55 protein-coding genes and 4 tRNA genes (2 of these 59 cut by a window edge) are annotated in these 55,039 nt (G+C 68.9%); 27 read left to right on the forward strand and 32 right to left on the reverse strand.

Features of this window, described 5'->3' with window-relative positions; translation table 11 throughout:
• From ACEN2M_RS01855 to ACEN2M_RS01870, 4 genes are all read left to right on the forward strand, one after another.
• Positions 1–887 carry the 3' portion of an ABC transporter permease gene (locus ACEN2M_RS01855; RefSeq protein WP_441646407.1) on the forward strand. Its footprint begins 103 nt before the window's first position, so the window shows 887 of its 990 coding nt (coding positions 104–990); the start codon falls outside the window, past its left edge; it ends in the stop codon at positions 885–887.
• A 5-nt stretch (positions 888–892) separates the two neighbouring features.
• Positions 893–1,768 (forward strand): ABC transporter permease, encoded by an 876-nt coding sequence (locus ACEN2M_RS01860; RefSeq protein WP_441646621.1) that lies wholly within the window; start codon positions 893–895, stop codon positions 1,766–1,768.
• Positions 1,765–3,522, forward strand: coding sequence for a dipeptide ABC transporter ATP-binding protein (locus ACEN2M_RS01865; RefSeq protein ID WP_441646408.1), 1,758 nt, complete (start codon positions 1,765–1,767; stop codon positions 3,520–3,522). The genes ACEN2M_RS01860 and ACEN2M_RS01865 overlap by 4 nt, the downstream gene beginning before the upstream one ends.
• 75 nt (positions 3,523–3,597) lie before the next feature.
• Positions 3,598–4,857 (forward strand): hypothetical protein, encoded by a 1,260-nt coding sequence (locus ACEN2M_RS01870; protein WP_441646409.1) that lies wholly within the window; start codon positions 3,598–3,600, stop codon positions 4,855–4,857.
• A gap of 15 nt (positions 4,858–4,872) precedes the next feature.
• On the opposite strand, the gene ACEN2M_RS01875 is transcribed toward ACEN2M_RS01870, so the two are convergent.
• Genes ACEN2M_RS01875 through ACEN2M_RS01885 form a run of 3 tightly spaced genes read right to left on the reverse strand, consistent with a single transcriptional unit; the run spans position 4,873 to position 6,727 of the window.
• Positions 4,873–5,484: a hypothetical protein gene (locus ACEN2M_RS01875; protein ID WP_441646410.1), complete on the reverse strand. Its 612-nt coding sequence runs from the start codon at positions 5,482–5,484 to the stop codon at positions 4,873–4,875.
• Positions 5,481–6,077, reverse strand: a complete 597-nt coding sequence (locus ACEN2M_RS01880) for a hypothetical protein (protein ID WP_441646411.1) — start codon at positions 6,075–6,077, stop codon at positions 5,481–5,483. Before ACEN2M_RS01880 ends, ACEN2M_RS01875 begins: the two co-directional genes overlap by 4 nt.
• Entirely contained in the window at positions 6,074–6,727 is a 654-nt protein-coding gene (locus tag ACEN2M_RS01885; protein ID WP_441646412.1) for a hypothetical protein, read from the reverse strand. The genes ACEN2M_RS01880 and ACEN2M_RS01885 overlap by 4 nt, the downstream gene beginning before the upstream one ends.
• 250 nt (positions 6,728–6,977) lie before the next feature.
• Here ACEN2M_RS01885 and valS point away from each other — a divergent pair, with 250 nt between their 5' ends.
• From valS to ACEN2M_RS01900, 3 genes are read left to right on the forward strand one after another with little or no spacing between them, the layout of a single operon-like run.
• Positions 6,978–9,560: a valine--tRNA ligase gene (valS, locus tag ACEN2M_RS01890; RefSeq protein WP_441646413.1), complete on the forward strand. Its 2,583-nt coding sequence runs from the start codon at positions 6,978–6,980 to the stop codon at positions 9,558–9,560.
• Between the two features lie 11 nt (positions 9,561–9,571).
• Positions 9,572–10,018: a GNAT family N-acetyltransferase gene (locus tag ACEN2M_RS01895; protein WP_441646414.1), complete on the forward strand. Its 447-nt coding sequence runs from the start codon at positions 9,572–9,574 to the stop codon at positions 10,016–10,018.
• 2 nt (positions 10,019–10,020) lie between these two features.
• On the forward strand, positions 10,021–10,287 hold the full coding sequence (locus ACEN2M_RS01900) for a hypothetical protein (protein ID WP_441646415.1): 267 nt from the start codon (positions 10,021–10,023) through the stop codon (positions 10,285–10,287).
• Positions 10,288–10,291: 4 nt separating this feature from the next.
• Here the strand turns inward: ACEN2M_RS01900 and ACEN2M_RS01905 are convergent, their stop codons facing one another.
• Positions 10,292–11,119: a methyltransferase domain-containing protein gene (locus tag ACEN2M_RS01905; protein WP_441646416.1), complete on the reverse strand. Its 828-nt coding sequence runs from the start codon at positions 11,117–11,119 to the stop codon at positions 10,292–10,294.
• A gap of 71 nt (positions 11,120–11,190) precedes the next feature.
• Here ACEN2M_RS01905 and ACEN2M_RS01910 point away from each other — a divergent pair, with 71 nt between their 5' ends.
• A complete protein-coding gene (locus ACEN2M_RS01910) occupies positions 11,191–13,236 on the forward strand; it encodes a M3 family metallopeptidase (protein WP_441646417.1) in 2,046 nt (681 codons plus the stop codon).
• Positions 13,237–13,371: 135 nt separating this feature from the next.
• Here ACEN2M_RS01910 and clpX read toward each other — a convergent pair whose 3' ends face one another.
• The 5 genes from clpX to ACEN2M_RS01935 all read right to left on the reverse strand — a co-directional run bounded on the left by clpX (position 13,372) and on the right by ACEN2M_RS01935 (position 17,787).
• Complete coding sequence (clpX, locus tag ACEN2M_RS01915) at positions 13,372–14,652, reverse strand: ATP-dependent Clp protease ATP-binding subunit ClpX (protein ID WP_441646418.1); 1,281 nt, start codon at positions 14,650–14,652, stop codon at positions 13,372–13,374.
• Between the two features lie 157 nt (positions 14,653–14,809).
• Positions 14,810–15,481, reverse strand: coding sequence for an ATP-dependent Clp protease proteolytic subunit (locus ACEN2M_RS01920; protein WP_441646419.1), 672 nt, complete (start codon positions 15,479–15,481; stop codon positions 14,810–14,812).
• Between the two features lie 12 nt (positions 15,482–15,493).
• On the reverse strand, positions 15,494–16,093 hold the full coding sequence (locus ACEN2M_RS01925) for an ATP-dependent Clp protease proteolytic subunit (protein WP_441646420.1): 600 nt from the start codon (positions 16,091–16,093) through the stop codon (positions 15,494–15,496).
• Positions 16,094–16,257: 164 nt separating this feature from the next.
• A complete protein-coding gene (gene tig / locus ACEN2M_RS01930; protein WP_441646421.1) occupies positions 16,258–17,670 on the reverse strand; it encodes a trigger factor in 1,413 nt (470 codons plus the stop codon).
• A gap of 40 nt (positions 17,671–17,710) precedes the next feature.
• Positions 17,711–17,787: transfer RNA gene (locus tag ACEN2M_RS01935), tRNA-Pro, on the reverse strand.
• Between the two features lie 228 nt (positions 17,788–18,015).
• Here ACEN2M_RS01935 and ACEN2M_RS01940 point away from each other — a divergent pair.
• Positions 18,016–18,089 (forward strand) — tRNA-Gly (locus tag ACEN2M_RS01940).
• 116 nt (positions 18,090–18,205) lie between these two features.
• Here ACEN2M_RS01940 and ACEN2M_RS01945 read toward each other — a convergent pair.
• Positions 18,206–19,159, reverse strand: a complete 954-nt coding sequence (locus ACEN2M_RS01945; protein ID WP_441646422.1) for an oxidoreductase — start codon at positions 19,157–19,159, stop codon at positions 18,206–18,208.
• 2 nt (positions 19,160–19,161) lie between these two features.
• Positions 19,162–20,148: an L-lactate dehydrogenase gene (locus ACEN2M_RS01950; RefSeq protein ID WP_441646423.1), complete on the reverse strand. Its 987-nt coding sequence runs from the start codon at positions 20,146–20,148 to the stop codon at positions 19,162–19,164.
• Between the two features lie 73 nt (positions 20,149–20,221).
• Between ACEN2M_RS01950 and ACEN2M_RS01955 the strand changes: the two genes are divergently transcribed.
• Positions 20,222–20,929: a hypothetical protein gene (locus ACEN2M_RS01955; protein WP_441646424.1), complete on the forward strand. Its 708-nt coding sequence runs from the start codon at positions 20,222–20,224 to the stop codon at positions 20,927–20,929.
• 4 nt (positions 20,930–20,933) lie between these two features.
• On the opposite strand, the gene ACEN2M_RS01960 is transcribed toward ACEN2M_RS01955, so the two are convergent.
• The 7 genes from ACEN2M_RS01960 to ACEN2M_RS01990 form a co-directional block, all read right to left on the reverse strand.
• Positions 20,934–21,623 carry a response regulator gene (locus ACEN2M_RS01960; protein WP_441646425.1) on the reverse strand — a complete coding sequence of 230 codons (690 nt, stop codon included), beginning with the start codon at positions 21,621–21,623 and terminating at the stop codon, positions 20,934–20,936.
• Positions 21,624–21,643: 20 nt separating this feature from the next.
• The gene (locus tag ACEN2M_RS01965; RefSeq protein ID WP_441646426.1) at positions 21,644–23,122 is read right to left on the reverse strand and encodes a sensor histidine kinase; all 1,479 of its coding nucleotides are present in this window, start codon (positions 23,120–23,122) and stop codon (positions 21,644–21,646) included.
• A 102-nt stretch (positions 23,123–23,224) separates the two neighbouring features.
• Entirely contained in the window at positions 23,225–24,718 is a 1,494-nt protein-coding gene (locus ACEN2M_RS01970) for an amidohydrolase (RefSeq protein ID WP_441646427.1), read from the reverse strand.
• On the reverse strand, positions 24,715–25,356 hold the full coding sequence (locus ACEN2M_RS01975) for an FMN-binding negative transcriptional regulator (RefSeq protein ID WP_441646428.1): 642 nt from the start codon (positions 25,354–25,356) through the stop codon (positions 24,715–24,717). Before ACEN2M_RS01975 ends, ACEN2M_RS01970 begins: the two co-directional genes overlap by 4 nt.
• 37 nt (positions 25,357–25,393) lie before the next feature.
• Positions 25,394–26,398, reverse strand: coding sequence for an Fpg/Nei family DNA glycosylase (locus ACEN2M_RS01980; protein WP_441646429.1), 1,005 nt, complete (start codon positions 26,396–26,398; stop codon positions 25,394–25,396).
• Between the two features lie 15 nt (positions 26,399–26,413).
• Positions 26,414–26,902, reverse strand: coding sequence for a ribose-5-phosphate isomerase (locus tag ACEN2M_RS01985; RefSeq protein WP_441646430.1), 489 nt, complete (start codon positions 26,900–26,902; stop codon positions 26,414–26,416).
• Positions 26,903–26,946: 44 nt separating this feature from the next.
• A complete protein-coding gene (locus ACEN2M_RS01990) occupies positions 26,947–27,573 on the reverse strand; it encodes a mycothiol-dependent nitroreductase Rv2466c family protein (protein WP_441646431.1) in 627 nt (208 codons plus the stop codon).
• A gap of 283 nt (positions 27,574–27,856) precedes the next feature.
• Between ACEN2M_RS01990 and ACEN2M_RS01995 the strand changes: the two genes are divergently transcribed.
• The 7 genes from ACEN2M_RS01995 (at position 27,857) to ACEN2M_RS02025 (ending at position 38,551) form a co-directional block, all read left to right on the forward strand.
• Positions 27,857–29,431, forward strand: coding sequence for an MFS transporter (locus ACEN2M_RS01995; protein ID WP_441646432.1), 1,575 nt, complete (start codon positions 27,857–27,859; stop codon positions 29,429–29,431).
• Between the two features lie 148 nt (positions 29,432–29,579).
• The gene (locus tag ACEN2M_RS02000) at positions 29,580–31,145 is read left to right on the forward strand and encodes an SDR family NAD(P)-dependent oxidoreductase (protein WP_441646433.1); all 1,566 of its coding nucleotides are present in this window, start codon (positions 29,580–29,582) and stop codon (positions 31,143–31,145) included.
• A 149-nt stretch (positions 31,146–31,294) separates the two neighbouring features.
• Positions 31,295–32,050 carry an exonuclease domain-containing protein gene (locus ACEN2M_RS02005; protein ID WP_441646434.1) on the forward strand — a complete coding sequence of 252 codons (756 nt, stop codon included), beginning with the start codon at positions 31,295–31,297 and terminating at the stop codon, positions 32,048–32,050.
• Positions 32,051–32,224: 174 nt separating this feature from the next.
• Complete coding sequence (gene pepN / locus ACEN2M_RS02010) at positions 32,225–34,768, forward strand: aminopeptidase N (RefSeq protein ID WP_441646435.1); 2,544 nt, start codon at positions 32,225–32,227, stop codon at positions 34,766–34,768.
• Between the two features lie 112 nt (positions 34,769–34,880).
• Positions 34,881–36,314 (forward strand): mechanosensitive ion channel family protein, encoded by a 1,434-nt coding sequence (locus ACEN2M_RS02015; protein ID WP_441646436.1) that lies wholly within the window; start codon positions 34,881–34,883, stop codon positions 36,312–36,314.
• A complete protein-coding gene (locus ACEN2M_RS02020; RefSeq protein ID WP_441646437.1) occupies positions 36,307–36,807 on the forward strand; it encodes a globin in 501 nt (166 codons plus the stop codon). The genes ACEN2M_RS02015 and ACEN2M_RS02020 overlap by 8 nt, the downstream gene beginning before the upstream one ends.
• Positions 36,808–36,868: 61 nt before the next feature.
• Positions 36,869–38,551: an FAD-binding dehydrogenase gene (locus tag ACEN2M_RS02025; protein ID WP_441646438.1), complete on the forward strand. Its 1,683-nt coding sequence runs from the start codon at positions 36,869–36,871 to the stop codon at positions 38,549–38,551.
• A gap of 32 nt (positions 38,552–38,583) precedes the next feature.
• On the opposite strand, the gene ACEN2M_RS02030 is transcribed toward ACEN2M_RS02025, so the two are convergent.
• The gene (locus ACEN2M_RS02030) at positions 38,584–39,261 is read right to left on the reverse strand and encodes a hypothetical protein (protein ID WP_441646439.1); all 678 of its coding nucleotides are present in this window, start codon (positions 39,259–39,261) and stop codon (positions 38,584–38,586) included.
• 63 nt (positions 39,262–39,324) lie between these two features.
• Here ACEN2M_RS02030 and ACEN2M_RS02035 point away from each other — a divergent pair, with 63 nt between their 5' ends.
• Both ACEN2M_RS02035 and ACEN2M_RS02040 read left to right on the forward strand, forming a co-directional pair.
• Entirely contained in the window at positions 39,325–40,200 is an 876-nt protein-coding gene (locus ACEN2M_RS02035; RefSeq protein WP_441646440.1) for an acyl-CoA thioesterase, read from the forward strand.
• Positions 40,201–40,232: 32 nt separating this feature from the next.
• Entirely contained in the window at positions 40,233–40,658 is a 426-nt protein-coding gene (locus ACEN2M_RS02040) for a ubiquinol-cytochrome c reductase iron-sulfur subunit (protein ID WP_441646441.1), read from the forward strand.
• Between the two features lie 27 nt (positions 40,659–40,685).
• Here the strand turns inward: ACEN2M_RS02040 and ACEN2M_RS02045 are convergent, their stop codons facing one another.
• From ACEN2M_RS02045 to ACEN2M_RS02060, 4 genes are read right to left on the reverse strand one after another with little or no spacing between them, the layout of a single operon-like run.
• Entirely contained in the window at positions 40,686–41,186 is a 501-nt protein-coding gene (locus tag ACEN2M_RS02045; protein ID WP_441646442.1) for an acyl-CoA thioesterase, read from the reverse strand.
• 8 nt (positions 41,187–41,194) lie between these two features.
• Positions 41,195–42,877 (reverse strand): energy-dependent translational throttle protein EttA, encoded by a 1,683-nt coding sequence (gene ettA / locus ACEN2M_RS02050; RefSeq protein WP_110127515.1) that lies wholly within the window; start codon positions 42,875–42,877, stop codon positions 41,195–41,197.
• 5 nt (positions 42,878–42,882) lie between these two features.
• The gene (locus tag ACEN2M_RS02055) at positions 42,883–43,395 is read right to left on the reverse strand and encodes a DUF6993 domain-containing protein (protein WP_441646443.1); all 513 of its coding nucleotides are present in this window, start codon (positions 43,393–43,395) and stop codon (positions 42,883–42,885) included.
• Between the two features lie 46 nt (positions 43,396–43,441).
• A complete protein-coding gene (locus tag ACEN2M_RS02060; protein WP_441646444.1) occupies positions 43,442–43,924 on the reverse strand; it encodes a single-stranded DNA-binding protein in 483 nt (160 codons plus the stop codon).
• A gap of 197 nt (positions 43,925–44,121) precedes the next feature.
• Between ACEN2M_RS02060 and ACEN2M_RS02065 the strand changes: the two genes are divergently transcribed.
• The 4 genes from ACEN2M_RS02065 (at position 44,122) to ACEN2M_RS02080 (ending at position 47,210) form a co-directional block, all read left to right on the forward strand.
• The gene (locus ACEN2M_RS02065) at positions 44,122–45,129 is read left to right on the forward strand and encodes an aldo/keto reductase (protein WP_441646445.1); all 1,008 of its coding nucleotides are present in this window, start codon (positions 44,122–44,124) and stop codon (positions 45,127–45,129) included.
• 98 nt (positions 45,130–45,227) lie between these two features.
• The gene (locus tag ACEN2M_RS02070; protein WP_441646446.1) at positions 45,228–45,533 is read left to right on the forward strand and encodes a hypothetical protein; all 306 of its coding nucleotides are present in this window, start codon (positions 45,228–45,230) and stop codon (positions 45,531–45,533) included.
• A 56-nt stretch (positions 45,534–45,589) separates the two neighbouring features.
• Positions 45,590–46,417 carry an EI24 domain-containing protein gene (locus tag ACEN2M_RS02075; protein WP_441646447.1) on the forward strand — a complete coding sequence of 276 codons (828 nt, stop codon included), beginning with the start codon at positions 45,590–45,592 and terminating at the stop codon, positions 46,415–46,417.
• A gap of 121 nt (positions 46,418–46,538) precedes the next feature.
• A complete protein-coding gene (locus ACEN2M_RS02080) occupies positions 46,539–47,210 on the forward strand; it encodes a hypothetical protein (protein ID WP_441646448.1) in 672 nt (223 codons plus the stop codon).
• Positions 47,211–47,286: 76 nt separating this feature from the next.
• Here the strand turns inward: ACEN2M_RS02080 and nadE are convergent, their stop codons facing one another.
• The 4 genes from nadE to ACEN2M_RS02100 form a co-directional block, all read right to left on the reverse strand.
• Entirely contained in the window at positions 47,287–48,108 is an 822-nt protein-coding gene (gene nadE / locus ACEN2M_RS02085; RefSeq protein WP_441646449.1) for an ammonia-dependent NAD(+) synthetase, read from the reverse strand.
• A gap of 147 nt (positions 48,109–48,255) precedes the next feature.
• Positions 48,256–48,328: transfer RNA gene (locus ACEN2M_RS02090), tRNA-Arg, on the reverse strand.
• A gap of 54 nt (positions 48,329–48,382) precedes the next feature.
• Entirely contained in the window at positions 48,383–48,643 is a 261-nt protein-coding gene (locus ACEN2M_RS02095; RefSeq protein ID WP_441646450.1) for a thioredoxin domain-containing protein, read from the reverse strand.
• A gap of 22 nt (positions 48,644–48,665) precedes the next feature.
• On the reverse strand, positions 48,666–48,884 hold the full coding sequence (locus ACEN2M_RS02100) for an SCO4848 family membrane protein (RefSeq protein WP_441646451.1): 219 nt from the start codon (positions 48,882–48,884) through the stop codon (positions 48,666–48,668).
• A 97-nt stretch (positions 48,885–48,981) separates the two neighbouring features.
• On the opposite strand from ACEN2M_RS02100, the gene orn reads away from it, so the two are divergent.
• From orn to ACEN2M_RS02120, 4 genes are all read left to right on the forward strand, one after another.
• Positions 48,982–49,602 carry an oligoribonuclease gene (gene orn, locus ACEN2M_RS02105; protein WP_441646452.1) on the forward strand — a complete coding sequence of 207 codons (621 nt, stop codon included), beginning with the start codon at positions 48,982–48,984 and terminating at the stop codon, positions 49,600–49,602.
• A 46-nt stretch (positions 49,603–49,648) separates the two neighbouring features.
• Positions 49,649–49,724: transfer RNA gene (locus ACEN2M_RS02110), tRNA-His, on the forward strand.
• 79 nt (positions 49,725–49,803) lie between these two features.
• On the forward strand, positions 49,804–50,154 hold the full coding sequence (locus ACEN2M_RS02115; protein ID WP_441646453.1) for a metallopeptidase family protein: 351 nt from the start codon (positions 49,804–49,806) through the stop codon (positions 50,152–50,154).
• A 22-nt stretch (positions 50,155–50,176) separates the two neighbouring features.
• Positions 50,177–51,487 (forward strand): D-alanyl-D-alanine carboxypeptidase family protein, encoded by a 1,311-nt coding sequence (locus ACEN2M_RS02120; protein WP_441646454.1) that lies wholly within the window; start codon positions 50,177–50,179, stop codon positions 51,485–51,487.
• A gap of 24 nt (positions 51,488–51,511) precedes the next feature.
• On the opposite strand, the gene ACEN2M_RS02125 is transcribed toward ACEN2M_RS02120, so the two are convergent.
• The 5 genes in view from ACEN2M_RS02125 to ACEN2M_RS02145 are tightly spaced (at most 49 nt apart) and all read right to left on the reverse strand, a layout consistent with a single transcriptional unit that may run on beyond the window.
• Positions 51,512–51,772, reverse strand: coding sequence for a hypothetical protein (locus tag ACEN2M_RS02125; RefSeq protein WP_441646455.1), 261 nt, complete (start codon positions 51,770–51,772; stop codon positions 51,512–51,514).
• Between the two features lie 9 nt (positions 51,773–51,781).
• Complete coding sequence (locus tag ACEN2M_RS02130) at positions 51,782–52,336, reverse strand: ATP-binding protein (RefSeq protein ID WP_441646456.1); 555 nt, start codon at positions 52,334–52,336, stop codon at positions 51,782–51,784.
• A 49-nt stretch (positions 52,337–52,385) separates the two neighbouring features.
• Positions 52,386–53,180: an energy-coupling factor transporter transmembrane component T family protein gene (locus ACEN2M_RS02135; RefSeq protein WP_441646457.1), complete on the reverse strand. Its 795-nt coding sequence runs from the start codon at positions 53,178–53,180 to the stop codon at positions 52,386–52,388.
• Positions 53,177–54,781 (reverse strand): ABC transporter ATP-binding protein, encoded by a 1,605-nt coding sequence (locus ACEN2M_RS02140; protein WP_441646458.1) that lies wholly within the window; start codon positions 54,779–54,781, stop codon positions 53,177–53,179. Before ACEN2M_RS02140 ends, ACEN2M_RS02135 begins: the two co-directional genes overlap by 4 nt.
• Positions 54,782–54,791: 10 nt before the next feature.
• Positions 54,792–55,039, reverse strand: the end of a protein-coding gene (locus ACEN2M_RS02145) for an ECF transporter S component (RefSeq protein WP_441646459.1). 406 nt of this gene lie beyond the right edge of the window; the window shows 248 of its 654 coding nt (coding positions 407–654); its start codon lies beyond the right edge, outside the window; its stop codon occupies positions 54,792–54,794.

Genomic DNA, 55,039 nt, shown 5'->3' on the forward strand with positions numbered 1-55,039 from the left:
CCACCGTCACCTTCTTCGCCGTTCGACTGATCCCCGGCGACCCGGCCGAGGCCATCCTCGGCGGTCCCGGCTCGCAGACCTCCCCGGAGGCCCTCGCTGCGGTGCGCGCGGAGTACGGCCTCGACCAGCCGCTCTTGGTGCAGTACCTGCAGCAAGTGGGCCGCCTGGCCACCGGCGACCTCGGCCGGTCCTACGCACTGAACATGGATGTCGGCCCGCTCGTGATCAGCCAGCTCGGCGGCACCCTGCTCCTGGCCGTCCTTTCGCTCACGCTGGCCTGGGTCATCGCGCTGGTGCTGGCCACCTGGTCCACCGGGCGGGGCCGCCTGGCCGCGCGGATCGGCTCCGGTCTCGAGATCGTCTCTGCCGCGCTGCCGCACTTCTGGCTGGCCACGAGCCTCATCGTCGTCTTCAGTGTGTGGTGGGGGGTGCTGCCGCCCATCAGCACCGCGGATGCCCGTGGCCTGGTGCTGCCCGTCGTCACCTTGGCCATCCCCCTGGCCGGCTTCCTCGGCCAGGTCATGCGCGAAAGCCTGAACACGGCGTTGGAATCCCCGTTCGTGTTGTCCGCCAGGGCGCGAGGGGAAACCGACCGCGGGGTGCTGTGGCGCCACGCGCTGCGGCACGCCGCCCTGCCTGCGATCGGCCTGTCCGGCTGGGCGTTCGGCTCGCTGATCAGCGGCGCGGTGGTGGTGGAGACCATCTTCGCCAGGCCCGGGCTCGGCCGCACCCTGCTCAACGCCGTCACCGTGCGGGACGTGCCCGTTGTGGTCGGCGTCGTGATGGTCGTGGCCCTGGCCTACATCCTGATGACCATCGTCACCGACCTCGCGTCCAGCCTGGCCGACCCGCGACCCACCGAGCACGCCAACGGAGCGTTCTCGTGAGCGAACTGGAGATTCAGGCCTCGGCCACCGGACACGGGGCCGGCCGTCCGCAGACCGCCCCACGCGGCCGGTTCGGCCGGCTGCGCGTGAGCGTGGTGGAGCTGCTGGCCGTGCTGGTCACCCTGCTGCTGCTCACCGCGGCGATAGCCCCGCGCCTGCTCGCCCCGGGTGACCCGCTCGCCATCGACCCCCTGGCCGCCTTCGGCGCACCGTCGTGGGCGCACTGGTTCGGCACCGACGAGTCTGGCCGGGACATCTACACCCGCGTGGTCGACGGCGCCAGGGACTCCCTGCTGATCGGCCTCACGGCCACCCTGATCGGGCTCGGACTGGGCGCGGTGCTCGGCACCATCGCCGGCACCCTGGGCGCCGCGGTGGACTTCACGGTCAACCGCTTCCTCGAGGTGCTGTTCGCGTTTCCAGGGCTGCTGCTCGCCCTGCTGTTCATCCTGATCTTCGGCCCTGGCCCTGGCAGCGCGATCGTGGCCGTGGGGCTCTCCACGGCACCGGGCTACGCCCGCATCATCCGCGCCCAGCTGCTGCGGGTGCGTTCCTCGGCCTTCGTCGAGGCCGCTACGGTGCAGGGTCTCGGCCGCACCCGGATCCTGGCCAGGCACATCCTGCCCAACACCCTGGCGCCGCTTCTCGTGCTCGGCACCCTCGGCGTCGGCCAGGCCATTGTCTGGGCCGCGGCGCTGAGCTACCTCGGGCTCGGGGCGCAACCGCCGGCCGCCGAGTGGGGCGCCATGCTGTCGGCCGGGCGCACCTACATCACCTCGGCCTGGTGGATGAGTTTCTTCCCCGGCCTGTTCATCGTGCTCACCGCGGTGTGCGCGACGGCTCTCGGCCGCGCGATCGAACGACGGATGAGGCACGCATGAACACCGCACACCAGCCGCCAGCCTCCACTCACCCGATGCCCGCCCTGCGGGTGGCGAATCTGCGGGTGGCCTTCGGGGACGCTCACGCCGACCCGGTTGTTCGCGGCGTCTCCTTCGAGGTCGCGGCGGGCGAGTGCCTGGCCATCGTCGGCGAATCCGGCTCGGGCAAGAGCGTCACCGCGCGCAGCCTGCTCGGCCTGGCGGGGCCGGGCGCCCGGGTCAGCGCAGACGAGCTCACCCTGGCGGGCGAGTCGGTGCTCGGCCTGTCCGAGTCGGCCTGGCGGCGCCGTCGCGGCCGCGACGTGGGCCTGGTGCTGCAGGATGCGCTGGCCTCGCTCGATCCGCTGCGCCCGATAGTTCGGGAAATCGGCGATTCGCTGCGCCTGCACACCCGGATGTCTGGCGCGGAGCGAACCCGCCGGGTGCTGGAGACGCTGGAATCGGTCGGGCTGCCGGACGCCCACCGGTACGCCGGCCGCCGCTCAGGTGAGCTGTCCGGTGGCCAACGTCAACGCGCTCTCATCGCCGCCGCCCTCGCCCTGAACCCCCCTCTGCTGGTCGCCGACGAACCCACGACAGCACTGGACGTGACCGTGCAGGCGCAGGTGCTCGCCCTGCTCGAGCAGGTGCGCGCGCAGGGCACCGCCATCGTGGTGATCAGCCACGACCTCGCCGTCGTGAGCCGCCTCGCCGACCGCATCGCGGTCATGCACGACGGCCGGATCGTAGAGACCGGACCGGCCGCCGAGGTTCTGACCGAGCCCCGGCATCCGGAGACCCGGCGGATGCTGGCCGCGGTGCCCGTGGACAAGCCGCGCGGGCATCGGCTCGCGCCGGCCGCGGGCCCCCGGCCGGGCGGCACCGCCCCGACCGTCGCCCCGAGAGTCTCGGATCGACCGCACCACCCGGCAGCACCGGCTGCACCCGGAGCCGGCGCGACCTCGGCCGCGGCAAACGCGGGAATCGCGCTCGAGGCGATCGGCCTGGCCAAAACGTTCCGGGAACCACACGGTTCCGTGCACCGGGCCGTCGACAACGTGTCCTTCAGCCTGCAGCGCGGCAGCACGCTGGGCATCGTCGGCGAATCCGGTTCGGGCAAGACCACCACCGCCAGGCTTGTGCTCGCGCTGACCACTGCCGACACGGGCGAGGTGCGGCTGCTCGGCCAGCCGTGGAGCACTCTGCCGGAGACCGAGCGCCGGGCACGCCGGCCGTTGATCGGCGCCATGTACCAGGACGTGCTCGCATCATTCGATCCCCGGCTGAGCGTGCGGGATATCCTCGGCCACGCCGTGTCCGGCCCGGGTTCCCGGTCCGAGCCGGCCGCGACCGCGGGATCCGGGCGTGCCGGCCGGGATGCCCGCGCGCTTGTGCTGCTCGACGAGGTCGGTCTTGCCGCCGGTGTCCTCGACCGTCGACCCACCGACCTCTCCGGCGGCCAACGTCAGCGGGTCGGCATCGCCAGGGCGCTCGCATCCCGCCCCGAGGTCCTGGTCTGCGACGAACCGGTCTCAGCGTTGGATGTGAGCGTGCAGGCACAGGTGCTCGACCTGCTCGACGAGCTGCAACGTGAGCTGAACCTGAGCCTGCTGTTCATCTCCCACGACCTCGGCGTCATCCAGCACGTCAGCGACCAGGTCGCCGTGATGCACGACGGGCTCATCGTCGAGACCGGCACCGCCACCGACGTCTTCTCCACGCCGGCGCATCCGTACACACGCGCGCTGCTCGCCGCGGTGCCCCGACTGGTCTGAACCCGGCTCGCCCACCGAAAAACCCGCCGCATCCGGGCGCCCGGCCCCGGCGGCCCGTACCCTACGCTGAGCCATGTGTTCTCTATCCTGACCTCGACGCTTCGGCTGGCCGCCACCAGGTGGCCGGTCCTGCTGGCGTTGTACCTGGCCGGCTGGCTCGCCCGGTACCTGGTGATCGAGGTCGCCGCCTTCGCGGGCACCACGGACGCCCTGTCCGCATTCCTCATCATGCCCCTCGCCATCCTCGCCCGGCTGGCGAGCTTCATCGGGATGTTCCTGGTGCTGCGCCCCGGCATGCCCGCGTTCGCCGAGCTCGCCGCGAACGGCGAAGACGCGATCGACCGCACCCAGGACGCGCCGGCGGCCGCGACCGGGCCCAGTCTGCAGGACCTCTTCCTGGCGAGCATCCTGCCGTTCTTCGCCTTCTACGCCGCCTGGCAGTTCCTGCGCGAAGACACCCTGCAATACGCGGCCACAGCCCTGGGCAAGATCAACCCCTTCGAAGACACCGACACCTCGGCCGGGGTGCTCAACCTCGAACTCACCTGGGCATCAGGTGCGGCCATCGTGCTCGCATTCACCGGACGGTTCCTGCTCAAGCGATACAACGCCAGGTTGCCGCGCTGGACCGCCCTGCTGACGGTGTACCTCGAGGCCGTCTGGGTCTACCTCACCGTGTTCCTGATCAGCACCTACTTCGCGCAGTTCGACGCGTGGGTGGCGAATCGCGCCGCGATGCACTGGATGGCGGACCTGCGCGGCAGCGTCGGCGACGTCTTCGCGCCGATCGGTGTCGCCTGGGACGCCATCGCCTGGGGCATCGGCGAAGCCGGTGCGCTCGTTCTGCTCCCGGTCGCCTGGCTCGCCCTCGCGGGCATCGTCTACGGTCGCGCGCTCACCGCCGGGCCGTTGGGCCTGCGCGTGCCGACGAACCGGTACGCCGACAGGGTGCGAACCCGATACGCCCGCGTGCCCAAGGCCGTCTCCCGGCGCTTCATGGATGTCGGCGCCGGTTTCGTGGGCCGGTGGAAACCGCTCGCCAACGCCCTGACCCTGGTCTGGCGCGCCGGCGTGGTGCCGATGGGTATCTTCGTGCTCGCCTACACAGTCATCGAAGCGTCCGGGGCCTGGCTGGGCTTCGGCGCGACCCGGCTCATCGGTGCCCACGACCTGGAGTCGTGGTGGATGAACGTGGACGGTGCCCTCATCTTCGGACTCGATGTTCTGCTCGAGCCGCTGCGCATCTGCCTCATCGCCGCCGGCTACGACTACTGCCTGCGCCGGTTGAGCGAGCGGCGGGACGCGGCCGCCATCGCGGACCCTGTGCCCGCGTAACGACGGCGTCGCGGCTCAGTCGAGGGCAAAGCTGGCGTACTCGGGCAGCGCGTCTTCCACGTAGATATCGACGCTGAAGGCGGACGACTCCCCGGCATCGGTGGGAATGACGAACTCCGCGTCGAAGGTGTACCGGGTGCTCACCTCGGAACTGCACGAGGTGTGGGCCGACAGGGCGCCATCCAGGGAGATCGCTCCCCCGTTCGACCAGCGCCGTGTCGGTGTGTCTGCGCCGGACTCCTCCAGTCGCACCGCGCACAGGTCGGGCACGCCATCGGGCCCCGTACCGGTCGGGTCGACCAGGACGGTGACGACAAGGAGATCGGTGCCTGCGGGTAAGTCCCGCTCGCGCCCGGCGGCGCTGTCACCGAGCACGCGGTCGAATCCCTCGATGTGCCAGCGCGCGTTGCCGTACTCGAGAGTGTCGCCGGCCCGGACGTTCACGGGCCGGCTGGGCCAACCCTCGAAATAGCTGATCCACTGGGTCGCGAACATGATTCCCAGGGTCACCGGCAGCAGCACTACAACGGCCACGAGCCCACGGATGTTCCGCCTGAGCCATCCCACCGGCTTGTTCGTCACCGTGCGTGCGCCGTCAGGGCTTTCCTCCGTCACGGTTTCGTTCACCGGGCACCCCACTCAGGCACGTCCACGTCCAGGCTCTCCTGCACGGGGAGGTCCCCGAGGTCCACGGGCACCACGAGCAGCGAGTCCACCCGTGGGTCGGAGCTGATGGCGAACTCGAGGGTGGCGTCCGCTGCCGCGGTGCTCGACGCGACGTCCGCGGGGACTTCGAACATGAGCGGACCGGTCAGGGGAATGCCGGTGGCGAGTCTGCCGCCGACCACCGTCGCGGTGCGGCCCGGGCGGGTCGACGCGCTGAAATGGGTGTCGCCGACACGCAGCAGTGCCGTTCCGAATATGGCCATCTCGTCGGTCTCCACCGCCTCGACGCTGAGGTTCACCACCACCCACACCCCTGGTGTGCCTCCCGCCCAGCCGGTCCCGGCGGTCACGGCCTCCGTCACGGCCACAGAGTGCACGGTGGCCCGGATATTCCGGCCGGTGGCCGGCTCGCCCAGGGTGCCCGGCACGCTGATCGGCGACTGCTGCAGGTCTCGATCCGGGGTGGTGTGCAGCACGATCGCCGCCGCCGACAGGATGGCCACGAGCGCGGCACCGTTCGCGGCATGGCGCCAGCGCGGGGTTTTCAGGTTCATTCGGATACCCCCGCGCCCACGTCCCCCAGGGGCAGGTCGAGGGTGGCGGTCACCACGGGGTCGTCGTACAGGCCGCCGTAGGTGAGCTCCCCCTCGCTGATCTTGACCCTGTCCAGCAGTTGCACCTGAATCGAGTCCCCCTCCGCAACGGCGTCTCCGGCGACCTCCCAGATGAACGCCAGCTCGACGGGTACACCAGGCTGCACGGCCACCTCCCCGCTGCCGTCGTCGATCACCAGGATCCGGTACGGCGGGGTCGCCCCCGGCACGCCGGGCACCCTGCCGACCCGGAGGCTGTCGGCCGCGCCGGCAGCCAGCCGGAGCGGACCCGTGGTGGTGTTCTCCACCACCGCCCGCACGACGAGGAGTCGGTTGCCCTCCTCCGGAACGAGGAGCTGCTCGGGGAAGGCGTCGATCAGCAGCGCCTCGCTGACCGTGACGGTGAGCTCGGCGCCCACGTGGGTGGCACCGGGCTCGATGACAGGGGCCGCCTGCACCGGCGCGTCGTCAAGGCCGCCGAACACCGCGGAGAACGCCAGGAGCACCGCGGTGATCCCCGAGATCAGCCACGGCGTCGGCAGCTTGTCGAAGAGCCGCCTCGATCCGGCACGCCAGGAGAGGCGCTCACGGGGCGTGCCTCGGTTGGTCATGAGTCATAGTACCGAGCGAGCAGCATCGGTGCCTCCGCTGTTTCAGCGGGTTTCCGGCCGTGGTCACAACCGGCCGGCGGCTCACCGTTTCCGGCCTGCTGCACCGGCAATCCCCTCGCGAACACCGCCCGGATCAGCCCCTTCGGGGGGTCGACGTGCGGCGACGAGCACGGAATCGGCTAGATTGGATCTGCACTACTGAAGGCACCTCACCAACGACACGGTGCCGCTATTACCGAATCGGAGAGTCATGACCAGCGCTGACCGCGTTCCCGACAAGCCCGCCCTCGAAGGGCTGGAAGCGAAATGGGAAACCAGCTGGGAGGCGCAGGGCACCTACCGCTTCGACCGGGCCGGCGCCACCAAGGAGTCGATCTTCTCGATCGACACTCCCCCGCCCACAGCCTCCGGTTCGCTGCACATCGGCCACGTCTTCAGCTACACGCACACCGACGTCGTCGCCCGCTTTCAGCGCATGCGCGGCAAGAGCGTGTTCTACCCGATGGGCTGGGACGACAACGGCCTGCCCACCGAGCGCCGGGTGCAGAACTTCTACGGCGTGCGTTGCGACCCGTCGCTGCCGTACACCGCCGACTTCGTGCCCCCCTTCGAGGGTGGCGACGGCAAGAGCACCAAGGCCGCCGATCAGCTCCCCGTGAGCCGGCGCAACTTCATCGAGCTGTGCGAGCGCCTCACCGTTGAGGACGAGAAGCAGTTCGAAGAGCTGTGGCGCACCCTCGGCCTCTCGGTCGACTGGACGCAGAGCTACCGCACCATCGCGCCGGAATCGATCACGGCCTCCCAGCGTGCGTTCATCGGCAACGTCAACCGCGGCGAGGCGTACCAGGCCATGGCGCCGACCCTCTGGGACGTCACGTTCCGCACCGCCGTCGCCCAGGCCGAACTCGAAGACAAGGAGATGCCCGCCGCGTACCACCGGGTCTCCTTCCACAAGCCGGACGGCTCCACCATCGAGATCGAGACGACCCGGCCGGAGCTGCTCGCGGCCTGTGTCGCCCTCGTGGCGCATCCGGATGACGACAGGTACAAGCCGTTCTTCGGCAGCACGGTTCGCACCCCCGTCTTCGACGTCGAGATCCCGATTCTGGCCCACCACCTCGCCCAGAAGGACAAGGGTTCGGGCATTGCCATGATCTGCACCTTCGGCGACGTGACCGACGTGGTGTGGTGGCGCGAGCTCGATCTGCCCAACCGGGCGATCATGGGCTTCGACGGCCGCATCATCGCCGAAGCGCCCGACGTGATCGTCACCCCGGAGGCGCAGGCCGCGTATGCCCAGCTGGCCGGCAAGACCGTGTTCTCCGCCAAGCAGGCCATGGTCGAACTGCTCCGCGCGTCCGGTGACCTGATCGGCGAGCCCAAGCCGATCGTGCACCCGGTCAAATTCTTCGAGAAGGGTGACAAGCCCCTCGAGATCGTCTCCACCCGCCAGTGGTACATCCGCAACGGCGCCCGTGACGAGAAACTCCGGGCCCGCTTGATCGACCACGGAACCGCCCTGCAGTGGCATCCTGAGTTCATGCGCGTGCGCTACGAGAACTGGGTCAACGGCCTCACCGGTGACTGGCTGGTGTCGCGTCAGCGTTTCTTCGGCGTCCCGCTGCCGGTCTGGTACCCGCTCGACGCGGATGCCAACCCGGTGTTCGACCAGCCGATCATCGCCACCGCCGACCTGTTGCCTGTCGACCCGTCCTCCGACGTGGCCCCCGGCTTCACGGCCGAACAGCGCGGAGCCGCCAACGGTTTCGTCGGCGAAGTCGATGTGATGGACACCTGGGCGACGTCGTCTCTCACCCCTCAGCTCGCCGGCGGCTGGGAGCGCGACCCCGAACTCTTCGACCTGGTGTACCCGTACTCGTTGCGGCCCCAGGGCCAGGACATCATCCGCACCTGGTTGTTCTCCACTCTCCTGCGCGCCGAACTCGAGCACGGTGAATCGCCGTGGAAGCATGCCGCGCTGTCGGGCTTCATCGTCGACCCCGACCGCAAGAAGATGTCCAAGTCCAAGGGCAATGTGGTCACCCCGGCCGACGTGCTCGTGCAGCACGGCTCGGACGCCGTGCGGTACTGGGCGGCGTCGTCCCGCCTGGGCACGGATGCGGCGTTCGACCCGAAGAACCCCACCCAGATCAAGATCGGCCGCCGCCTGGCCATCAAGATCCTCAACGCCAGCAAGTTCATCCTCGGCTTTGCCGGCGATGACGCGGCCCCCGTGACCGAACCCATCGACAAGAGCATGCTCGCCAGGCTCGACGTCGTGGTCGGCCAGGCGACCGCGGCGTTCGAGGGCTTCGACCACGCTCGAGCCCTCGAACTCACCGAGAGCTTCTTCTGGACGTTCTGCGACGACTACCTCGAACTGGTCAAGGAACGCGCTTACGGCGAGACCGGACCGGAGCAGGCGTCGGCCGTGGCCGCGCTCCGCGTGGCGCTGTCGACGCTGCTGCGCCTGTTCGCCCCGTTCGTGCCGTTCGCCACCGAGGAAGCCTGGTCGTGGTCGAACGACGAGTCGGTGCACCGCGCGGTCTGGCCCGTCACCTCCGGCACGGCACCGGATGCCGGGAGCATCGCGCTCCTGGACCTGGCCAGCCGGGCGCTCACGGGCATCCGTCGGGCCAAGACCGACGCGAAGGCCTCACAGAAGTCCCCCGTCACCTCCGCCACGATCGGTGGACCGGAGGAAGAGGTGGCCCTGCTCGCTCAGGTGGCCGCCGACCTCAAAGCAGTAGGCCGCATCACGGACTTGACCTTCGTCAAGGCCGATGAATTGGTCGTCACTGATATCGTGCTCGCCACGGTGTCGGAAATCTAAAGGAGAACCGCATGTCAATCAAGGTCCGCCAGCTGGGCGACAAAGACTTCTTCCCGTGGCTCGGGCTCTTCGAAGGGTACAGCGAGTTCCACAAGAGCGACCTGACCGACGAGAAGGCCCTGCGCGTGTGGAGCTGGATCATCGACAAGAACCACGACCTCGACGGCGCTGTCGCGGTGGACGACAACGGCGACTTCGTCGGATTCACGCTGTACCGGGCGTTCCCCCGCACCCTCAGCGGCGATGTCGGCCTCTTCATCGACGATCTCTTCGTCGTGGCGGACGCCCGCGACGCCGGTGTCGACAAGGACCTGATGGCTTTCGCCACCGAGTACGCCAAGTCGCACGGCTACCGCGGCCTGCAGTGGATCACCGCCGCCGACGACAGCGCGGCGCAGAAGCTCTACGACGAGGTCGGCACCCGCACCAGCTGGGTCACCTACGAGGCAGAGGTCTAGCCATGCAGCTGGGAACCCGCTGGTCCCTCGGCGCAGAGCCGCCGGCCGGCCTGCCCGAGGTCGTCGTCATCGCGTTGCAAGCCGTGGAGGGTGACCTCGCCGCGCTGCCTGATGACACCAGCGCCTGGCGGTGGACGTTGACCTGGCTCGAGGGCAACCCCGTGATCGAACTCGACGACGGCACCGTCATCAGGTTCGACCCCCAGGAAGACAGCGCCACCATCACGCAGCCCGCCGTGGTTGTGGAAGACGACGAGGACTGGATCTGACCGGTCACCGGGTGGCGATGATCTCGCCCTGCGGAATGCCGAACCAGGCATCGGGGTCGTGCGCCCACTGATGCCAGGCCGCGCTGATCTCGTGCAGGTCGGCCAGCCGCGCTCCGGTCTCGATCGCCCGCGCGGCGAAGTCGGGCTCGGTCACCCGGGCGGCCCAGGACTCGCCCCACCACTCCCGCTCGGCCGCCGATGCGAAGCACCAGATTGAGGCGCTGCTGGTCACGTGCACGAAGCCGGCCTGCCGGGCCCAGGCCTTGAGCGCCCGTCCGGCGTCGGGATCACCCCCGCCCCTGGCATGCACCGCCCGGTAGACGGTCAGCCATCTCGTGAGCCCGGGCAGCCTGGGATACCAGGTCACGCCGCCATAGTCGGCGTCCCTGGCGGCCACGATGCCACCGTTTTTCAGCACCCTGCGCATTTCCCGCAGGGCCGCCACCGGGTTGTCGAGGTGTTGTAGCACCTGGTGTGCGTGCACGATGTCGACGGATGCGTCCGGAACCGGGATCGCGTGGCTGCCGGCGACCGTGAAGCGCGCGTTGTGCACCGACTCGTCATCGGCCAGGCCGGCGGCCTGTTGAACGGCAGCGGGCGACGTGTCTATACCGAGAACCGCACCCGGGGCCAGCCGACGGGCCAGGTCGACGGTGATGGTTCCGGGACCGCACATGACGTCGACCAGGGTGAGCCCGGCGCGCAGGTGCGGCAGCAGATACGCCGCGGAGTTCGCGGCGGTGCGCCAGGTGAGCACCCGCGGAAGGTGTTCCCGGCCGCCCAGCCGGTCGTCTCGAGGTGCGGTTTCCTGTCGCTCCGGGGTGTCGGTCATGCGCACACCTTACGTCGCCGAGTGCTCCAGCGCGCCGAAAGGAGTGCCGGGGGCGACACTAGGCTGGGGCGATGGCCGACTCTTCGAACCCCTTCCTCGCTCCCAGCACCCTGCCGTACCAGCTGCCGCCGTTCGCAGCGATTCGCAACGAGCACTTCAGGCCGGCGTTCGACGCCGGCATGGCCGAGCAGCTCGCCGAGATCGCGGCGATCACGTCGGATGCGTCGGAACCGACCATCGAGAACACCCTCGTGGCCCTCGAACGCAGCGGCCAGGTGCTGCAGCGGGTGGCCACGGTGTTCTTCGCGCTGAGCTCGTCGGACTCCACCGAGTTCGGCACGGCCCTGGAAGAAGAACTCGCACCGCTGCTCGCGACCCACACCGACGCCATCCGGCTGGACCCGGCCCTGTACAGCCGGATCGCTGACCTGTATGAACAACGCGGCACGCTGGACCTCGACCCCGAAACCGCCTATCTGCTCGAGCGCTACTACACCGAGTACACCCTGGCCGGGGCGGCGCTGGCCGATCCAGACAAGGCGGCGCTGCGCGAGCTCAACATGCGCCTGTCCACCCTGACCACCCGGTTCGAGAAGAACCTGCTGGCCGACACGAACGCCCTGGCCGTGGTGATCGACGACGTCGCCGAGCTCGACGGTCTGGGCGAGAGCGAGATCTCGGCCGCCGCCGAAGCCGCCTCCGAACGCGGTCTGAGCGGCAAGTACGTGATCACCCTGGTGCTGCCCACCAGCCACCCCTACCTCGCCTCGCTCACCAATCGGGCTGTGCGCGAACGCCTCCTGACCGCATCGAGGTCCAGGGGCATCCGCGGCGGGGACCACGACAACCGCGACCTGGTGCTCGAGATCACCCGCCTGCGGGCTCAGCGTGCCCGGCTGCTCGGGTTCACCAGCCACGCCGCCTATGTCACGGCAGACGAGACCGCGAAGTCCCCCGAAGCCGTCGCCGACATGCTGGAGAGGCTCGCGCCCGCGGCGGCACTGAACGCCCGCGCCGAGCAGGAGGCCCTGCAGGCCGCGGTGCGGGATTCCGGCGGCGACTTCGACCTCGCCGCCTGGGACTGGGCCTTCTACACCGAAAAAGTTCGTCAGGCCAGGTACGACGTCGACACGAGCGCCATGCGCCCGTACTTCGAGTTGGAGCGGGTGCTGCACGACGGGGTCTTCTACGCCGCAACCCGTCTCTACGGGATCACGTTCGCCGAACGGCCCGACCTCACGGCCTGGAACCCCGAGGCCCGGGTCTTCGAGGTGAGCAACGAGGACGGCTCACCGGTGGGCCTGTACATCGCCGATTTCTACACCCGCGACTCCAAGCGCGGTGGCGCCTGGATGAACGCCCTGGTCTCGCAGTCCACCCTGCTGGGCACCCCCACCATCGTCACGAACAACCTCAATGTGCCCAAGCCGGCCGCCGGCTCCCCCACCCTGCTGAGCTTCGACGAGGTGACCACCCTCTTCCACGAATTCGGGCACGCGTTGCACGGCCTCTTCGCGCAGGTGACCTACCCGCGTTTTGCGGGCACCAACGTCTACCGGGACTTCGTCGAATTCCCCAGCCAGGTCAACGAGATGTGGATGCTCTGGCCGGAGGTGCTGGCGAACTACGCCAGGCACTTCCGCACCAACGAGTCGATGCCCCAGGAGCTCGTCGACCGCATCCGTGAGTCGGCGACCTTCAACGAGGGCTTCGCCACCAGTGAGTACCTGGCCGCCGCGCTGCTCGACCAGGCCTGGCACCGGATCGGCGCCGACGACACCGTCACGGATGTGGCCGCGTTCGAGGCCGCCGCCCTGGCCGCGGTGGACCTGGACAACCCCGTGGTGCCCACCCGCTATGCGAGCACCTATTTCGCGCACACCTTCTCCGGCGGGTACGACGCCGGCTACTACTCCTACATCTGGAGCGAGGTGCTCGACGCCGACACCGTGGCCTGGTTCACCGAGAACGGCGGCCTCACCAGGGCCAACGGTGACAGGTTCCGCGACCGCCTGCTCGGTGTGGGAGGCAGCGGCGACCCCCTGGCCGCCTACCGTTCCTTCCGCGGCCGGGATGCGCGCATCCAGCCCCTGCTCGACCGCCGCGGCCTCAACTAGCCGCAACTGGTCCCCGTGCGGACAATTGTGGCCGGCGCACCGGCCACAATTGTCCGCTTCGGCACCAGTTGCCGGGGGTGAACGCAGAACCGCCCCCGACACGAGGTCGGGGGCGGTTCGGTAGAGCGGGTCTGGCTAGGCCGACTTGTCTTCGCGGCGGGCCTTGTGCAGCACGATGGTGGGTGCCGCATTGTCGAGCACAGACTCACGGGTGACGATGACCCTGGCGACATCCGTGGCGGACGGCACCTCGAACATGATCGGGCCGAGCACCTCCTCCATGATGGCGCGGAGGCCGCGGGCACCGGTCTTGCGGAGCACCGCGAGGTCGGCGATGGCCTCGAGAGCGGGCTGCTCGAAGTCGAGCTCCACCCCGTCGAGCTCGAACATGCGCTGATATTGGCGAACCAGGGCGTTCTTGGGCACGGTGAGAATCTGCATCAACGCCACCTGGTCGAGCTGGGTGACCGTGGTCACCACCGGCAGCCGGCCGATGAACTCGGGGATCAACCCGAACTTGTGCAGGTCTTCCGGCAGCACCTCGCTGAAGAGGTTGATGTCGTCACCCTTGCTGTGCAGCGGGGCGCCGAACCCGATGCCCTTCTTGCCGGCACGCTGGGAGATGATGTCGTCGAGCCCGGCGAAGGCGCCGGCCACGATGAAGAGCACGTTCGTGGTGTCCACCTGGATGAACTCCTGGTGCGGATGCTTGCGCCCGCCCTGCGGCGGCACCGAGGCGACGGTGCCCTCGAGGATCTTCAGGAGGGCCTGCTGCACGCCCTCCCCCGACACGTCGCGGGTGATCGACGGGTTCTCGGCCTTGCGGGCGATCTTGTCGATCTCGTCGATGTAGATGATGCCGGTCTCGGCACGCTTCACGTCGTAGTCGGCGGCCTGGATGAGTTTGAGGAGGATGTTCTCCACGTCTTCGCCCACGTAGCCGGCCTCGGTCAACGCCGTCGCATCCGCCACCGCGAACGGCACATTGAGCCGTTTGGCCAGAGTCTGCGCGAGGTAGGTCTTGCCGCAACCGGTCGGGCCGATCAGCAGGATGTTGGACTTGGCGATCTCGACGTCGTCGTGGATGGCGTCGGCCGCGGTGAGCGTGGCGCGGCTGCGCACCCGCTTGTAGTGGTTGTACACGGCAACGGCGAGGGCGCGCTTGGCAGCCTCCTGCCCGATGACGTACTCCTCGAGGAATCCGAAGATCTCCCGGGGCTTGGGCAGCTCGAACTCGCTGCCGGCTTCTTCGGCTCCGGCCTCGGCCAGGCGTTCTTCGATGATCTCGTTGCAGAGCTCAACGCATTCATCGCAGATGTACACGCCGGGTCCGGCAATGAGCTGCTGCACCTGCTTCTGGCTCTTTCCGCAGAAAGAACACTTCAACAGGTCGGCGCTCTCGCCTATTCGGGCCATCCGTGAGCCTCCTCCATCAGTGACGCTGAATTCGAGCCTAGCTGGTGCGTGTGACAGATGCGTGCACCCGCGGCACAAAGCGAAACGGCGCGCCGCCCGCTGGCGACGCGCCGTTTGGCGAACAGGCTGGCCAGAGCGCCAACCGGTTCCGGGATGACTACTTGACCAGCGTGGGAACGTTCTTGCGGCTGGTCAGGATCTGGTCGATCAGGCCGTACTCGAGGGCCTCGCGGGCGCCGAGGATCTTGTCGCGGTCGATGTCCTTGTGCACCTGCTCCTTGTCGCGGTTGGAGTGGTGGGCGAGGGTCTCTTCGAGCCATTCACGCATCCGCTGGATCTCGGCTGCCTGGATCTCGATGTCAGACGCCTGTCCGCCGCCCTGGCCGCCGGCCGAAGGCTGGTGGATGAGGATGCGCGCGTTCGGCAATGCGAGGCGCTTGCCCGGGGTGCCACCGGCGAGCAGCACGGCAGCCGCGGAGGCCGCCTGTCCCAGGCACACGGTCTGGATGTGCGGACGGATGTACTGCATGGTGTCGTAGATCGCCGTCATGGCGGTGAACGAACCACCGGGCGAGTTGATGTACATGACGATGTCGCGGTCGGGGTCCTGGCTCTCGAGCACGAGAAGCTGAGCCATGACGTCGTCGGCGGACGCGTCGTCCACCTGCACGCCGAGGAAGATGATGCGGTCCTCGAAGAGCTTGGCGTACGGGTCCTGGCGCTTGTAGCCGTATGCGGTTCGTTCCTCGAAGGTCGGGAGGATGTAGCGCGACTGCGGGGCCTGAGGTGCCATCCCGCCGGCCTGCTGGCCGAAATTAGTGAATTCCATGTTCTGCCCGTCCTACTTCTTGTTCACTGAATCGTCGGTACCGCCGCCGCCGACCACTTCCGACGCAGATTTGCGCAGGTGGTCGACGAAACCGTAGTCCAGGGCTTCCTGGGCGGTGAACCAGTTGTCCCGGTCGTTGTCGATGAGGATCTGCTCGACCGACTTGCCGGTCTGCTCGGCCGTGAGTTCGGCCATGCGCTTCTTCATGTCCAGGATGACCTTGGCCTGGGTCTGGATGTCGGCGGCGGTGCCGCCGAAGCCACCGGACGGCTGGTGCAGCAGCACGCGCGCGTTCGGCGTGATGTAGCGCTTGCCCTTGGTGCCGGAGGAGAGCAGGAACTGGCCCATCGAGGCGGCCAGTCCGATACCCACCGTGACGATGTCGTTCGATACGAACTTCATCGTGTCGTAGATCGCCATGCCCGCGGTGATCGAGCCACCGGGTGAGTTGATGTAAAGGAAGATGTCCCGCTGAGAGTCCTCTGCGGCCAGCAGCAGGATCTTGGCACAAATCTCGTTGGCGTTGTCGTCGCGCACCTCTGAGCCGAGCCAGATGATGCGGTCGTTCAGCAGCCGGTCAAAAACGCCGGGTGTAAGTGCCATTTCGGCCATGTCGCGCTCCGTTTCGCTTGTCGCTTCAGAATGAATCTATAGGGTCCAACGCGCGCAAAAGGCTCTGTTCGCCCTCGGCAGATTCACGCGCCGGCCCGACACGCAAAACGGGCCGGATGTCCGTGGACATCCGACCCGTTTCCTCACGCCATCAGGCGTCAGGGTTACTTCTTTGCTGCAGCCTTCTTCTTCGGCTTGGCCTCGGCGGCCGGTGCCTCCTCGACGGAGTCGTCAGCCGCTGCCTCGGCGGCTTCGTCAGAAGCTGCCTCGTCGGTGGCCGCATCCGCTGCAGGCTCGTCGTCGACGACGGCCGTGAACTCGGACAGGTCGACGGTGGCGCCGTTGGAGTCGGTCACCTCGGCCTTGCCCAGGGCGATGGCGAGAGCCTTGTTACGGGCGACCTCGGCGACCATGGACGGGATCTGGCCGTTGCCGGACAGGGCCTGAACGAACTCGCTCGGGTCCATGCCGTACTGCGAGGCACCCTGGATCAGGTACTGGGTGAGCTCGTCCTGGCTGACCTTGACCTTCTCGGCCTCGGCGATGGTGTCGAGCAGGATCTGCTGACGGAAGGTCTTCTCGCTGGCCTCGGTGACCTCGGCGCGGTGAGTCTCGTCTTCGAGGCGGTTCTCGCCCTCGAGGTGACGGTGCACCTCGTCGGCGATGATCGCCTCGGGGATCGGGACCTCGACGGAGGAGAGCAGCTGCTCGATGAGCAGCTCGCGGGCCTGGTTGCCCTGACCGAAGACCTTGGAGCGGCCGACCTGAACCTTCAGGCTCTCGGTGAGCTCCGCGATGGTGTCGAACTCGCTGGCGATCTGCGCGAAGTCGTCGTCGGCGGTGGGAAGCTCGCGCTCCTTGACGGCGATGACGGTCACGGTGATCTCCGCGGTCTCACCCTCGTGCTCGCCGCCGAGCAGCTTCGAGTTGAAGGTGGTGGTCTCACCGGCGGTGAGCGACTCGAGGGCCTCGTCGATGCCCTCGATGAGGTCACCGGAGCCGACCTCGTAGGAGATGCCGCTGGCGTTGTCGACCTCGACACCGTTGACGGATGCGACGAGGTCGATCTGGGCGAAGTCACCCGTGGTGGCGGGACGCTCGACGGTGATCAGCGTGCCGAAGCGGCTGCGCAGGGTGTTGAGCTCCTCGGTGACCTCGTCATCGGAGATCTCGACGGCGTCGACGGTGAGCTTGAGGCCCTCGTAGGCGGGCAGGTCGATCTCGGGACGCACGTCGACCTCGATGGCCAGCAGCAGGTCTCCGGAGAAGTCCTTGTCGCTGGGCCATTCGACGATGTCGGCCTCGGGGCGGCCGAGCGGGCGCAGCTTGTGCTCGTCGACGGCCGAGCGGTAGAAACCGTCGAGGCTCTCGTTGACGGCGTGCTCCAGCACGGCGGACTTACCGACGCGCTGGTCGATGATGGGCGGCGGAACCTTGCCCTTGCGGAAGCCGGGGATGTTGATGTCCTCGGCAATGTGCCCGTAGGCGTGGGTGATGCTGGGCTTCAGCTCTTCAGGGGTCACCGAGATGGTGACCCTGGCGCGCGTGGGGCTCAGCTTTTCGACCGTGGACTTCACGTTAAGATCTCCTGTGTTCGACAGATGTGCAGGGGGGTGATGGTCGGGGCGACAGGATTCGAACCTGCGACCTCTCGGTCCCAAACCGAGCGCTCTACCAAGCTGAGCTACGCCCCGGATGTCATCTCAACCCGTTGGGGCCATCAGCTTGGCGCGCAGACTCACGCGACAGGCGGATTGACCTCCGTCAGTCTAGTGCACGTGTCGAAGCCTGGGGCGTCCCTGAGGGTATTCCGGGCGCGTTCCGGCCAGCTTTGGGGCCGGTTTGGGGCCGTCGTCGGCCTGCGGGAAAACCTGCGCCGAAACCTGTACTACGATATTCGAGTGCCAGCACGTGTGGCACATGGGGATGTAGCTCAATGGTAGAGCCTCAGTTTTCCAAACTGATGGCGCGGGTTCGATTCCCGTCATCCCCTCCAGATAGTGCAACTGCGCCCCGTGCGGACAAGTGGTCCCGGTGCGCCGGGTGCTTTCGTCCGCACCGGGACCAGTTGCCCGGTCTCGGGCCCGGGGTGCGAGCGAGCCCGAGCCGCCGTCAGGCGAAGGCGTAGCTGACGCCGGTCAGGCGTTCGCTCTCGGTCCAGAGCCGGCGGGCGTCGTCGAGGTTCTGCGCGCGCTTGGACCGCGTCACCGGCACCGGATGCCCGTGCTGCTGGCCCAGGCCCTCCGGACCCACGAACGAGTTGCCGGCCAGACCCGGCAGGGTGGCCGCGTACAGGGTGGGCAGCGCACCCCACACCGCCGGCTGGGCGAACTCGCGGGTGAGCGTGGCGATGAGCCGGCTGCGCCTGGTCGTGCTGTCGGCGCCACGCATCGCTGGGCCGGCGGTCTGCAGGTTCGTCAGTGCGAAACCCGGATGCGCCGCCATCGCCCGCAGCCCGAGCCTGGCGGCGGTCGCCCGGCGCTGCAACTCGCCGGTGAAGAGCAGGTTCGCGAGCTTGCTCTGGCCGTAGGCAGGCCAGGCCCAGTAGCGTTTGGCGCCCATCAGGTCGTCGAAGTTCATCTTGCCGATGCGGTGCACGGTGGAGGACAGGGTCACCACGCGGGCATCCGGGCCGGCCGACAGCAGCGGCAGCAGCCGACCGGTGAGAGCGAAGTGGCCCAGGTGATTGGTGCCGAACTGCATCTCGAAGCCGTCGGCCGTCTGCCGCCGGGGCAGGTTCATCACGCCGGCGTTGTTCACCAGAAGATCAAGCCGGCCGACATCGGCCGTGTACTGGTCGGCGAACGCGGCGATGGAGTCGAGGCCGGCCAGGTCGAGCACCCGCACGGTGAGCTCGGCGTCGGGCAGGCGGTCACGCATCCGTTCCACCGCGGCCGCTCCCCTGGCGGCGTCGCGCACCGCGAGGGTGACGGATGCGCCGTGCGCGGCGAGCTGCGCCGCGGTCACGAACCCGAGGCCGGAGTTGGCCCCGGTCACGATGGCGCTCGTTCCGGTGAGGTCGGGGATCTTGTCTTCGGTCCAGCCGTACCCGAGTTTCGGTTCCATGATCAGGCCAGGCCGAGGGTGTCGAGGGAGGCGCGCAAGGTCGCGGCCGAGTGCTCGAAGAGCGCCTGTTCCTTGGCCGAGAACGGCACGTCGATGACGCGGGCGATGCCGCTGGCGTCGATCACGCTGGGCACGGACAGGGCCACCCGGCTCACCCCGCGGTAGTCGGTGAGCACCGAGCTGACCGGCAGCACGGCGCCTTCGTCGCGCAGGATGGCCTCCACGATGCGGGCGCCGGAGAGCCCGATGGCGTAGTTGGTGGCGCCCTTGCCTTCGATCACCCTGTAGGCGGCGTTCTTGACGTCGTCGGCGATGGACTCGAACTCCGCCTCGGTGAACGGCACCGACCCGGTGGACCCGGCGGGCCCCGCCACGCCGCGGGACAGCATCCAGTCGGCCAGCGAGATCGGGCCGATGCGCGCCTGCGACCAGAGCGGGAACTCGGAGTCGCCGTGTTCGCCGACGATGAGGGCGTGCACATTGCTGATCGCGACGCCGACCCGTTCGGAGAGCATCCAGCGCAGCCTGGAGGAGTCCAGCACGGTGCCGGAGCCGAACACCCGAGCCGGCGGCAACCCGCTGAACTGCTGGGCGGCCACGGCGAGCACGTCGACGGGGTTGGTCACCAGCACGAAGATGGCGTCCGGGGCGCGCTGCACGAGCTTGGGCATAAGGTCCCGCAGAATCTCCACGTTCACGCCGGCCATCTCCAGACGGGACTGGCCGGGATGCTGGCGGGCGCCGGCGGTGATCACCACGACGTTCGCGCCGCTGACCACGTCGAGGTCGTCGCCGCCGGTGACCCTGGACGCGCCGGTGAACTGGGTGCCGTGCGCCAGGTCGAGCACCTCGGCGGCGACCTTGGCCGAGTTGATGTCGTAGAGGGCCACCTCCCTGGCCGATTCCCGGATCAGGGCCGCGTAGGCCAGGGACGTGCCAACGGCACCGGCGCCGACGATGGCCAGCTTGGAGTTCTCAATCACGCTCATGGTCCCAGTGTGCTCTATCCAGGCATCGGTCCCGGCACTGTTCGGCCCGACCGATGGGGGCCACTATGGCTGTATGTCTCACGAGGAACCGGCGTCCGACCGGTCAGCCCCCGAGGTTTCGCCGTCTGTGCGCGCGCAGTTGCTCGCCACGGAGCACTGGAGTCTGCTCGCCTCCCGCAGCACCACCCAGGGTGAGGTGCTCACCCGGATCAGCATGTTCCTCTACCTGGTTTCGGCCGGGCTGGTCAGCCTGGCCCTGGCCGGTCAGGCGACCGACTTCGACGAGGGTTTCCCCGGCATCGCGTTGACGCTGCTCGGCATCATCCTGCTGGTGGGCGTGTTGACCCAGGTGCGGGTGATCAACGTGGCGCTGGAAGACCTCACCTACGTGCTGGCGATGAATCGGCTGCGCGGGGCCTACGCCGAACTGGATCCCGGCATCGGCCGCTACTTCATGGCGTCCAGGTTCGACGACATGCCAGGTTCGCAGACCACGTACTACTTTCTGGGCGCCCGCAACTGGAGCCAGGTGCTCGGCAGCAGCATGGTGTTCATCATGGCCGTGAACTCGGCGCTGCTGGGGTTGCTCCTGGCCGGCGTCACCCTGGCCGTGGGCTGGCCGACCTGGCTCTGTGTACTCGTGGCCGTGCTGGGTGGTCTGGGTTTCATGATCGGTTCGATGAATCTGGGCTACACGCGCTACCTCGACCTCTGGCGCCATCACACGCCGCTCTATCCCTCCCCGGCCCCGCCCGGCGGGCGCTCAGGGGCCGCCGGGTGACGCGTCAGGCCTGCAGGAAGGCCAGCACCGCGAGCACCCGCCGGTGGTCGGAGCCGGTGTCGTCCAGGCCGAGCTTGGAGAAGATCGCGGTGACGTTCTTCTCCACCGCGCCGACCCCGATCACCAGGCGTTCGGCGATGCCCACGTTGGTGCGGCCCTCCGCCATCAGGCCCAACACATCGCGCTCGCGCGGGGTGAGCGCCGCGAGCGGGTTGGTGCGCCTGGCGAGCAGTTCCCGCACCACCTGGGGATCGAGCACGGTGCCGCCGGCGCTCACCCGGGCGACGGCATCCTGCAACTCGTCGAGGGAGGCGACCCGGTCCTTGAGCAGGTAGCCCAGGCCGCCCTCGCCGGAGGCCAGCAGCTCCTGCACATAGGTGCCCTCCACGTACTGGCTGAGCAGCAGGATGCCGATGCCCGGCAGCCGGCGGCGCAGCTCGATCGCGGCGCGCACACCCTCATCCCGGAAGGTGGGCGGCATCCGCACGTCGAGGACGGCCAGGTCGGGGCGCAACCGCTCCACCTCGGCGAGGAGGCCGTCGGCGTCGCCGTAGGCGGCGACGGTGTCGAAGCCCGCCTCGGCGAAGAGCCGCACCAGGCCCTCACGCAGCAGCACCGAATCTTCGGCCAGCACCAGGCGCAGGGGAATGCTCGGGTCTGGGCTGCTCGGGTCTATCCGGCGGGGTGTGCTCACCCGTTCAGGATAGGTCCCGATCACGACGGGGTGACCGCGCTGACCGGGGCGACCGAGGTACCGAGGTCGCTCACGACCGGAATGTGAGCGCCGACGGCGGTGGGACCACCCAGCGGGCTGCGCACCGAGAGCACGCCGCGCAGGCCTCGCAGGCGCTCGTCCAGACCGGCCAGGCCATGGCCGTCTTGCAGCACGGCTCCGCCCCGCCCGTTGTCGATCACCCAGAGGTCCAGCCAGGTGGAGTCGTCCTCGGGCACCCGGCGCAGCTCCAGGTGCAGCCTGAGACTCGTGGCGCCGGCGTGCTTGGCCACGTTGGTGATCAGTTCGGCGGCGATGAAGTAGGCGCTGCGCTCGATCTCCGAGGGCAGGCGCAGCTCCCGGTCAACCAGCAGTTCCAACTGCACGGGTACGGTGCTGCGGGCCGCGAGCGATTCCAGGGCCACGATCAGGCCGCGGTCCTGCAAGATCGGCGGCACCAGACCGCGGGAGAGGGCCCGGAGTTCCTCGAGGGTGTCCCTGGCCTGTTCGCGGGCCTCCACGAGAAGCCGGCGGGCGGCATCCGGATCGTCGTCGAGGCGTCGTTCCGCGCTGGCCAGGTCCATCTGCAGGCGCACCAGGCGCTGCTGCGGGCCGTCGTGGATGTCCCGCTCGAGCCGGCGCAGGGACTGGTCCTCTGCCGACACCGCGGCGCCGCGGGAGGCGCTGAGGTCGGCGACCTCACGCTGCAGGGCCTCCGACGCCCAGGCGCCGAGCATGACCCTGGCGATGCCCTGGTGGATGAGCACGAGCAGCCGGGTGACCAGCGGCAGGGTGAGCAGGAAGACCAGGCCGAACACCGCGTTGAGCACGTTCTCGGCGACCAGGTTGTCGGAGCGGAACGATCCGGTGATCAGGCCGGAGAGGCCGACCGAGTCGTTGTCTTGCGGCAGCGACCAGCTCCAGATCCAGTAGGTGAGGCCGCCGAGCGCGCCCGACACCCAGACGATGGCGATCGACCACGTCACGATGCCGACGATGAAGTTCACGACCATGCCGTGCAGGAGGTAGAGCCAATAGTGCCCAGACACCAGCGGGCCGAGGATGGCGCGGAGGGCACTGGCCGGTTCGCCGCGCGGCGTCCAGCGCGGCGGGGTGATGGTGGGCTGCCCGGCCCAGCGCAGCCTGGTGAGTTCGACGACCCCGAACCCGCGGGCGGTGTAGAGCGCCGCCACCACGATGAACAGGCCCACGAACAGGGCCACCAGGCTGACCCCGGTGGAGAACAGGGTGACGAGCACGACGAACCCGGCGACCACCACCGGGAGGGTGGGCAGCAGGAAGCCGAGTTCGCGCGGCATCCGGGCCCACAGGGCGCCGTAGCCGCGAGGGGCGTCGTCGTAGCCGGCGGCGAACCGGTTCGGGGTGGGGTCGGCTGTCTGCACGAAGCCCAGCGTGGCAGAGTTCGGGCTCCGGGTGGTGTCACCGGCGCCGGGAGCGGAGTTGAGGGTGTTGTTGGTCATGGTTCCAGCGTGCTCCGCGGCGCGGCGCGCACCCAGCCCCTCAGCCGCCGGATCGGGTTGGGGGTTATCCCCCGCAGGCCGGCCGGAAGCGCAGCCGGGAGGTCAGAGCGTGTTGTGGGTGAACCGGCCGCCGAGCAGGGTCGCGGCCACGGGCATCCGCCGCAGGTCGTCGACCGATGCCACGAACGGGTCGATCTCGCAGATGGCCAGGTCGGCGGTCTGACCCACCGCGATGCCGTGCCGACCGCGGGCGGATGCCGCCAGGGCGGCCTGCCGGGAGATCGCCTGGTCGGGATGCCAGGCGGCACGCTCACCGCGGCTGCGGCCCACCGCCGCCGAGATGGCCACCCACGGGTCGAGCGGCGCGACCGGCGCGTCGGAGCCGAGCGACAGCTTTACCCCGGCGGCGAGCAGGTCGGCCAACCTGAAGGCGCGCTCGGTGCGACCGGCCCAGTAGCGGTCGGCCACGTCGCGGTCGTCGAGGGCGTGTTCGGGCTGCACGCTGGCGGTGACGCCGAGCGCGGCGAACCTGGCGACGTCGGCCTCGGTGAGCAGCTGGGCATGTTCGATGCTGCCCGTGCAGCCCACGGCCTCGAAGGCGTCCAGGGCGAGGCTGTTGGCGTTGTCGCCGATGGCGTGCACGGCCGGTCGGATGCCGGCGCCGTGGGCCCGCCGCATCAGGGCCGTGAGCTCGTCGGCCGGCACTGTGAGCATGCCGTGGGCGTGGTCGCCGGACAGGTCGGGGTAGGCGTCGAAGCAGTAGGCGGTGCGGGTGTTCAGCGATCCGTCGGTGATCACCTTGAACGGCCCGACGGTGAGCAGGCCCCTGCTGCCGTCGATGACCTGACCGCTGGTGAGGCCCAGCGCGATCGCCTCGTCGAGGTGGTGGGTGTACAGGCCGAAATCCACCCGGAGCGAGTCGGTGCCCGCGTTGATCCGGCGGCGCCAGACATCGAGGTTCCAGGTCATCTCGAGGTCGACGATGCCCACCACGCCGCGGGCGGCCGCGGCGCGGGCGGCCTCATCGGCCCAGGCGTCCAGGTCGGCGTCCGGCACGTTGTCGATGGCGTGCTCCACCGCGAAGGCGTCCTCCTCGCGCAGCAGCCCGGTCTGGTGGCCGGCGAAACCGTAGACCGCCAGGGCGGCGGAGTTCAGCCAGCAGCTGTGCAGGTCGCCGCTGACCAGCACCACCGGCACCGGGCCCGCCGCAGTGTCGAGCAGGGCGCGGCTCGGGGCATCCGGCCAGAGGGCATCCCGGAAGCCGAAGCCGACAAGCCTGTCGTGGCCACCGGCCGGCGCCGCGGCCAGCCGGGTGGCCACCAGGTCGGCGGCCGCCTGGGCGCTCGTGGCTTCGGACACGTCCAGGCGGCGGGCGGTCTGCGACCACTGACTGAAGTGCACGTGGTTGTCCCACAGCCCGGGCACGATCCAGCGCTCACCGAGATCCACGGTGCGAGGCACCGGGTTGGCACCATCGCCGACGGCGCCGTCGTTCGGCGGCAGGTAGCCGATCGACGTGATCTGGCCGTCATCGATGCGCACGTCGACGAGGTCGTCGCTGCCGGGCAGCCGCCCGTTCCGCAGCACCAGGCTCATCGGGCCGGCCGGTCTCTGGCCAGGCGCATCCGGTCGGCCAGGGCCGGGCTGGCGTACGGGCCATCGCCGTTCAGTTCGGCGATGATGCGGTCAACGGTCTCGGCGGGCTTGTTCTGGCTCATTTTCTCCTTGGCCGTGAACCTGGTGACACGCAGGCGGAAACCGACGGTGCCGGTGACGATGCGGGCGGCGTAGTCGGCGTTGGCCAGGGTGCCGTTCATGCGTCGGGGTTCAGGCATCCGGTCCTCGAAGTGGTCGACCAGGGCGGCGAGCACCCGCAGGTTCTCGGCGTCGCTGAGGATCTCGGGGGTGCCGTGCAGGTGCGCGGTGACGAAGTTCCAGGTGGGCACCGCCGGTTTGGCGTCGTACCAGCCCGGCGAGATGTACCCGTGCGGACCCTGCACGATCACGAGCAGCTCGGTCTGGCCCAGTTCGTGCAGCGCTTCGTCCGGCCGGCCCACGTGGCTGAGCAGCACGATCTCGTCGGTGCCCGCGTGCGGGTCGAGGATGACCGGGTAGTGCGAGGCCACCATGTCGCCCGACGCGGTATGGCTCACCAGGGTCACCCAGGGGTACTCCTGGATGAGACGGCGCACCTCGTCGACCTGCTCGAGCGCAAAACTGGGGTTGTTTCTCATCGAAGGCTGGCTCCAGGGGGTCGGTCTACGGGTACGGTCAGGCCTGGCAGGACGGGCAGTAGTAGAGCTTGCGGGCGCCCATCTCCTCGAGGGTGATGTGGGTGCCGCAGACCCGGCAGGGCAACCCCTCGCGCTTGTAGACCCAGTGCCGGTCGGCCCGGTTCTTCATGGCCAGCTTGTAGGCGTCGTCGCCCAGGTCGTCCATAGTCATCATCTGGCCCGTCGCCACACCGATCGACAAGAGGTGCGACCAGTCCCGCCAGAGCGCCCGCAGGCTCTGCACGGTGAGCGACTTGCCAGGGGCATGCGGGTTGATGCGCGCCCGGAACAACAACTCGGCGCGGTAGACGTTGCCGATGCCGCTCACCACTGACTGGTCCATCAGCAGCAGGCCGATGCGGGTGGGCTTCTTCCGTACGGTGTCGACGAAGCGCTGCTCCGCTTCGGGAGTGTCATCGAGCTGCGGGTCGGGGCCGAGCCGGTTCATCACAGCGTCTACCTGAGCGGGGTCGAGCACCTCGCAGGCGGTGGGGCCGCGGAGGTCTGCCGAAACCGTGTCGGTGAGCAGGCGCACCCGCACCTGCCCGACGGGGTCGGGCGGGAAGGTGTCGAGCTGGTCGATCTCCTTCTCCTGCTCGGCCATGCGCACCCGGGTGCGGCGTGGGGCGCCGATGCTGTGCATCGAGTTCTCGCCGGCCGAGTCGAGCACGACGGCTGCGGCCGGATCGGCGTCGAGGTCGGTGCCGCGCTGGTTGGTCTGGCCCATCCGGCCGTTGCTGGCGGCGATCGTGGCGTCCATGATGATGTCGCCGGCGAAGTCCCAGGCGCCGTACATGCCCAGGTGCACCCGCAGCCACAGCCCGTTGTCGAACTCCAGGAACATCTGCTTGCCCACCGCACGGGCATCCGTCATCACATGCCCGGACAGCTGCGCCGCACCGGCCGCGAACCGGCCCTGCGGGCTCGACAACACCACCCGGCGACCCACGAAGTTGCGTGCGAACTGCCGGGTGATGCGGTGGACGGAATGACCCTCTGGCACGGTGGCGACCCGCTCTCAGCTGCTCAGGACGGTGCCTGCGATGGTTCCGGTGGTCTCGTATTCGGCCAGCTGGTCGATGCGACGCTGGTGGCGCTCTTCACCGGGAAAGGGAGTGGCGATGAACGTGTCGATGAAACCGATCACGTCGTCGATGGGGTGCTGACGGGCGCCGATCGCGATGACGTTGGCGTTGTTGTGCTCGCGGGCCAGCGTGGCCGTCGCCTGGTTCCAGACCAGGGCGGCGCGTGCGCCCCGCACCTTGTTGGCCGCGATCTGCTCGCCGTTGCCCGAGCCGCCGAACACCACGCCGAGGGCTTCGAGGCCGGCCGCCTGGTCGGCGACCACCGCGGCGGCCGCACTGATGCAGAACGCCGGGTAGTCGTCGAGGGGTTCGTAGCTGGTGGGTCCGTGATCGATGACGTCGTGGCCGGCCTGGCCCAGGTGGCCGATCAGGTGCTGACTGAAGTCGAGGCCGGCGTGGTCGGTGGCGATATGGATGCGCATGGTGAGCAGTCTATTTAGTCGCGTGTGCCGCCGGGGCGGGCGGGCTACTCGGCGGCCGCGAGGAGGGCGGGCGCGAAGATCGGCTCGCGGGTGCGGCTTCGCTTGATCTCGAAGAAGCCGTCGTAGCCGGCCACCGCGACCACGCCGTCCCACAGGGCCAGGGCCGCGTCGCCGGTCGGGGCGGGCGAGATGACCGGCCCGAAGAAGGCCACATCGTTCACGGCGATCACCGGGGTGCCCACGTCCTGGCCCACCCGGTTGATGCCGTCGAAGTGGCTGGCGCGCATCTGCACGTCGAACTCGTTGCTCTCGGCGTAGCGGGCGAAGTCCGCCGGCAGGCCCACCTCGGCGAGCGCCGCGGGAATCACGGAGGCGGCATCCGAATTGCCCTCGTGGTGGATGCGGGTGCCCAGCGCGTCGTAGAGCGCCTTCACGGTCTCCTGGCCGTGCAGCTCCTGCGCGGCCTGCACCAAGCGGGTGTATTTGAGGGCGCGGGGGAAGAACGCACGGTACTCCTCGGAGACGTCGTTGTTCTCGTTCAACACGGCCAGGCTCATCACCTGCCAGCTCACGTCGAAGCCGCGCAGTTCACTCACCTCGTCTACCCAACGAGATGTCATCCAGGCCCACGGGCAGGAGGGGTCGAACCAGAAGGTCACAGAGTCGCTCATCGCTCCAGCCTAAGCGAGGCGAAGGTCCCGAAATGTGCACAATCCGGGCCGCCTCCAACCCGGCTAAAGCCCTGTCCAGACCACCTATCGGCAACAAAATGCCTGATTCCAGGCCAAATTGCGCTAAAATTGAGTCTTATGCCCGCTGAGGGGCGGCCCCGCATCCGGGGCACATGACCTCCATCTGAGGCATCTCATGACCTCCATTCGAGGCCTGACGTGTCTGCGCAAGAGTCATGTCATGACCTCGTAATGAGGCATTTCTATTGTCAGAAAGTGACACATGTCAAACGCAATCAACGGTGCGGATCGCACCGTCAAGAAGATGAAGAAGCCGCTGCTGCGGCGCCGGCTGAAGGTGTCAGACGTCAACGTCGTCGACCGCCCGATGCTGAAGAAGGCACTCGGCGGCACCATCGTGGGTAACACCATGGAATGGTACGACGTCGGTGTCTTCGGGTACCTGATCACCACCATGGGTCCGGTGTTCCTTCCCGAGGCCGACCCGACCGTGCAGACGCTGTTCCTGCTCGGCACCTTCGCCGCCACCTTCATCGCCCGCCCCCTGGGTGGCGTGTTCTTCGGCTGGCTCGGCGACAAGCTCGGCCGCCAGAAGGTCCTCGCCATGACGCTGATGCTCATGGCCGCCTCCACCTTCGTCGTGGGCATCCTGCCCGGCTACGCCCAGCTGGGCATCTGGGCCGCTGTGCTCCTGGTGCTGACCAAGCTCGTTCAGGGCTTCTCCACCGGTGGTGAGTACGCCGGTGCCACCACCTTCGTCAGTGAGCACGCCCCGGACAAGAACCGTGGCTTCCTCGCCAGCTTCCTCGACATGGGCAGCTACCTGGGCTTCGCCATGGGTGCCGCTCTGGTGTCGATCCTGCAGGTCACCCTCGGCCAGGCGGCCATGGAGGAGTGGGGCTGGCGTCTGCCGTTCCTGCTCGCAGGCCCCCTGGGCCTGATCGCCATCTACTTCAGGATGAAGATCGAGGAGTCCCCCGCATTCCAGGCCAGCCTGGACGCCCAGGAGGCAGCGGCGAAGGACCCGAACTTCGTCGAGGACGACAGCATCCCCAAGGGACCGGTCGCCATCTTCAAGAACTACTGGCGCGGCATCCTGCTCGCGATGATCCTCGTCGCCGCCGCGAACACCGTCGGCTACGCCCTCACCTCGTACATGCCCACCTACCTCACCAGCACCATGGGGTACGACGAGCTGCACGGCACGCTGCTGACCATTCCCATCCTCGTGATCATGGCCTGCTGCATCCCGCTGACCGGACGCCTCTCTGACAAGATCGGCCGTCGCCCGGTGCTCTGGATGGGTTCGATCAGTGCCGTTGTCTTCGCGATCCCGGCGTTCCTGCTCATCGGTATGGGCTCCGTCTTCACGACCCTCGCCGGCCTGGCCCTGATCGCCCTCCCGGTCACGTTCTACGTCGCCAACCTCGCCTCCGCACTGCCGGCCCTGTTCCCCACGGCCAGCCGCTACGGTGCGATGGGCATCGCGTACAACTTCGCCGTCGCCATCTTCGGTGGCACCACGCCGTTCATCATCGCGGCGCTCATCGCGGGCACCGGCAACGACATGATGCCGGCCTACTACCTGATGGCCACCTCGTTCATCGGTGGAATCAGCATCTTCTGGCTCAAGGAATCCGCCAACCGCCCGCTGCCCGGCTCCATGCCGAGCGTGGAATCGGTCGAAGAGGCCCACGAACTCGTTGCCGGCCAGTTCGAGAACCCGCTGCTCGACCACGACGAGATGCCGTTCGACGCCACGTTCGAGCCGCCGACCTCGTCGATGGACCTGAGCGCGCTGAAGACCGAGCCCGACGCAGAGCCGGCCAAGGTCTAGCACCACTCGCACCGCCGCCTCCTTCGAGGTAACTGTGGCCGGTGCGGACAATTGTTACCCGCACACCGGGTGCAATTGTCCGCACCGGCCACAGTTGTCTGTCGGGCCGGCTGTGTGAGCGGCGGATGCGGCGTCGTAGAATTCTCTGATGACCACCGAGCAACACCCGCACAGCGCGCCCGCCGACGCCACCGCCTCCGAGCCGACCGTGTCGTCCGGCTCCGCTGCCGCCAATGCCACCGCATCCGCCGCATCCGCCGCATCCGCGATCGACCCGAAGGACCTCGAGGTGGCCCTGCGCGTGCTCGCGTCGCTGGCCACCATCGACCCCGACGACCCCGACTTCGTCACCGTGCGCCAGGCCACCGCCAAGATGTTCAAGTCGGTGAAGACCGTGCGCAGGCACGAGAAGCGGCAGCTCATCGCCGACGCCGACCGCGAGGTCATCGCGGCCACCGCCACCGGCGCCCCCACCCGCATCGACGACGAGACCATCGGCGCCCAGCTGAGGCTCGGCACCGACCGGCCCTCCGCCGGCGAGCTGCTCGTGCCGCGGGCCTGCTACATCTGCAAGCAGAAGTACACCCTGGTCGACGCGTTCTACCACCAGCTCTGCCCGAGCTGCGCGGCGATGAGCCACACCAAGCGCGACGCCCGCACCGACCTCACCGGCAAGCGCGCCCTGCTCACCGGAGGCCGCGCCAAGATCGGCATGTACATCGCCCTCCGGCTGCTGCGGGACGGCGCGCACACCACCATCACCACGCGTTTTCCCCGCGACGCCGTGCGCCGGTTCGCCGCCATGCCCGACTCGAAGGACTGGCTGCACCGCCTGCGCGTGGTGGGCATCGACCTGCGCGACCCGGCCCAGGTGATCGGACTGGCCGACTCCGTCGCCGCCCAGGGCCCGCTCGACATCCTGATCAACAACGCCGCGCAGACCGTGCGCCGCTCCCCCGGCTCCTACTCCCCGTTGGTGGAGGCCGAGTCGTCGCCGCTGCCGGACGGCGACCTGCCCGAGATCGTCTCATTCGGGCACACCAACGACGCGCACCCCACCGCGCTGGCCGCCTCTGTGGCCAGCCACCCGATCCTCGCCGCCGCCGCCACCGGCGCCGCCCTCACCGCCGACGACCTCACCGCCCTGGCCCTGGCGCCAGGGTCGTCGTCGCTGGCCCGACTGGCCGCCGGCACCGCCATCGACGCCGGCGGCCTGGTGCCCGACCTGCACGAGGAGAACAGCTGGACGGCCAACGTCGAAGACGTCGACCCGCTCGAGATGCTCGAGGTGCAGCTGTGCAACACCACCGCGCCGTTCCTGCTGGTGAGCCGCCTGCGGGCCTCGATGGCGGCATCCAAGGCCCGGCGCACCTACATCGTGAACGTGTCGGCGATGGAAGGTGTCTTCGGCCGCGGCTACAAGGGCCCTGGTCACCCGCACACCAATATGGCCAAGGCCGCGCTGAACATGCTCACCCGCACCAGCGCCAAGGAGATGCTCTCCGACGGCATCCTGATGACCAGCGTCGACACCGGCTGGATCACCGACGAACGCCCGCACCCCACCAAGATCCGCCTGGCCGAGGAGGGCTTCCACGCCCCACTCGACCTGGTCGACGGCGCGGCCAGGGTCTACGACCCGATCGTGCGTGGCGAGGCCGGCGAAGACATCCACGGCGTCTTCCTCAAGGACTACCGCCCCGGCACCTGGTAGCGCCCCTCCCATCCCGCGAAAGCGGAAAACGGTCACCACCGCGCGCTGAAGCGACCCTTGGGCCGCTCTCGCGAGATGTCGGGGCCGGATGCGCGGCGCTCCAGGGTGCCTACCGGGCGATGTCGGTGGTGGCCGTTATGGTTTTGAGCGTGGAGACATCAACCGTGCACCTCGCCATCGCCGACATTCCGTCGCTCTGTGTGTTCGACCTGGAGACCACCGGGGTCAACACCGACTCGGACCGCATCGTCACCTGCTTCATCGGCCGGGTCATGCGCGACGGGCAGGTCAACGGCTCATACAGCTGGCTGGTCAACCCGGGCATCCCCATCCCCGAGGGCGCCTCCGCCATCCACGGCATCACCGACGAGGTCGCCCAGCGTGACGGCGTCGACCCGGCCACCGCCATCGCCGAGATGCTCACGGTGCTGCGCCGCAGCATCGAGGGCGGCCGGCCGATCGTGGCCTACAACGCCAGCTTCGACCTGTCCATGCTCAACGCCGAGGCCCGCCGCTACGGCCTCGAACCCATCGCGGACTTCGGCCCTGTGCTCGACCCCTACGTGATCGACAAGGCCATCGACCGCTACCGCAAGGGCAAGCGCACCCTGGTGGCTACCGCCGAGTACTACGGTGTGCTGCTCGAAGGCGCCCACGACGCCGAAGCGGATGCCGTGGCCACCGGCCGGGTGGCCTGGGCGCTGCTGGCCAAGACCGAAGAGACCCACCTGCACGCACTGCACGACCGCCAGGTCGGCTGGGCGCTCGAGCAGGCCGAGAGCTTCCAGGCCTATCTGCGGAAGTCCAAGGGTGACGACCTGATCGTCATCGACGGAGCCTGGCCGATCCGCATCGGCGCAGACCGGGCCACGGCAGCGCCGGTGCTGGTCACTCCCCCGGTCTAACCGGCGCTCACCCCCGCGAAGACGTGCTGGCGCAGGTCGGCGTCCGCCCGGTATCCGGGCTCGTTGTCGGGCCGGCGGCACAATCGGGCGCTCCGGCGCCGCCACCGTGGCTAGGCTGGTTCTCTATGCGAACTGCGCCAGAAGCGCCCGCGCGAAACGAAGATGGAGAAACCGTTGCCCGGAGAAAACCTCACCAGGATCGAAGCCCAGGAGCGCAAGGCGCTCGTCAGCGTGACCAGCTATGACGTCACCCTAGACCTGACGACGGGCCCCACGACCTTCGCCAGCACCACCACGGTCGTCTTCAGCGCCGTGGCCGGCAGCTCGACCTTCATCGACGCGATCACCGAGAACGTGCACAGCGTCACCCTCAACGGCGCCGAGCTCGACCCGGCCGTCGTCAGCGACGGCATCCGCATCCAACTCGACGGACTCGCCGCCGAGAACGTGCTCACCGTCGTCGCCGACGCCGCGTACACGAACACCGGTGAAGGCCTGCACCGCTTCGTCGACCCCGTCGACAACGAGGTCTACCTCTACAGCCAGTTCGAGGTGCCCGACTCCCGCCGCGTCTTCGCCGTGTTCGAGCAGCCCGACCTCAAGGCCGTCTTCAGCTTCACCGTCACCGCGCCCGGCGCCTGGGAGGTCATCTCCAACTCGGCCACGCCCGAGCCCACGGATGCCGGCAACGGCAACAAGACCTGGGCGTTCGAGCCCACCCACACCATGTCCAGCTACATCACCGCACTGGTGGCAGGCCCGTACGCCGTGGTGCGGAGCGAGCTCACCTCCAGCGACGGCCGCATCATTCCGCTGGGCCTGTTCAGCCGCAAGAGCCTGTTCGAGTACCTGGACGCCGACTACATCTTCGAGAAGACCCGTCAGGGCTTCGCCTACTACGAGGACAAGTTCGACTTCCCGTACCCGTTCGACAAGTACGACCAGATGTTCGTGCCGGAGTTCAACGCCGGAGCGATGGAGAACGCGGGCGCTGTCACGTTCACCGAAACCTACGTCTTCCGCTCCAAGGTCACCGACGCGATCAAGGAACGCCGCGTCGTCACGATCCTGCACGAGCTGGCGCACATGTGGTTCGGCGACCTGGTCACCATGAAGTGGTGGAACGACCTGTGGTTGAACGAGTCGTTCGCTGAGTGGGCGTCGACCATCGCCACCGCAGAGGCCACCGAGTGGACCGAAGCGTGGACCACCTTCGCGGCGATGGAGAAGAGCTGGGCCTACCGCCAGGACCAGCTGCCCTCCACCCACCCCGTGGTCGCCACCATCACCGACCTCGAAGACGTGCAGGTGAACTTCGACGGCATCACCTACGCCAAGGGCGGTTCGGTGCTCAAGCAGCTGGTCGCCTGGGTGGGCATCGATGCGTTCTTCACCGGCGTGGCCTCGTACTTCAAGAAGCACGCCTGGGGCAACACGGAGCTCTCCGACCTGCTCGTCGAGCTCGAGGCTGCCAGCGGCCGGGACCTGTCCGGCTGGGCCGCCCTGTGGCTCGAAACCGCCGGCGTCAACACGCTGCGCCCGCAGATCGAGGTCGACGAGGCCGGTGTCATCACCGCGTTCGCGGTGCTGCAGAGTGCCACGGAGGACTACCCCACCATCCGCCCGCACCGTCTGGCGATCGGGTTCTACGACCTGGTCGACGGCGCCCTGGTGCGCACCCACCGCGTCGAACTCGACGTCGATGGCGCGCAGACGGATGTCCCGGAGCTCGTCGGCCGCACCCGCGCCGACCTGATCCTGCTCAACGACGATGACCTCGCCTACGCCAAGGTGCGCCTGGACCCGGCCTCGCACGCCGTGGCGCTCGAGCACCTCGCGGCCATCGAGAGCCCGCTGGCCCGCTCGCTGGTCTGGGGTTCCGTCTGGGACGCGACCCGCGACGCGGAGACCTCCCCGCGCGACTTCGTGAAGCTGGTGCTGGGCAACATCGCCACCGAGACCGAGTCCACCACGCTCCGCACCGTGCTGGGCCAGGTGTCCCTCGCCGCGCAGTACTACGTGGCGCCCGAGCACCGCGATGCCACCGTCGCGGCGGTCGGCGATGCACTCTGGGCCCTCGCCCAGGGCGCAGAGGCCGGCAGCGATGCGCAGTTCCAGTTCGTCAAGTTCTTCGCCTCGGTCGCCGAGACGCCGGCGCAGCTGGCCGCCGTCGCGGGCCTCCGCACAGGAGCGTTCGCCCTGCCCGGCCTGACGATCGACACCGACCTCAGCTGGGAGCTTCTCGCGGCACTGGTGGCCGGCGGAGAAGCGGGTGAGGCTGAGATCGCCGCCGCCCTGGCCGCCGACAACACCGCCACCGGCGCCCAGTCGGCAGCGAACGCGCGCGCCGCGATCCCGACCGTCGAGGGCAAGCAGGCCGCCTGGTCGTCGCTGATCGACGTGGACACCGCACCGAACACCATCGTGCGGGTCACCGCCGCCGGGTTCCTGCGCGCGCACGACACGCGCCTGCTCGAGCCGTTCGTCGGCCAGTACTTCGACGTGCTGCAGAAGGTCTGGGCCGAGCGCAGCTACTCCATCGCGGAGAAGCTCATCGTGGGTCTCTACCCGTCGCCGCTGTCGAACCAGGCCCTGGTCGACGCGACGCGCGCCTGGCTGGACGCCAACCCCGAGCCCGCGGCGCTTCGCCGGCTCGTGGTGGAGAACCTGGCCGGCGTGGAGCGGAGCCTGCGCGTGCAGGCCCGCGACCAGGAGTAGCCAGCACCACCGGAAGTACCACGACGGCGCCGCCCCGAAATCTGTTCGATTCGGGCGGCGCCGTCGTCGTCTCAGGAAGCGCCGGGCAAGCGCTCGGTAGACTGGCCGGGCTATGACATGGGACACATTTTGGACGACAGTCAACCTGATTCTGGGATGGAAAATCATCAGAGTCGCATTCATCATCATCTTCGCGCTCGTGGCGCGTTGGGTGCTGCTTTTCGCCATCCATCGCGTCGTGAACCAGATCGTGTCCGGAGTCAAGAAGACCCAGAACGTTGACGACACGCAGGCTCTGAACGTCTCGCCGGTATCCGCCGTGCGAACCGTGCAGCGCACCCGCACACTGGGTTCTGTGCTCACGAATATCGTGAATGTGCTGGTTGTGGTGATCGCGATCCTGCTCATCGTGACCGTGATCGATCCGAACATCCTCACCTCGTTCGCCCTGCTCACCGCCGCGCTCGGTGCCGGCCTCGGTTTCGGCGCCCAGAACATCGTCAAGGACGTTCTGAACGGCCTGTTCATGGTGATGGAGGATCAGCTCGGCGTCGGCGACGTGGTGGACCTGGGCCCGGCGACCGGCGTCGTCGAAGCCGTCGGTATTCGCATCACCCAGGTGCGCGACGTGAACGGCACCCTCTGGTTCGTGCGTAACGGCGAGATCCTGCGGGTGGGCAACATGTCGCAGGGCTGGGCCCGGGTGATCATCGACCTGGCCGTGCCGTACAAGACCGACGTCGACGCCGTGCAGGCCGAGATGCTTCGCGTTGCCGTGGAGATGGCCACCAACACCAAGTGGCGTTCCCGGGTGCTCGAGAAGCCCGAGATCTGGGGCATCGAGTCGATCGCCGAAGAGGCCATCGTCATCCGCATCGTGATCAAGACCCGCACCACGGCCAAGGACGACGTGGCGCGCGAGCTGCGCCTGCGGCTCAAGAAGGCGCTGGACGCCATGGACGTGCAGCTGCCGTCGCTGACCAGCATCGTTCTGACCGGATTCGAGGGTGCCGCAAGCGTGCAGGGTGCCCGCCCGCCGCGCACCACCCCGCTTCCGGTGATCGCCCCGCCGGTCAAGAAGGCGCGCAAGACCCGGGCCATGAAGGCCGCGGAGGCCGCCGCCGCCGCCGCAGCTCCGGCCCCCGCCGCCGCGCACCCGGCCGCGCCGCGCGCCGCCAAAGCACCAACTGCCTCGGCCGCACCGGCCGTATCGCCCGCCGCGCCGCAGGCCGCCGATGCCACCGCGCGCCCCACCACCCGCATCCCGTCGATCGCCCGCAACCAGGCGCCTCGCTCACCCCGCACCGTGCACCTGCCGGTGCAGGATGCGGCGCCGGCGTTCTCGGACGCACCGGCCGCGCCTGACGCACCGGTCGACTCCGGCACCCCGGCGGCCGCCCCGCCGGCAGCCCCAGCGCCGGCCACAGCGCCGGCCGCCAAGCAGCCGGCCAAGCCCCGCACCCGCCCCACCGACAAGCAGCCCGGCCCGAAGACCGACCCGCCCGCCAAGCCGGCCACGCCCGACGATGGAGACACCCATGACTGATCCGCAGCCCGCCGAGCCGGCCACCCGGCCCGCATCCGCCCAGGGACCTGTCCTCATCCCCGCCACCGGGCCGTCCGGTGTGCACCTGCGCTCGGGTGAGAACGGCGCCGCCCTCGGCCCGTCGTTCTATCAGGAGGTGGGCGGCCGGCCGTTCTTCGAGAAGCTGGTCGCCGAGTTCTACCGCGGCGTTGCCGGCGACCCGGTGCTCAAGCCCATGTATCCCGAGGAGGATCTCGGGCCGGCGGCCGAACGGCTCACCGGGTTCCTCGAGCAGTACTGGGGCGGACCAGGCAGCTACAGCGAGCAACGCGGCCATCCTCGGCTGCGTCAGCGCCACCAGCCGTTCAAGGTCAATCCGGATGCCCGTGACCGCTGGCTGCTGCACATGAGGGCCGCCGTGGACTCCTGTGACCTGCCTCCGCTGCAGCGCACCACACTCTGGGACTACCTCGAGCGGGCGGCGCACGCTATGGTCAACACCTTCGACGAATAACGGCTCATCCGCGCCATCCGCGTCGCCACACCGATTGCCCCTCACTGACAATGGAGTCACCATGAGCCCAACCCGCCCCGGCCTGCCCGCACAGCCGAACTCCGCCGACGTGATCGTCGTGGGCGCCGGCCTGGCCGGCCTGGTGGCCACGGCCGAGCTCGTGGATGCGGGCAAGCGGGTGCTGCTCGTGGAGCAGGAGCCCGCCGCCTCGCTGGGCGGTCAGGCCTGGTGGTCGTTCGGGGGCCTGTTTCTGGTGGACTCCCCCGAGCAACGACGCATGGGCGTCAAGGATTCGTTGGAGCTCGCCAGGCAGGACTGGTTCGCGAGCGCCGGGTTCGATCGGGCCGAGGACTACTGGCCCACCCGCTGGGCCGAGGCGTATCTGAACTTCGCCGCCGGCGACAAGCGGTCCTGGTTGAAAGAGCGTGGGGTGTCGTTCTTCCCCGTCGTCGGGTGGGCCGAGCGGGGCGGGTACACCGCCCTGCAGCACGGCAACTCGGTGCCGCGCTTCCACATCGTGTGGGGCACCGGGCCGGCGATCGTGGAACCGTTCATCGCCAGGGTGCGCGACGGGGTGCGCGCGGGCCTGGTCACGGCCCTGCACAGGCACCAGGTCGACGAGTTGCTCCTCGACGACGGCACCGTGGTCGGGGTGCGGGGCAGTCTGCTTGCCCAGAGCTCTGCCGGTCGGGGGCAGCCGAGCAGCCGGGAGCAGGTCGGCGAATTCGAGTTGCGGGCCTCGGCTGTCATCGTCACCAGCGGCGGCATCGGCGGCAACCACGACCTCGTGCGCGCCCAATGGCCGGCCCGGTTGGGACCGGCCCCCACCAGGCTGCTCTCCGGCGTCCCCGCCCACGTCGACGGTCGCATGCTCGCGATCACCGGGGCGGCAGGCGCCCGCCTGATCAACGGTGACCGCATGTGGCACTACACCGAGGGCATCGTCAACTGGGATCCGGTGTGGGCCAGACACGGCATCCGCATCCTGCCCGGCCCGTCGTCGCTCTGGCTGGACGCCACCGGCAAACGGCTGCCGGCACCGTTGTTCCCCGGCTTCGACACCCTCGGCACGATGGAGCACCTGCTCAAGACGGGCTACGAACACAGCTGGTTCGTCCTCACCCAGAAGATCATCGAGAAGGAGTTCGCCCTCTCGGGCAGCGAACAGAATCCGGACCTCACCGGCAAAGACCTGCGCCTGCTCGCCAAACGGGTCACCCCGGGCGCACCCGGCCCGGTGGAGGCGTTCAAGGCCAAGGGCGAGGACTTCGTGGTGGCGGACACCCTGCATCAACTGATCGCGGGCATGCAACAGCGCTCCCCCGAGGTGCGCATCGACGCGGCGCGCGTCGAGCGTGAGGTGCTGGCCAGGGATCGTGAGCTCGACAACGACTTCAGCAAGGATGCCCAGATCAACGCGATCCGGCAGGCCAGGCATTACCGGGGCGACAAGCTCATCAGGGTGGCCAGTCCGCACGAGCTGCTCGATCGCCAGAACGGGCCGTTGATCGCGGTGAAGCTGCACCTGCTCACCCGCAAGAGCCTCGGCGGCATCGAAACCGATCTCTCGGCCCGGGCGCTCGGCGCCGACGGTCAACCCGTTCCCGGGCTGTACGCGGCCGGGGAGGCGTCCGGGTTCGGCGGCGGAGGTATGCACGGCTACCGTTCGCTGGAGGGTACCTTCCTCGGCGGCTGCCTGTTCACCGGTCGCACCGCCGGCCGGGCGGTGGCCGCGGCCTTGTGAGGCTCCGGCCGCTCGAGAGGTCGGCGGGTGGGTCAGGCGCGCAGGCTCCAGGGCTTCCGCCGCACCAGGATGTGGCCGCGGGCGGTGCTCAGCCGCGTCCACGGGCCGGTCTCGAAGAGCTGCACCGGCTCATCCGCCGACAGGAACCCCAGGCTCACCGCGGCGAACCCGGCCCCGGACGGCACGAAGTCCAGCGCCTCGATCGGGCGACCCCAGACCTCGGAGCGTACCCGCTGCACGATCTGTTCTCCGGTGCCGGTGGGAATGACGGCGGCGACCTCGGCGATCCCCTCCCGAGCGGCGGCCTCGAGCACGGCCGCGGAAGCACTGCCCTGAGACTTCCAGCCGCCACGAGGCGGGCTGATCCCCGCCCAGGTGACCGAGGACACCTGCAGCGGCACCGTGACGGTCACCGGGGCCGTCGCATCCGTCACCGCGGCCTCGAGCCGCGCCAGCCGGTCGAGCAGCGAGCGCACCGGAACGACGACGTCGAGGTCGACAGGTTCGGTGAGGGCGAAGGTGCGCAGGCCCAGCACGGTCGGGCTGGAATCGAGCAGGCCACGCGGATACAGGATCGCGGTGTACACGGCCAGAACCCCCGCCGCGGAGACGAGCCGCACCGATCCGTCCTCAACTCGGCTGGCGCGCGAAAGGTAGACCTGGAGGTCGCCGAGGGACAGGGAATCTGAGAGGGAAAATGACTGGCTCATCTGCTGTCTAAACTACCAAAGTACGTCGGTGTCCACGGACCCGAGCTCGAACAAGGAGGCAGCATGCACGCACCGCTGGAGGGTCTTCTGGCCGCTCTCGACCTGACCGACACCGGTGCCCGCACCAGTGAAGACATCTTCACCGGGCCGTCGCAGTGGATGCCGCAGGGCCGGGTCTTCGGCGGCCAGGTGCTCGCGCAGTCGCTGGTGGCCGCCATGCGCACCGTGCCGGACGAGCGTCACGTGCACTCGATGCACGGCTACTTCCTGCGCCCCGGCGACGTCAACCATCCGATCACGTTCTCGGTCGATCGCATCCACGACGGTCGCTCGTTCTCCACCCGCCGCACCCAGGCCTACCAGAACGGGGTGCCGATCCTCTCGATGATCGCGTCGTTCCAGGACCTCGACGAGGGCCTCGAGCATCACATCGAGATGCCGACCGATCTGCCCGACCCCGAATCGCTGCCGACCACGGCGGAGACCCTCGGACACATCGACCATGACTTCGCGCGTGCCTGGGCGAACGACCGCCCGTTCGACATGCGCCACGTGCCCTCGTCGATCTACCTGAGCGTGGACGGCGAGCACACCAGCAAGCAGATGATCTGGATGAAGACCTTCGAGCCCATCCCCGACGATCCCGACCTGCACCGCGCGGCACTGGCGTACGTGAGCGACTACTCGATCATGGAACCCGTCATGCGCCGGCACGGCCTGCCCTGGGCGACACCCGGCCTCAAGGTCGCCAGCCTCGACCACGCCATGTGGTGGCACCGCTTCGGCCGGGTCGACGAGTGGATGCTGTACGTGCAGGACTCCCCCTCTGCCCAGGGCGGCCGCGGCCTGTCCACCGGCAGCATCTACAGTCGTGAGGGCCTGCTGCTCGCGACCGTGGCCCAAGAGGGCATGGTGCGGGTGCCCACGCCCCGCGACTAGGCCCCGCCCGTCCGCCACCGAGTTGGAGAATGATGACCACATCCGCTGACGTCACCCGCCGCGCCCTGCTCCTGGCCGGCGGCGCGGGCACCGCAGCCCTCGCCCTGGCCGCGTGCGCTCCGAGCGACACCGGAACGGGCCCGGACACCGATACCGGCACCACCGCGCCCACCGAGGTCGCCGCCCTGGCCGACATTCCGGTCGGAGGCGCGGTCGCGGTGATGTTCGACGGGTCGCAGATCATCGTGTCGCAGCCCACCGCCGGTGAGGTCGTGGCGTTCAGCGCCATCTGCACCCATCAGGGCTGCATCGTGGTCCCGGAGAAGACGGGCCTGAACTGCCCCTGCCACCAGTCGCTCTTCGACACGGCCACCGGCGCTGTTCTCAAGGGACCGGCCACCGAGCCGCTGCCGGCGGTGAAGGTCGCCCTTGACGGCGACAGGGTCCTCGCCGGCTAGCCAGGCCCCGGTCACGCCCGCGGCGAGTTACTTGCGGGTGAAGGCGATCGTCGGCTCCAGGTACGGGGTCCAGGCTGCTCGTTCGAGCTCGTTGATCTTGCGGGGGCGTTCGGTCGCGGCATCCACCAGCACGATCGTGGTGGTCGCTCGCGCGTACAGTGTCGCGCTGCCGTTCTCGGTCGGTCCGTAGACCTCGTAACACACGTCGAGGCTGGCGCCGCCGAGCTTACCGATCCACAACTGGATGTCGATCGGCGCCCGCAGGTACGGGATCGGTGCCAGGTATTCGATCTCCAGGCGCGCGATCAGGGTGAGCGTCGCCGCGCCCGGCCGGCCGTCGAGCACCGCAGTGCTCGCGCCGACCGGGTGGGCGCCGGGGGCGCCAGCATCGGTGCCGTCAGCTTCGTCATTCACCCAGAACGCCTGGATGCGCGCCTCCTCGAGGAGGCGCAGCATCTCGGCGTTGTTGACGTGGGCGTACGCGTCGAGGTCCGACCAGCGCAGCCGGATGGGAACGTGTAGCCGCATGGGGGTTCCTAGTCGCGCGTCAGTTTGCGGTACGCGGACCGGTGCGGCTTGGCCGCGTCCGGGCCGAGCCGCTCGATCTTGTTCTGCTCGTAGGACTCGAAGTTGCCCTCGAACCAGTACCAGTTGCCCGGTTCTTCCGCCGTTCCCTCGTAGGAGAGGATGTGCGTGGCGATGCGGTCGAGGAACCACCGGTCGTGGGTGATGACCACGGCGCAACCGGGGAATTCCAGCAACGCGTTCTCGAGCGAGCCGAGGGTTTCCACATCCAGGTCGTTAGTCGGTTCGTCGAGCAGCAACAGGTTGCCGCCCTGCTTGAGCGTGAGCGCCAGGTTCAGGCGGTTGCGCTCACCACCGGAAAGCACCCCGGCCTTCTTCTGCTGGTCGGGGCCCTTGAAACCGAAGGTGGACACGTAGGCGCGGGACGGCACCTCGGTCTTGCCGACCTGGATGTAGTCCTGGCCGTCCGAGACGACCTCCCAGAGCGACTTGTTCGGGTCGATGCCGCCACGGGACTGGTCGACGTAGGAGATGTCGACGGTCTCGCCGATCTTCAGGTCACCGGCATCGAGCGGTTCGAGGCCGACGATGGTCTTGAACAGGGTGGTCTTACCCACACCGTTCGGGCCGATCACGCCGACGATGCCGTTCCGGGGCAGGGTGAAGGAGAGATCCTCCACCAGCACGCGGTCGCCGAAGCCCTTCTTCAGCTTCTTGGCGTCGATGACCTGCGCGCCCAGGCGCGGGCCGACGGGGATCTGGATGTCTTCGAAGTCGAGCTTGCGTCCGCGCTCGGCCTCGTTGACCATCTCTTCGTACCGGGCCAGGCGGGCCTTCGACTTGGCCTGACGGCCCTTGGCGTTGGAGCGCACCCAGTCGAGTTCTTCAGCGAGGCGCTTGGAGAGCTTGGCGTCCTTCTTGCCCTGCACCTGCAGGCGCTCCTGCTTCTTCTCCAGGTAGGTGGAGTAGTTGCCCTCGTACGGGTACAGGTGGCCGCGGTCGATTTCGGCGATCCACTCGGCCACGTGGTCGAGGAAGTACCGGTCGTGGGTCACGGCGAGCACGGCGCCGGGGTACTTGGCGAGGTGCTGCTCGAGCCAGAGCACGCTCTCGGCGTCGAGGTGGTTAGTCGGTTCGTCAAGGAGCAGCAGGTCGGGCTTCTGCAGCAGCAGCTTGCAGAGCGCCACGCGGCGCTTCTCACCACCGGACAGGTCGACGACCGAGTAGTCGCCCGGCGGGGTGCGCAGGGCATCCATCGCCTGTTCGAGCTGGGAGTCGAGGTCCCAGGCGTCGGCAGCGTCGATCTCTTCCTGCAGGGTGCCCATCTCTTCGAGCAGGGTGTCGAAGTCGGCGTCGGGCTCGGCCAGCGCGGCACTGATCTCGTTGAACCTGTCGACCTTGGCCTTGATCGGGCCAACACCTTCCTGCACGTTCTCCAGCACGGTCTTGGTCTCGTCGAGCTGCGGCTCCTGCATCAGGATGCCGACGGAGTAGCCGGGCGACAGCCGGGCCTCACCGTTGCTCGGGGTATCGAGTCCGGCCATGATCTTCAGGATCGTGGACTTACCGGCACCGTTGGGGCCCACCACGCCGATCTTGGCTCCGGGGAAGAACGACATCGTGACGTCGTCGAGGATGAGCTTGTCTCCAATGGCTTTGCGCGCACGCACCATCGAGTAAATGAATTCGGCCATAGTGTTTACCAGTCTATTTGGCGCGTGGCTCCCACGAGACACGTTCCGGTGGCGAGCAGGGGGGCGACGACGCTCTGGTAGCCGCCGGAGGACGGACCGTTCTGGCCAATCAGGCACTCTCCGTTGATGTTCGCGGAGAACTGGATGGAGTCGGCCGGTGCGCCCTTGGTGGTCGTGTCGGAGGTCACTTGCATGCCCGCCTTGTCGAAACCGGCGGCGACCAGCGCGTCGATGTAGCTTCGACCGGCGGCAGTGGGGTCGGCGGCCAGCGCCGCGGTGATGACAGCGTCGAAATACGGCAGGTTCTCGGTGGCGCCGCCCTCGGGCACCAGAGCAGGCGCTGCCGCCTCCGTGGGAGTGGGGCTGGGTGTCACGGATGCGGTCGGCGAAGGCGTCGGCGTGCTGGGGCCCGCCGAGGATGCGGTGCATCCGGCCAGGCTCAGTCCGAGGACCAGGAACACCGCCCCGGTCGTTGCTCTGCGGCTGTGCCGCACGGGTGCGTCCAAGATCCGGGCCACGCGTAGTCCTCCCCCGCAGTCGCACGCTGCGACCGAGAAGTCGAGTCTAAGCGGACTGTGTTTCCGATCCGCCCCGAGCGGTTTCAGGTTCGGCCTCCTCGGATTCCAGTGGGGACTCCGCGGCGACGCCCGCGCCGGCCGGATCGGCGTCCCGCTGCTCGGCCGCCGCCGCCGGTGCACTCCGCACCAGGGCTGTGGTTCCCCAGGTGAGATTGTGACCCACTGCATCGGCCTCCACCTCAACCGAGGTGCCGGCCCGATCCTCGTTCTCCCAGTCCCGGATACGCAGCCGCCCGGTCACGAGCACCGGCTCACCCTTGTGCACCGACCGCTCCACGTTGTGGGCGAGCTGCCGGAAGCTGGAGACCGTGTACCAGTTGGTGTCGGCGTCGACCCAGGCGTTCTTCGCCCGGTCAAAGCGTCGTTGCCGGCAGGCCAGCCGGAATGAGGTGATGGCCAAGCCGGAACTGGTCACCAGGTGGCGCGGAGTTGTGGCCACGATTCCGGTCAGGGCGATGGTGTCGGTCATGGGACTCTCCTGGGCGGCACGAGGCTGGCTGGGATGGGCGCGGCCCGGGAGCAGTCCTCGTGCCGGGTTCGTGTTCCCGGGCCGCGCTGCATCCACCCTCGTTCGCTCGGCGCCGGACTTCGGCCGCGGCGACCCCGGGTGTGGATAACCCGGGCCTCTGCCCGGGTGGGGAGGGGGCCCGGATCTAGAGTGAGTTCATGACCTTCACTGCCGCAGAGAACCGCTATTCCGAGATGCCGTACCGCCGAACCGGGCGCAGTGGCCTGAAACTCCCCGCACTGTCGTTGGGGTTGTGGCACAACTTCGGACACGAACGCCCCATCGACACCCAGCGCGGCATCCTGCGCCGGGCCTTCGACCTTGGTGTGACCCACTTCGACCTGGCCAACAACTACGGCCCGCCTGCAGGCTCCGCCGAAACCAACTTCGGCCGCATCTTCGCCGAAGACTTCCGCCCATACCGCGACGAAATGATCATCTCCAGCAAGGCCGGCTACGACATGTGGGCGGGCCCCTACGGCGACTTCGGCTCGCGCAAGTACCTGCTCTCGTCGCTGGACGCGAGCCTCGGCCGCCTCGGCCTGGATTACGTCGACATCTTCTACTCCCACCGCCCCGACCCCGAGACGCCCATCGAGGAGACCATGGGCGCCCTGGCCACGGCCGTGCAGTCGGGCAAGGCTCTGTACGCCGGTATCTCCAACTACAGCCCAGAGCAGACGGTGGCCGCCTACGCGGCCCTGGCCGAGCACAAGATCCCGCTGCTCATCCACCAGCCGCGGTACTCCATGTTCGACCGGCACATCGAAGACGGCCTCTTCCCGGTGCTCGACGACCTCGGCATGGGCAGCATCGTCTTCTCCCCGCTGGCCCAGGGTCTGCTCACCGACCGGTACCTGGGCGGCTCCGTGCCGTCGGACTCTCGCGTCGCGACGAGCCGGTTCCTGAACGAGAGTTCACTCAACGCCAGTTACCTCGAGCGCGCCCGCGCCCTCAACACGATCGCCGCGGGCCGCGGGCAGACCCTGGCCCAGCTCGCCGTCACCTGGATCCTGCGGCAACCTCAGGTCACCAGCGTGCTCGTGGGTGCCAGCAGCATCGGCCAGCTCGAACAGACCGTGGCTGCGCTCGAGGCTCCCGGGCTCGAGGCCGCGGAGATCGCGGCCATCGAGCCGTACGCCGTGCACGGTACCGGCATGAACTAGCCCGGCACCCCGGCTCCGGGCGGGCGGGGCGAATGTCGGTGGTCGGCTCTACCGTGAGGCCAACGGCATCCGCCCCCGCCCCCGGATTGGAGCACACCATGTCTACCCTCACCATGGCTGTAGGAACCACCGCTGCACGAACCACGGCCGCACCACGCTCCACACGACCCGTCACCCTCGCCCACGCCGTCGGCGCCGCCCGAACGACGGGGCCCAGCCTGGTAGCCGTGCGCGACGGCCTCTGGCGGGTCCTGGACCGATCCGGTGCCGTGCTCGGCCACATCGAACGCGAGACGCATCCCGACGGCGAACGGTACCTCGCCCGTCGACTGGTGATGCCCACCCGGCGCATCGATCTGGGGGCCTTCTGGCGGATCGACGACGCGACGGACTGTTTTCGCTGACACGCCTTGGCCCGGAGCCGCCCCCGCAGATTCGTCACCGCCGGTACGCTGAAACGATGCTGCCCCAGCCCGATCCCGTGCCCGCTGTTCCGGCCCCGCGCGGGTTGGTGCACGACCTCGCGACGGGGGTGGGCTACTTGGGGCGCGGGTTCGGAATGTGGATCAGCTCGCCGAAGCTGATGCTGCTCGGCGCGATCCCCGCGGTGGCCGTCGGCGCGGTCTACCTCGTCGGCATCGTGCTGCTCATCGCGAACATCGATGCGATCGTCATCTGGGCCACCCCGTTCGCCAACGACTGGGCCGATCCAGTGCTCCTCACCACGCGGGTGGCCGCGGCGCTGGTCTTCGTGCTCGTGGCCGCCCTGCTCGTGGTCTACACCTTCACCGCCGTCACCCTGGTGGTGGGCGACCCGTTCTACGAGCGCATCTGGCGCGCGGTCGAGAACACCCTCGGCAACCCGCCCACCGCCGTGGAACGCGGGTTCTGGCGCTCCGCAGGCCGCGCCATCGGCGACGGTATCCGGCTGCTGCTGCCGGCCATCGGTGTTGGCCTGCTGCTGCTGGTCTGCGGGTTCATTCCGTTGGTGGGCCCCATCGCCGTCGCCGTGTTCGGCGCACTCTTCGGCGGCTGGTTGCTGGCGGTGGAACTCACCGGTTTCGCCTTCGACGCCCGCGGGTTCAGCGTGCGGGAGCGGCGCCGGGCCTTGCGGGCGCGCCGCGGTATCGCCGTCGGTTTCGGGGCGGCGTGCTACCTGCTTTTCCTGGTTCCGTTCCTGGCGATCGTCGCCATGCCGGCCGCCGTCGCCGGCGCCGCCATGCTCAGTCGCGACGCCCTCGACCGAGGTCCCGGCCCGGCGGCCCCACCGCCCGGAGGGTCGGTTTGACACCGTGTATCGGCCACGCCGCCACGGTTGCCGCCGTTGCGCCGGGGCACGAGGTAGCGTTCGGCACATGCAGTGGTGGAATGATTTCGTAACCTGGCTCTCAGCGACCAGGAACCAGCCCGTGATTTTCAGCGCCGTCGTGCTGATCGTCGCCATTATCGTGGCCAGCCTCCTGGCGTCCTGGATCGCGCGCGGTGCGATTGCGCGCCTGCTCGCCCAGCACGACCGCGAGCTCAAGGCCGCGGCCATCGGCTCCATCGTGGATGCCGCGACCGAGGCCTCCGTGTGGAACTCCCTGACCCCGCAGGAGCAGGTGATGAACGACCGCGCCGTCGGCATGGCCGACATCCAGATCCGCTTGCTGCCGATCAAGGGTTCGAGCATCGCCGCCGATTGGGCTGCCCACCAGCTGTCCGAGCTCAAGCGCACCTCGGCCACCTTCGGCTACCAGCTCGAGCCGGCACTCGTGGAGTTCCGCGACCGGCTCATCGACTGGCAGAACAAGCCGTCCAGGGCGCGCAAGATCTTCCAGGGCGATCTCGACCGCTGGAAGTCCCAGAACACGTCCACCGAGAAGAACCTCCTGGCCGAGCAGGACGCCTGGGTCGCGCAGCAGCACCACGACCAGTTCGCGACTCCCGCAGCCCCCGTCCAGATTCCGGCCGCGCAGCCGCTCGGGTACGTCCCCGCCCCGGCCGCGCCCTCGGCTGCGTCCCCGTCCACCGAGACCCAGCGCCTCCTCGACGACGTGCAGGCCCTCGAGGTCCGTCCGGCGCCGCTGGGCACGCCCTAACCCACACCCAGAAAACGCCGGCCTGCTCTCGAGCGGGTCGGCGTTTTCTGCGTTCGCGGGGGTGTGTGCTCCGGTGCTACTTCCACCAGTCGTCGAACAGGGATGCGGGCACGCGGCGCTTGTGTTCTGTGCCCAGGTAGCGGCGCTCAATGGCCTGGGCCACGGTGTCGTCCACGGGCTTGCCTTCGAGGAAGTCATCGATGTGCTCGTACTGCATACCCAGGTTCGCCTCGTCGGTCTGCCCGGGGTTGTCGTCGAGCAGATCGGCCGTCGGCGCCTTGAGGTAGAGGTGCTCGGGAGCGCCGAGCTCCATCAGCAGAGACCGGCCCTGGCGCTTGCTGAGACCGGTCAGCGGCAGGAGGTCAGCGCCACCGTCGCCGTACTTGGTGAAGAAACCGGTGACGGCCTCCGCCGCGTGGTCGGTTCCGACCACCAACAGGCCCTGGGCGCCGGCGATGGCGTACTGCGCGATCATCCGGGCACGGGCCTTGACGTTGCCTTTGTCGAAGTCCGGCATCTCGGCGCCGGTGCTGTCGCCGAATTCGGCTTCGAAACCGTCGACGGCGCGCTGGATGTTGAACGTGAGGGTGGACTCCGGTGCGATGAATTCCAGGGCGAGCTGCGCGTCGTCCTCGTCCCGCTGCACCGCGTACGGCAGTCGCACCGGCACGAACCGCAGGGCATGGCCCTCCACGGTGAGTTCCTCGATCGCCAGCTGGCAGAGACGCCCGGCCAGGGAGGAGTCCTGTCCGCCGCTGATGCCCAGCACGAGTCCCTTCGCACCACTGGCGAGCAGGTAGTCCTTGAGGAATTCGATGCGGCGCCGGATCTCCGCGGCGGGGTCGATGGTCGGTGTGACGTGCAGTTCGGCGATGATTCGCGCCTGGAGTTCTCGCATGTGACGAATCTATCAAGCCGATGAGGGTGGCTGCCTGCACATCCGCCCGCTCAGACGGCGACGCGCCCGGCCGACCGGTTGCGCCCGATGCAATCGCACCCGCGGCAAAAAACCAACCCCGCCGGACTGGCCGGCGGGGTTGTGCTGTGCCCCCGGCAGGATTCGAACCTGCGACAAAGAGATTAGAAGGCTCCTGCTCTATCCCCTGAGCTACGGGGGCGCATAGCGCTTCAACGATACCGCAGTCGGGGACGGGCTCCCGGCGGCGGCGCGCCTAGAGCGCTTTGGCGGTGGCCACCAGCACCTGGGCGAGGGTCGGTACACCCGCCGCGCGGAACACCTCGTCGCCGGCGGCGTTCCGCACGATGATCGTCGGCGTGTTGCGGATGCCGGCGGCCTCCGCCACAGCGTTGTCGTGCGCCACGTCGTACTCACGCACGGTGGCGGCCGGAACCAGGCGCTCCACCTCGGCCAGCACGGCCCGGGTCTGCAGGCACGGCTCACAGAACGCCGACGAGAAGAAGATAAGGTCCATGACGGCTCCTGACGGGGTGCGACTAAGCGTTGACGAGAGCGATGACGGCCACGATCGCCGAAACGGCGGCCAGCAGCAGGGACACGCCGACCAGCACAGCGTGCACGATCAGGAACGTCGTCGGCTTGCCGGCGGTGTCCCGCGCCCGGTCATCCTGACTGACCCTCTTGTAGAAGCGTGGCCAGACCACGACGTTCCAGACGGCGTTGAGCAGCAGCAAGATGGCGAGTGTTGTAAGCATCAGGGCCAGTCTACGAGCGGTGGGCCCGAGTGGCCGCCGGACCTGCCCGGCGGCGCTGTCCGGCGGCGCTGTCCGGCCCCACCGCTAGACTCGCCCCATGACAAACAGCAGTGACCGGTTGGTGTGGATCGACTGTGAAATGACCGGGCTCGACATCAACAATGACGAATTGGTCGAGATTGCGGTGGTCGTCACCGACTTCGACCTCAACATTCTCGACCCCGGCCTGGACATCGTGATCAAGCCAGATGCTTCCGCCCTGACGAACATGGGCGACTTCGTGCGCAACATGCACACTTCGTCCGGTCTGATCGAGGAGATCCCCAACGGCGTGAGTGTGGCCGAAGCCGAGTACCAGGTGCTCGAGTACGTGCTGCGGTTCGTTCCCGAAGACCAGCGAGCCCCGCTGGCCGGAAACTCGATCGGCACCGACCGTGCGTTCCTGGCCAAGTACATGCCGCGCCTGGACAAGCAGCTGCACTACCGCAACGTCGACGTCTCGTCGATCAAGGAACTCGCCCACCGCTGGTTCCCTCGGGCCTACTTCAACGCGCCGGCCAAGGACGGCGGCCACCGCGCCCTCGCCGACATCCTGGAATCGATTCGTGAGCTCGCGTACTACCGTCAGAGTGTCTTCGTCGCCGATCCCGGACCGACCAGCGCCGAAGCAAAATCGCACGCAGCGGCCGTAGTGAACATCTTCACCCAAAAGGTGTAATAGAATTCTTGAGTTGCCTTCGCTCGTCAGAGTGAAGCGGCACTTGGTGGGTATAGCTCAGCTGGTAGAGCGCCTGGTTGTGGTCCAGGAGGTCGCGGGTTCAAGCCCCGTTACTCACCCCAAGTGAACGAAAGTCCCGGTCGCGACAGCGACCGGGACTTTCTGCCTTAACCCGAGACCTGCGCGTGCCATGCTGAGTGGATGCTCACGCTCAACCACGACGACTTCGAACGACTCGTCATCGACCAGCTCGACCTTCTGCCCGATGACATGGTCGACGGCCTCGACAACGTGATCTTCGTTGTCGAGGACCGCCCGGAGGACGGCACGCTCGACACCCTGGGCCTGTACGACGGCGTCGCCCTCACCGAACGCGGCCAGTACGGCTTCGGCGAAATGCCCGACCGCATCATCCTCTTCCGCGAGCCGCTGCTGGCCATGTCCAGCGACCTCGACGAGCTGCGCGACGAGGTGCACGTGACCCTGGTGCACGAAATCGCGCATTTCTACGGCATTGACGACGACAGGCTGCACGAGCTGGGCTGGGCCTGAGCGGTGTCGGCTACCCTGAACCATGAGTAGATTTCGACCTGGCCGGGTCATCGGTGTTCTGGTGGGAACCCTCGTCATTCTGGGGATCGGTGTATACGGGCCGGCCACCCTGCTCGGGCCTCTCCCGACGGCCACCGTCACTCCGGCCACACCGCCCGCCGCCGTGGCAGCATCCACCCCGGTGCTTCCTGCCGCCGGCAGCAGCGGCCTGCTCGCCCTCACCCCGGCAGACAGCGCCGAGCCCGTCGACACCACCGACACCGCCGGCACAACGACTGACCCCGCACCCACGACCCTGGCCGTGGACACCATCGCCGTCGGCGGCGGCAGCGATCCCCTGCCGATGGCCTCGGCGGCCAAGATCATCACCGCGCTCGTAGTGCTCGACGCCAAACCGCTCGCTGTCGGCGAACCCGGTCCGGCGTATTCGTTGGTGACCGCCGACTACCAGGATTACCTCGACTACACCGCCCAGGACGCCCGGACCGTCATCGTCTTCCCCGGCGAGAGCTGGACAGAACGAGAAATGCTGCAGGCCATGATCCTCGGCTCCAGCAACAACCACGCCGACACCCTGGCCCGCTGGGCGTTCGGCTCCGTCGACGCCTACCTCACCGCCGCCAACGCCTGGCTGGCGGCCAACGGCATGGAGACCAGCACCGTCGTCGATGCCAACGGCCTCGGCGACGGCAGTGCCGGCACCGGCGCCGACCTGGCCAGGATCGCCGGCCTGGCCGCGACGAATCCGGTGATAGCCGACATCATCGCGCAGCCGGCGTCGGCGCTGGTCGGCCAACGCGGCGTCAACAACACCACCGCCTACCTGCCCGAGGAAGGCATCACCGGCATTTCGCGCAGCTACACCGACGGCGGCGGGGTCTGCTTCCTGTTCACCGGCACCGTGGTGGCCGGCGCGAACACCTTCACCTTCGCCGGCGCCTTCCTGGGCGAGCCGGACTACGACACCCTCACCGCCGACCTGACGGCGCTGATGGCGTCGGCACGGGCCGGGGTCACGGAGATGCCCGTATTGGCCGAGGGTGACGCGTACGCGACCCTCACGACGGCGTGGGGTGACTCTGCTGAGGCCGTGGTCGCCACCCCCAAGACCCGGTTCGGCTGGCAGGCCGCCGCTGCCGGCGACGCCGCGGTGACGCTCGACGAAGTCAAGACCGGCCGCGCCGGAGCCAAGATCGGCCGGGTCACCGTGGATGCGTTCGGCGAGAGCGTGTCGTCCACGCTGGAACTCGATAGCACCCTGTCCGACCCCGGGCCCGGGTGGCGGCTGCTGCACCCGGTGCCGCTGGTCGGCGCGCTTATCGCCAGCTGGTAACCAGCGGGCGGTGCCGCCTGCTGCTCAGTCCGGCTCGTCGTTGGATTCGATGGGGTCGCTGTCGGAGGAGTCGAAGGCATAACGCACGTGTAGCTTGCCCTGCACCTCGCGGCTGTCGATTTCGTTGTACCAGAACAGCGATTCCATGCTGTCCACGGCGGCGACCATGCTGATCCGGGCGTCGTGCGTGCCGTGCAGGAGTACCCGGGAGTCGGTCTGGCCCTCGAGCGGGCCGTCCACGAACTCCACCGTGTACTCGGTGTTCTCACTCTGCGGGGTAGTCATGACCCCAACTTACTGCGGAGGCACGGATTTCGCCGGTGACCCCGCCGGTCGGCCGGTCGCGAGCGGGGTGCCCGCCAACCGCACCGTCGCCCAGCGTTCGGGTTCGTCCCGGCTCCGGTAGGCCTCCCAGTCGTGCTGCCACTGGTCCCAATGCGCCTCGAAACCGCCGCCATCACGGGCCAGCGCCCGCTGCTTGCGGATGCCGTCGTCGGCGTCCAGCCACACCCGCACGTCACTGAGCTGAGTGTGCGCCCTGGCCAGGGCACCGCAGCCCTCGATCACGAGAGGCCGGCCGGGCTCGACGGTGTGCCATTCGGCCGGGCGGCCCGTGGCCCAGTCGTAACGCCGCCAGACCGCGGGCCGTCCGGAGTCCCTGGCGTCGAGCAGCAGCCGGCCGACCAGGTCGATGGCGGCGTCCAGGCCGCCCCAGCCGGGGTAGACATCGTCCAGGCGCACCAGGGTCGGCGGCACCGGGCCCGGCCAGGCGGCCACCACGGCATCGGCGAGGGTGCTCTTGCCCGCTCCGCTCGGACCGTCGATGAGGACAACGGCTCTCTCGCCCACCGGGTTCCGTCCCAGCGCCCTGACGGCGTCGAGCACCGGCGCGACCAGGTCAGGCGAGCACAAAATGCCACGTCCCCGCCAGAACTGCCGCCGTGATCGCCGCCGCGGCAATGCCCACCCCGATGGCCACGACCAGGCCGTCGCGCATCCCGAACACCGATTCCCTGGCCCAGGTGCGCGGTTCGTCGCTGCCGAAGCCACGCGCCTCCATGGCCGTGGCCAGCTTGCTGCCGCGGCGAACCGACAGCACCAGCAGCGCGAATGCCAACCCACCGAACCTGCGGGCGCGGCCGCGCAGCCCGCCGCCGTCGCCCACTCCCCTGGCCCGCCTGGCGAGGGCGAGCGAGTGCCAGTCGTCGATGAACATGCCCACCAGTCGCAAACCGGCCAGCGCGCCGAGCACGAACCGGGCGGGCAGCCGCAGTACCTGCGCGAGACCGTCACCCAGGTCGGTCGGGTCGGTGGTGGCCAACAGCACGATCCCGGGGATGCCGATGGCCAGGATCCGCAGTCCGATCGCGAGGGCGAGCGCCACCGATCCCTCGGTGACCGACACGAACCCGACGGCGAACAGCACGGCCCCGGAGTCCTGCCCGTAGAGCACCGTGGTGAGCACGGCGAAGGGTGCGGCGATCCAGACCGGTGCGGTGCGCAGCCAGAACTGGCGGGCACTCAGCCCGCACCAGGCCAACAGCACGGCCTCGAGCAGGAGGGCGACGGCCGCAGAGACCCAGTCGATGGACAGCATCAGCGCGCAACTGATCAGGAGCGCCACGGCGAGCTTGGCCACCGGGTTCACCCGGGCGATCGCGCTCGGCCGGATCTCCGGCGTCATCAGGCTCACGGCAGGTCCGTTCCGGCCGGCGGCGTCTGGCCGGTGCCCGACGATCCGATGTGCTGGGGCCGCGCAGTCGTCACGCTACGGCCGCTCGCCGGCGCCTGCGCCTGCGCCGGCACCAGGGTGAGCCGCGCATCCGCCAGCGCGGTCACGAACTGCTCGTCGTGCGTCACGGCCACCACGGCGGTGCCGGTGTCCAGCAGTTCGGCCAGCAACCGCACGAGCTCAGCCCAGGTGCGGGAATCCTGGCCGAAGGTCGGTTCGTCGAGCACGAGCAGCCGGGGCCGGGTCGCCAGCACCGTGGCCACGGAGAGCCGGCGCTTCTCGCCACCCGACAGCGTGAACGGGTTCGCGTCGGCGAGATGATCCAGCCTCAGCCGATGCAGGAGCCCGTCCACCCGCTCGGTCCTGGCGGTGCCGTCCAGTCCGAGGGCACGGGGACCGATGGCGAGCTCGTCCCGCACCGTACCGGCGAGGAACTGGTGTTCCGGGTCCTGGAACACGGTGCCGATCCGTTCCAGGAGGTCGCGGGAACGCCAACGATGCGGGGCAGGCCCGAGCCCCGCGGCCAGCGACGCTTCGGCGCTGAGGCGTCCACCCGCCGGGGCGAGCAGCCCGGCCAGGGTGAGCGCGAGGGTGGACTTGCCGGTGCCGTTCGGTCCGGTGATCGCGGTGGCCGTGCCAGCCCGGATGCCGAGGGTGAGGTCGTCAGCGACCACGACGGCCTGCTTGCGGGCGAACGGGACCCGCCCGACGGCCAAGCCTTCGGCGGTCAGCAGCAGCCGGCCGTCGTCGGAGTCGGTGCGGCCACGACGGTCTGGCGTCTCCGGGGGAAACCGCGGGATCCAGACCCCGGCGGCGGCGAGACGCTCGCCTTCGGCGTCGAGCACGGTGCCGGTGGGTCCGTCGGCGAGGATCCCACCCGCCGGGTCGAGCACGATGATGCGGTCTACCACGTGCTGCCAGACGGCAACCCGGTGCTCGATCACGATCAGGGTGGCACCGGTAGCCTCGACCGAGCGCAGCACGGCGTCGCGCACCTCCACCACGCCGTCGGGGTCGAGGTTGGCGGTGGGTTCGTCGAGCAGCACCAGGCCCGGGCGCATGGCCAGCACACCGGCCAGGGCCAGGCGCTGTTTCTGCCCGCCGCTGAGGGCGCTGGTCGGGTGCGCCAGCGGCAGGTCGAGGCCCACGTCGGCCAGGGCGCGGCGCACCCGCGGCCAGATCTCGACGGCCGGAACCGCGAGGTTCTCGCAGCCGAAGGCAACGTCGTCGCCCACCCTGGCCAGCACAACCTGCGAGTCGGGGTCCTGCAGCACCAGACCCACCCGGCCGCGGGACTGGCTGGGCCGCCGGCCGTCGACGAGCAGCTCACCGGTCTCGTCGCCATCCTCGTCGTCGCCGAGCACACCGGCGAGGGCGTGCATCAGCGTGCTCTTGCCGGCACCGCTGGGCCCGAGCACGAGTACCCGCTCCCCCGGGCGGATGTCGAGATCGAGCCCGGAGACCGCGGCGCGCGCGCGACCGGCGTGCCGCCAGCCCCAGCCGGAGGCCGTGACCCTGGCGCCGCCGGTCATGAGCGGGCCCCGGCGACGCGCTGCGGGCATCCCAACCAGGTCACCGTGCGGGCGACGTCTGGACCCGGTCGCTCTGCCCCGATTCGCGGCCGGACGCGAACCGGCTGAGCGCGCCGGTGCGGGCGAGCCCCCGCACCGCCAACCAGGAGAGCAGCCCGGCCAGCACCATGCCGGACACGACCGCGGAGACGAAGTAGACGGCCTTATAGCCGAAGTCGAGGGCGGCGTAGCTCGTGAAGGTGGTGTCGAGCAGGCCCACCGCCACACCGGCGCCGGCACCGGCCAGCA

This window comes from Cryobacterium sp. W22_MBD10_FK3 (assembly GCF_052113745.1).
In the GTDB taxonomy this organism is placed as follows: domain Bacteria; phylum Actinomycetota; class Actinomycetes; order Actinomycetales; family Microbacteriaceae; genus Cryobacterium.

What these genes read in the sequence shown, in the direction of transcription:
- ACEN2M_RS01865 (WP_441646408.1), top strand. Translation starts at nt 1,765, where the DNA reads ATGAACACCGCACACCAGCCGCCAGCCTCCACTCACCCGATGCCCGCC.
- ACEN2M_RS01880 (WP_441646411.1), bottom strand. Translation starts at nt 6,077, where the DNA reads ATGAACCTGAAAACCCCGCGCTGGCGCCATGCCGCGAACGGTGCCGCG.
- ACEN2M_RS01885 (WP_441646412.1), bottom strand. Translation starts at nt 6,727, where the DNA reads ATGACCAACCGAGGCACGCCCCGTGAGCGCCTCTCCTGGCGTGCCGGA.
- valS (WP_441646413.1), top strand. Translation starts at nt 6,978, where the DNA reads ATGACCAGCGCTGACCGCGTTCCCGACAAGCCCGCCCTCGAAGGGCTG.
- ACEN2M_RS01895 (WP_441646414.1), top strand. Translation starts at nt 9,572, where the DNA reads ATGTCAATCAAGGTCCGCCAGCTGGGCGACAAAGACTTCTTCCCGTGG.
- ACEN2M_RS01900 (WP_441646415.1), top strand. Translation starts at nt 10,021, where the DNA reads ATGCAGCTGGGAACCCGCTGGTCCCTCGGCGCAGAGCCGCCGGCCGGC.
- ACEN2M_RS01905 (WP_441646416.1), bottom strand. Translation starts at nt 11,119, where the DNA reads ATGACCGACACCCCGGAGCGACAGGAAACCGCACCTCGAGACGACCGG.
- ACEN2M_RS01910 (WP_441646417.1), top strand. Translation starts at nt 11,191, where the DNA reads ATGGCCGACTCTTCGAACCCCTTCCTCGCTCCCAGCACCCTGCCGTAC.
- clpX (WP_441646418.1), bottom strand. Translation starts at nt 14,652, where the DNA reads ATGGCCCGAATAGGCGAGAGCGCCGACCTGTTGAAGTGTTCTTTCTGC.
- ACEN2M_RS01920 (WP_441646419.1), bottom strand. Translation starts at nt 15,481, where the DNA reads ATGGAATTCACTAATTTCGGCCAGCAGGCCGGCGGGATGGCACCTCAG.
- ACEN2M_RS01925 (WP_441646420.1), bottom strand. Translation starts at nt 16,093, where the DNA reads ATGGCCGAAATGGCACTTACACCCGGCGTTTTTGACCGGCTGCTGAAC.
- ACEN2M_RS01945 (WP_441646422.1), bottom strand. Translation starts at nt 19,159, where the DNA reads ATGGAACCGAAACTCGGGTACGGCTGGACCGAAGACAAGATCCCCGAC.
- ACEN2M_RS01950 (WP_441646423.1), bottom strand. Translation starts at nt 20,148, where the DNA reads ATGAGCGTGATTGAGAACTCCAAGCTGGCCATCGTCGGCGCCGGTGCC.
- ACEN2M_RS01955 (WP_441646424.1), top strand. Translation starts at nt 20,222, where the DNA reads ATGTCTCACGAGGAACCGGCGTCCGACCGGTCAGCCCCCGAGGTTTCG.
- ACEN2M_RS01965 (WP_441646426.1), bottom strand. Translation starts at nt 23,122, where the DNA reads ATGACCAACAACACCCTCAACTCCGCTCCCGGCGCCGGTGACACCACC.
- ACEN2M_RS01970 (WP_441646427.1), bottom strand. Translation starts at nt 24,718, where the DNA reads ATGAGCCTGGTGCTGCGGAACGGGCGGCTGCCCGGCAGCGACGACCTC.
- ACEN2M_RS01975 (WP_441646428.1), bottom strand. Translation starts at nt 25,356, where the DNA reads ATGAGAAACAACCCCAGTTTTGCGCTCGAGCAGGTCGACGAGGTGCGC.
- ACEN2M_RS01985 (WP_441646430.1), bottom strand. Translation starts at nt 26,902, where the DNA reads ATGCGCATCCATATCGCCACCGACCACGCCGGCCTCGACTTCAGTCAG.
- ACEN2M_RS01990 (WP_441646431.1), bottom strand. Translation starts at nt 27,573, where the DNA reads ATGAGCGACTCTGTGACCTTCTGGTTCGACCCCTCCTGCCCGTGGGCC.
- ACEN2M_RS01995 (WP_441646432.1), top strand. Translation starts at nt 27,857, where the DNA reads ATGTCAAACGCAATCAACGGTGCGGATCGCACCGTCAAGAAGATGAAG.
- ACEN2M_RS02000 (WP_441646433.1), top strand. Translation starts at nt 29,580, where the DNA reads ATGACCACCGAGCAACACCCGCACAGCGCGCCCGCCGACGCCACCGCC.
- ACEN2M_RS02015 (WP_441646436.1), top strand. Translation starts at nt 34,881, where the DNA reads ATGACATGGGACACATTTTGGACGACAGTCAACCTGATTCTGGGATGG.
- ACEN2M_RS02020 (WP_441646437.1), top strand. Translation starts at nt 36,307, where the DNA reads ATGACTGATCCGCAGCCCGCCGAGCCGGCCACCCGGCCCGCATCCGCC.
- ACEN2M_RS02025 (WP_441646438.1), top strand. Translation starts at nt 36,869, where the DNA reads ATGAGCCCAACCCGCCCCGGCCTGCCCGCACAGCCGAACTCCGCCGAC.
- ACEN2M_RS02030 (WP_441646439.1), bottom strand. Translation starts at nt 39,261, where the DNA reads ATGAGCCAGTCATTTTCCCTCTCAGATTCCCTGTCCCTCGGCGACCTC.
- ACEN2M_RS02035 (WP_441646440.1), top strand. Translation starts at nt 39,325, where the DNA reads ATGCACGCACCGCTGGAGGGTCTTCTGGCCGCTCTCGACCTGACCGAC.
- ACEN2M_RS02040 (WP_441646441.1), top strand. Translation starts at nt 40,233, where the DNA reads ATGACCACATCCGCTGACGTCACCCGCCGCGCCCTGCTCCTGGCCGGC.
- ACEN2M_RS02045 (WP_441646442.1), bottom strand. Translation starts at nt 41,186, where the DNA reads ATGCGGCTACACGTTCCCATCCGGCTGCGCTGGTCGGACCTCGACGCG.
- ettA (WP_110127515.1), bottom strand. Translation starts at nt 42,877, where the DNA reads ATGGCCGAATTCATTTACTCGATGGTGCGTGCGCGCAAAGCCATTGGA.
- ACEN2M_RS02060 (WP_441646444.1), bottom strand. Translation starts at nt 43,924, where the DNA reads ATGACCGACACCATCGCCCTGACCGGAATCGTGGCCACAACTCCGCGC.
- ACEN2M_RS02065 (WP_441646445.1), top strand. Translation starts at nt 44,122, where the DNA reads ATGACCTTCACTGCCGCAGAGAACCGCTATTCCGAGATGCCGTACCGC.
- ACEN2M_RS02070 (WP_441646446.1), top strand. Translation starts at nt 45,228, where the DNA reads ATGTCTACCCTCACCATGGCTGTAGGAACCACCGCTGCACGAACCACG.
- ACEN2M_RS02075 (WP_441646447.1), top strand. Translation starts at nt 45,590, where the DNA reads ATGCTGCCCCAGCCCGATCCCGTGCCCGCTGTTCCGGCCCCGCGCGGG.
- nadE (WP_441646449.1), bottom strand. Translation starts at nt 48,108, where the DNA reads ATGCGAGAACTCCAGGCGCGAATCATCGCCGAACTGCACGTCACACCG.
- ACEN2M_RS02095 (WP_441646450.1), bottom strand. Translation starts at nt 48,643, where the DNA reads ATGGACCTTATCTTCTTCTCGTCGGCGTTCTGTGAGCCGTGCCTGCAG.
- ACEN2M_RS02100 (WP_441646451.1), bottom strand. Translation starts at nt 48,884, where the DNA reads ATGCTTACAACACTCGCCATCTTGCTGCTGCTCAACGCCGTCTGGAAC.
- orn (WP_441646452.1), top strand. Translation starts at nt 48,982, where the DNA reads ATGACAAACAGCAGTGACCGGTTGGTGTGGATCGACTGTGAAATGACC.
- ACEN2M_RS02115 (WP_441646453.1), top strand. Translation starts at nt 49,804, where the DNA reads ATGCTCACGCTCAACCACGACGACTTCGAACGACTCGTCATCGACCAG.
- ACEN2M_RS02120 (WP_441646454.1), top strand. Translation starts at nt 50,177, where the DNA reads ATGAGTAGATTTCGACCTGGCCGGGTCATCGGTGTTCTGGTGGGAACC.
- ACEN2M_RS02125 (WP_441646455.1), bottom strand. Translation starts at nt 51,772, where the DNA reads ATGACTACCCCGCAGAGTGAGAACACCGAGTACACGGTGGAGTTCGTG.
- ACEN2M_RS02140 (WP_441646458.1), bottom strand. Translation starts at nt 54,781, where the DNA reads ATGCCCGCAGCGCGTCGCCGGGGCCCGCTCATGACCGGCGGCGCCAGG.